Here is a 57,671-nt window from a genome sequence, read left to right on the forward strand (position 1 = left end):
GGAATCGATCTGGGCGCGGATGTCACGGTCGGAGAGCAGCACCAGTCGAGACTAACGTCCTCATCCAGTGTCCCTGCGTGCCTGGCACTCGCCTGGCTGGGTTAGACTGTCACACAGCTTCGGGCCTTCCGGCACCTCAAAGGACACTTTGAGTCACGTTTGCGCAGGTCAAAGCAGTGCGAGTGTAGTTCAATGGTAGAACATCAGCTTCCCAAGCTGAACACGCGGGTTCGATTCCCGTCACTCGCTCCACCAAGAGAGCCACGGTCGACACCGTGGCTCTCTTTTTTGATCTTCAAGGATGGGCGCTCCACCTCTGCCACGATAGGGACAGACGAACCCGCGAGAGCCTCCGCCACAACAGGTACGACGCCGTTCGCTGGTCCCTGTCGGTACGTCGACCAACTGCTGGGACCCGCGAAACACCGGGGACCAAACCCGCCCACGGGCGACATTCCACCCACAAAACCCGCCCACGGGCGCATCCCCGCCGTAAAACCGCAGGACAACACCCACAAAATCCGCCCGCGGGCGCATCCCATCCAAAAAAACCCGCCCACGGGCGACATTCCATCCACAAAACCCCACGTCACTACACCCAAAACCCGCCCACGGGCGACACCTTCTTAGACCGACGAGGAGCGAGGTGACGATGCATCCCGTAGAACGACTTCATTCCGTGATATGGCGGGCGTGGCCTGGACTTTTTCAGGAGCGGCTTGGCGATTGGGTCATTCGCATCGGCCAAGGCTTCACTCAGCGGGCTAACAGCGCGCTACCGATAGGAGACCCAGGACTTCCCCTGGATCAGGCAGTTGCGAGGGTTGAGGAGATATACCATCACCAAGGGCTAACCCCGTCATTCCAGATCCCTTTTAACATCACCATGTCACAGTCCGCCGATTCGATGACATCAGAAGGAACCAAAATCTTAGGGTTATGGGAAAAATTCTCACCGCCAGCATCACAAAAGCCACTCGATCTGGTTCTCACTGAACGCCACTATGAAAAATCAACCCCAGTCATCATACAAACATTGAAGCCAGAGATTGATATTGACCCCCCTGCATGGCCTTCCGGATTCACTGCCGAATGGACAAGGACCCCAACCGCAGGATGGATCAGTCGATCAAAACCTCAGTTTCATACACATCCCTACGCATTGGCGGTCACCACGGCGCATCCTGCGATCTACCTCACACTCTGGCGTGGGCATCACGCCGTAGGGCATGGAAGAATAAGTATCATTGACGATTGGTACAACATCTCAGATCTTGAAGTAGCACCACATCTTCGAGGACGCGGCTTAGGGCAATCTATGCTGCGATTTCTCGCGCATCTAGGTGGACATAACGGCACCAATTTCGGCATCCTGCAAGTCGAAGCCTCTAATGTCCGTGCAGCAAGGTTATACCGGTCACTTGGCTGGCAAGACCAAGGTGGATATTATTTTCGCTCCCTAGATGCATAGTTGCCTCCAGGGTGACATCAGCTGCGCTAGTCATCGCTAAGAAAGCTCAAAGCAAGGAATATCCGCCACCCCCTCCACCGATTATTCTACGTCGGCTCCGACTCATTTAATGACACTATGGGCGACCGGGCAGGAAAGTACAGGACAGCTGTAATCACGGTCCAAGTGGCCGATAGCAATGCCCTTACTGTGGTGGTTGAAGACTCGATGACCACGACATCAGGAGTACCTACCACGATTGTCGCCCTCACGAACGACTGCGACTTCAATGGTCACACTATGTGTCGACCCCCAGCCTCGGCGCTTCCACTGCTGGAGGCAGGGTGGTGGCAAACCCGGACGTGATACTCGCTGAGTGAATTGTCATGATCTAGGGGCGCTATTCACGAGGGGTTTACCCCCTTGAGGAGAGTCAGGAAACCTACAGGTCACAGGCCCTTTCAGCGGGTGGGCCCTCTGACGTCTAATCGCTCGTGAATAACGCCCTAGGTTCACATTGACATATCCCCGTGGGGGATCTGCTGTGGTCAACGGTCAGCTCCTTCTTCCCACCGACATTCAGATCCCCGGGTTCACCGAACCAGCCTCCAGCAGTCGATCCCACTCCAGAAAGAGAGGTTGTCACGTTAATCATTCCTATGCTACGGCCAATGCTGGAGGTGCGTAACACTGCAGATTCTCCGACCTTCCATATTGGTCACCCATTGCCCTACATTCACCAAGTCATCACTAAGAGCAATGTCAGTGTCCGACAGACCGATGTGATAGATACGATGCCTGACCTGTCAGCGCTGGGAGGCACCAAGCACGACTCTGACGTTGCCCTAAAGAATCTCACCTCAATTCCGGGTAACTTGAGCTTCACTGCCAGATATGTCCCGACCGGGACTGACTGTGAAAGTGGCTTAATCACCACTACGGCGAGCGCTCACCAGCCGGCGCCAGGGGTGTTGGCCACGACGGAGGTTTGGGCTGGTGCTGGTCCGGTGCCTCTGACGCAGATCTCAGTTGTCCCGATGGCATGCCGTGGCACTGACCGTGACGGGGATGCGTGTGACTTAATGTGGAGCGTGGATTGTCGGGATTAGTCGACGACGTCCCCCATGGAGGATGAGATGAACGACCGTTGACGGGCCAAGAGCAAAGGCACGGCGGTCGCATGTATGGTCAGGTCAATAACAGGTTGTGCGGATTCTGCGCTGTCGTTGGCGACCTAAGTTGAGATAGTCAAGGACGTCCGGCTGGATTCCTGTGAGGCGAGCAAGGGTCCGGCATCCGCGCGGTGTTTCGTGGATACGCGAAACACCGGGGACCAAACCCGCCCGCGGGCGACATTGCATCCACAAAACCGCAGGACAACACCCAAAAAACCCGCCCACGGGGGCATCCCCGCCGTAAAACCCCAGGACAACTCCCACAAAACCCGCCCACGGGCGCATCCCCGCCGTAAAACCGCAGGACAACACCCACAAAACCCGCCCACGGGCGCATCCCCGCCGTAAAACCGCAGGACAACACCCACAAAACCCGCCCACGGGCGACATTCCATCCACAAAACCCGCCCGCGGGCGGGTTTTGGATGTGGGTTGGGACGAGAAGCGGATCATCCCACTGGTCAGTCAGACATCGCTCGGCCTTGTGGCAAGGTCAATTCGACGGTCGCGCCGCCCCATGCGTTGCGGTACGCCGTGATCTGCCCGTGGTGCCGGGTCACGATGGTCCGGCACAGTGCGAGCCCTAGGCCGGTGCCTTCTCGCATCGCGGTGCCATGGGAGGTTCGACCGAATGGCGCAAATACTGTTTCAGCGTCCTTGGCGTCGAGACCGATCCCTTTGTCTTCGACGTAAATCCGCACCCAGCCTGCTGGGTCGTCGTGGACGGCGCGGATCCGCACGTAGGGGTCTTCACCGTCGCGGGCGTATTTCACGGCGTTGCCGATGAGGTTGGCGAAGAGTTGTCTCAGCAGGGTCCGATCTGCTTGGACCCAGGCGTCAGCGAGGACATCGACTCGGGGACCGCGTGGGCCCCGCAGGTTCACTGCCGCGACTTCTCGGATCACCGCGCCTAGGTCGAGTTCTTCGACGCGGAGCACTCCTTCCCGACCCACCGTGTATGCCAGGTAATCGTCGATGACTTGTCTCATCCGTCGTCCGGCTTGCCGGGCCCGTGCTAACGGTTCGCGGGCTGCGGCGGGGTCGCCGTCGTCGACGTCCATCGCTGCTGATTCCAGCCACAGCGATACGGCGCCCAACGGGTTACGCAGGTCGTGGGCGACGACCCCGGCGAAGGTTTCTAATTCTTGTCGGCGCTGCCTGCTGGCGGTGACATCTTTGAGGAGGACCACCTGGTGGGCGTCCAGGGATTGCGGGGTGCGTGTCAAGGCCCGAGTGTGCACGGCCAAGGTGCGCCAGCCGCCAGCTCCGTCTGCGGTGGCCACTTCAGCGTCGAGGGCAGAGCCGTCAGGGGCCAAGGTGAGATCACCGTGATCTGTTGACGGCGCTCGCTGGAGGGGTGGCTGTTCCAGAGCGGTGATCTGTGCGTCGTTGAGGTCGGTGCCGTGGCTGCCGCGGACGTCGTACCGGCGTACCCATCCGGCGCTGGCATCCACACCGTGGCGGGGGGCTCCGAGGAGGGCACGCGCGGCAGGGTTGGACGAGACCACTCGGCCATGCCGGTCGGTGAGCAGGACCCCGTCGGTCATCGAGGAGACCACCACGTCGAGGATTGCACTCTGTGCTGCTGCTTGTCTGGTGGCGGCGAGCCCTTGGGTTTGGGTGTGGGCGTGACGTTCCCGGAACATGACGAGGGATACGCCGAGCATGGCGATGGCCATCGCTGTCACGGACAGCACGAGGAACCGGACGGCTTCTTCCAGGGACGACCCTTGCGGTTGGGATAGGCCGCCTAAGAGGGCGCCAATCATGACGAGCGCGATACATGCGATCCGGGGGGTCATCGTCACCCCAACCCACAGGGCTGGCAGCAGCATCAGCCAGGACAGTGGCAGCTCAGGGAAGCTCATCGCGAGGTGGATGCAGATCACTGACCCGACGAGGGCGACGGGCTGCCAGGTGGGAAAACGGACCGTCGTGTAGGTCTCCACGGGGGAGAGCAGGACGAAGCCGAGGAGTCCGCCGTATTCCAACGGGAGCATCCACACTGTCCCCCACCAGGCAAGGTCGGCGGTGGAGGCAGGCAACCATGCTGCGACGCCGGGCATGGCTCCGCCCAGCACTGCCGGGATCGATGAGACAAACACCAACCCGGTGAAGACGCAGACGTCGGCGGGTGTGTGCGGGAACCATCCGGGTTCGGCCCGCCACACCCGATATGCGAGGAGCAGCGCGAGGACACCGAACACATTCCAGCTCGCGACCCGGGCGACTTCGACTGGGTCGTGTCCGCAGATGAGCCCGGCGATGAGAACGATGAGCCAGGCCAGCGCGGAGATCCCGAGGAGCGTGCTGGTCGGGTTGGTGGTGCGGGTCTGCGGTGAATCATCACGGCCATACCACGACGCTTGACCGGGCCACAGCACGGTGAAGAGAGCGGCCGTGGCGACATGTGTGGGCCATGCCGCGGCCTGTCCCCCGTGGTGCTCGACGGTGAGGAAGCCGGCGACGACCACGAACCCGTAAGCGGTGTATGCGACAAGCGCCTGCGGGGTAGGTGCAGCAGGCCGGTACGTGCGCTGGCCCGTCATGGCACCTCCTGCGGAGCAGCGGGCAGGGTAAACCGGATGGAGGTGCTGCCCGCAGTGGTGTGTGTGTCGAAGCTGCCGCCGTATCTGCTGACGATCGCTTCGCACAGCGACAGTCCTAGCCCACTGGTCACCGACGCAGCGTGCAGGACCCGGTCAGGAGGTGCACTGTCAGAGGCGACGGTGACGACGGACCAGCCGGGTTCGCCGTCGTCACTGCGCACCCGTACGGCGACGTCCTGCGGAGTGTCATGTCCAGCGACCACTTCGCCGATGGCATAGGCGATGAGCTGATGCGCGAGGTGGTCAGCGACTCGCAGGATGTGGTCGGCCTGTAGGTCTACGGCTGGAACGATCCCGCCGGTGGCGGCCATACCGTCGACAACATCTCGCACGACGTCGGCAACGGCCACGTTGTGGGCGGGCACGGGGTCAGTGGATCCGACTGCGCGGACCAGATATTGCTGGATGGCGTCTTTCATTTCTTGGACGAATTCCACCCCGTGCGGCAGATCAGCGCTGAGGTCGGCCGTGGCGCTGGCCGTGGCGGTGGTGGCCTCAACAAGACGGCCATCCATCTGGTCAATCCAGGCATCCAACCGGTCCAGGGGGCTTTTCAGATCGACAGCCACTGACGCAGCGAACCATTCAAGTTCTCGTTGACGTCCGTGATCGTCGGTGACATCACGCAGCAGTAGCAACGTGGGTGCCCCCTCGGTGGAGTCAACTCGCCGGGCAGTGACGACCAGTCGTTTTCCGGTGAGTCCGGCGATCACGTCCACGGTGGGGCGTTGCCCGGGGGCAGGGTCGATGAGATCCATGAGCCGCGCCTCATCCCATCGTCCCTGGTCAGCGACCGGTCGCAGCTGCACAGCCCGGCACCATCCCACGTCAAGATGGTCGGATAGGGGCACACCGATCAGTCGGTGCACCGCAGCGTTACTGACCTGCACGACGCCCTCCCGATCGATGAGGACCACCGCATCGGTCATCGATTCCAAGACAGCGGTCAGCATCGCTTCACGGGCTGCTTCCCCGGCGGCACGCGCATCGGTGTGCGCCGTGGTCGCCGCTGATTGTTCCCGCAGGATCAGCAGCATCAACGTCACTGACGTCGTAAAAGCGATCAGTAAATCCACCACAGCCTGTGGCATCACCCATAGGTCAGCGCCGACGTCGGGATATTCGGCGTACGGCGTGACCGCCCAGATCACTGCCACGGCAAGGCCCCCGACAGCTGCCCACCGCACGGTGAGCACAGCTCCGGCGAGCACCGCCGGCACCACAAAAAGCCAGTCCAAAGGGTACGTCGGCGCGACATCGGGAGCTTCGACGCAGAACACGGCAACCAGCACAAACACCGGGATCCACAACGGATGCGGTCGCGGCAGGTCAGGAACATCCCGATGATGAATCAACGGCAAGACGCAGTGGCAGCCGACCGCGGACAGAGAAAACATCCAAAAGCCGTTCCACAGGTCAACTCTCAGGTCACCTGATCCGCCGAGCGGTGTGCCCGGATAGGCACCAGCGGCGGTAGCGACGCCCACCCCGACCGCGGTGCAGACCATCAGCCAGCTCACGTCGGCGAGAGTGCACGGCACCCATGGGCGGGCAGTGGTCCCAGGTGTGGTGCGTGCCGAGGTGTCATAGACATCGGTGTGGTCCGCCCGGTCGTGTCGAGGCGGGACACGTTGATATAGGTAGGCGCTGATCAAGGCGCCTACGACATTGGCCGCCGCTATCGGGACGACATCCCTCGCCTCCTGACCGACGGCGAGCGCGGCTGCGCCGAAGCCGGTGGCTGCGGCGATGGCTACGGCGGCGATGACCTGGTGAGGGGGCTGGCGGTCTTGCCACACCACTGTCACTGTCGCAAAGATCATTGCGGTGAAGAGCCAGTACGTCGATTGGCCGTGATCGTCGAGGCCATAGAAGCCTAGGGGTGCGCTGGCGGCGCCGAGGATCATGCTGACCGGGATCATCCACCAGACGTGGGTGGTGGGCAGCGGGGATCGGCTCGTGCCGGTCCAGGTCGGTGCCGACACGGCGGGACCGGTGGGGTTTCGCACGCGGGTCACCTCCCTCCCCGGCGCACCGGTTAACGGTAGACATCTGTGGTCCCTCGCGAGGTTGGCTGCGCGGGGGTCTGCGCTGCACGGCATGATGATGTTGCCAATGACGCACCGTGCCAACAGGATCGCTCGGATGGAGTCGTTCTGCCGGTGTTTCGCTCGGTGATCCGGCAACTGTCTCTTGTGGCACTGTCCTGATCGACGGGGCGCGGCGCAGTCTGAGCGTGATGGGCGATGATGTGGGTCAGCCGTCCAGGACAACTGACCTGCCCCCTAGAGGCAGTGATCCACGATGCTCACCGTACTGTGGTGTGAGTCACGTCCTGTCGGCGCATGTCGACCTGGGACGACCTCGATCGCCACTGAGAGGAGTGCCGCCGATGCAGGTCGAACGCCTCACCGACGTCGTCGCTTACCACATGGAGGGTCCCTGCTGGTGGCCCGGTTGGGGTGGGTTGCGTTTTGTGGACATGCTGGCCGGGGAGGTTCTACGGCTGGAGAAAGGCGGGCATGTGACCCGTCACAAAATGGGTCGGGTCGCTGCGTGTGTCCGTCCTCGGGTGAGCGGTGGCGCCGTCGTCGCGACCGAGCGGGGATTTGTCCTTGAGGACCCCAATGGCACCATCACGCCTCTCGCAGACGTGTGGCGCGACGAGTCGTTGCGGATGAACGAGGGTGGGTGCGCCCCTGACGGGAGTTTCTATGTCGGGCAGATGGCGTACGACAAAACACCTGGTGCCGCGTCGATGTACCGGTTGGCTCCGGACCACACGGTTCGTCCGGTGTGGCATGGGTTGACCATCAGCAACGGGTTTGATTTCTCTGCGGATGGGACTCTGGCCTATTACGTGGACACCGATACGCAACGGATCGATGTGTTCGACTGGTCCGCTGAAGACGGGCTGACCGGACGTCGCCCGTGGGTGGAGATCCCTGACGGTGGTCGGCCGGATGGTCTGGTCGTCGACGCTGAGGGTGGGGTGTGGGTGGCTATCGCCAACGGTGGGCGGGTCGAGCATTACGACGCCTCCGGGACGTTAGCTGACGTGGTGGAGGTCCCGGCGACCAAGGTCACCGCGTGCACTTTTGGCGGCGACGACCTGGACATGCTGTTTATCACCACCTCCCGGGAGAAGATCCCCGCCGGTGAAGACCCGCAGGCGGGGTCGCTGTTTGGGGTGCGTCCTGGTGTGCGCGGCCGTCCGGTTTTGCCCTTCGCTGGCTAACCTCTGCGAGTGCATAGGTGCGGGACCCCGGTGCAGCCAACACCGGGGTCCCGCAGCACGTCGGGCTGCCACATGCCCGCCGTGCGTGGTCCACTACTACCGACGCCAGATCGGGAGCGGACCTGTGGGGACGCCGAATTCCCCCTACCTTGGATGTCGACGTCAACGAATGGGAGCCCCGGCCGAACGGTCGCTGTCGGCCGGGGTGGCCTGTCCCGGAGCGGTCGACAGGCTCAGATCGACAAGATCTCCGCTTCCAACCGTGCCAGTCCGCGGAGTAGGACCGTCAACCGCACAGCTTCAGCTGAGAGGTCTTCGTCGATCCAGATACCGACGTCGTCATCGTCGCGCGGGCCCTCTCGGACGAGGACCAGATGACGACGTGACGCAACGCTCTCCGTGGGGGTGGGGAGGCTGGACGGGGCCCTGTCGCCGGTGGGCTCTTCGGCCCGTTCCGGGCAGGTGACAGCGGCCATCGTGTCCTCCCCGAGAGTGCTGCTGACTGGTACACCGTCAGTTTCGGCTGGTCGGAGGGCGTCCTGAGGAAAACAGGTCAGGTGCCCTACTCGATGGTGGAGGTGCTGTCCAAGACGGTTGTGCACCAAGGAGTCAGCGCGTCACGAGGGTGATCACCGCTGGTGTCGCAGGTCCGTCCATCGGGTGTCGATGTGGCGCTGTGCGTCTCGACGGGCCTGTTCTTGACCGGCGGTGAGCATCCCATACGTGAAGGTGTCCTCCCCGGCGGCTCGCGCTGCGAGGACCGTACGCCGGAGGAACGCTAAGGCAGTCACCGCATCTTGATGCTCTCCCAGGATGTCCTGCCACATGGTCCAGGTCTGCTCTGCTGGCTGATTCCCGGCCAGCTGGGCCAGTTCCGCGACGTACCGAGCGGTTTTGATGCGTCGACGTAATCGATGCAATGCCGCGTCGCGTTCGCCGTCGTGGCTGGTGACGACCCGATCTGCGGCCTGTGTCACCGCTGCCACGCTGTCTGCCACGGCCGTGTTGATCGTCACTGCGTCCGGGGGGACCGCCTCGCACTGCACTAAGGCCGTCCACCGCCGTAATAGCCGGTCGCACCGGGCTCCGTCCAGCGCCCGGACCACCGCGCAGCGACCTGCTTCGTGCTCAGCCCGGGACATCTGCCGCACCCGACGTCCCACCGGACCGACCCGCCACGCCGCTGGTAACTCTGCCAACGCCTGTTCGACACGGCTCTGTGTGACATCGGCGTCACGCACGGGCGCCACTCGGTCGGCGAGCCATGCCACATCAGCTGCCACCGCGCTGACCTCGGCGGTGTCATACCAGTCCCCGAAGATCCGCAGCACAGCCCGTGTCCGCCGTAACGCCACCCGCATCCGGTGGATGGCGTCCTCCTCCCCCGCCCGGACTCCCGCCTCGACCTCCTGCATGGTCGCCAGCTGCCATCCCAGATAGGTGCCGACAGCGTCAAACTGGGTCTGCTTCTCAGCTGCCGTACGACGAGCTAACGCCCCGGCCAACGCGCGACCCAACTTTGACGGCATGGCTGCCGCGACCAGCCCACTTCCCCGCAGCTGTGCCGTGAGTGCTTCCAAGTCAGCGACGTCGCCTGCCGATCCCAGCTCCAATTCAACCTCCCGCCAACGCCGCACTTCTCCGCCGTCGAGGAGCACCGTGGCCTCGACCGTGTCGTCGACGACTTCCGCGACGAGGTCGCCGTGGGCGTTCAGGAGTTCCCGGCGGGTACGGCGGGTCTTCAGCAGCGTCACCGGCAGCAACGGATCCTTCCCGACGACATCAGCGACCCGAGCCCGCAGCTCGGCGGGGACCCGCGCCGCGGAGGAACCGAGCGGGGCGTGGACTTCGGTGCGGGAATCCCCCACCGGTGGCATTTTCAGATGCCATCCCGCGTCCAAGCCGCCCACCCGTCGCCGTAGCGTTCGCCGGGCCTGCAAGAGCGCCAGATCTGGGGTGTCGAGATAGGTGGCTGTCTGAGTGAACCGGCGTGCTGCACCGACAGCCGCGACCGCCCCCACTCCCGTGAAGGCCGGACAGGTCCATCCGTCAGGAACGTCGAAAGTCCGTTCGATTTCCTGCACTTCGGTCATCGGGGCTCCTCGGATCACGACGTGGGTGGCTGCCTCTGACTGATTCTCGCCGATCAGGGCCGGGGACGCCGGGCCGCACCGAGTGGGGCGGTGAGGTCCGTCACACCTCACTTAAGGGAGTCGCGCTTCGAGCGCGAAGGACAATGGTCCCGAACTACCCGCCAGTAACGTCTGGCGGGAGTAGCACCGCATCTCTCCTATCGGCCACCACACCCGCCCGGCCGGCACCACGACCCGCGACAACGACGACGAGGGGACAGCACACTCATGGGGCACTACAAGAGCAACCTGCGCGACCTGGAATTCACCCTCTTCGAGGTCTTCGCACGCCAGGAGCTCCTGGGCAGCGGACCCTACGAGGATGTGGACATCGACACCGCCCGAGAAATCCTCCACGAAGTCGCACGCCTCGCCGAAAACGAACTCGCTGACAGCTTCATCGACGCGGATCGCAATCCCCCCGTGTTCGACCCCGACACCCACAGCGTGACCATTCCAGAAAGCTTCAAAAAGTCCTACAAGGCCTACACCGAAGCTGGCTGGGGCATGCTGTCCGTTCCCGGCGAACTCGGCGGCACCGTCGTACCACCCTCCCTGACCTGGGCCGTCTCTGAACTGATCCTCGGCGCCAACCCCGCCGTCTATATGTACTCCGCTGGATACGGATTCGCCCGAGTCCTCTACGAACTCGGCAACGAGGCGCAACGCCGGATGGCCGCACACATGGTCGAACGGCAATGGGGATCAACGATGGTCCTCACCGAACCCGACTCCGGCTCAGACTTCGGTGCTGGCCGCGCCAAAGCCATCCCACAACCCGACGGCACCTGGCATATCGAAGGCGTGAAACGGTTTATCACCTCCGCCGAACACGACATGAGTGAAAACATCGTGCATCTCGTCCTCGCCCGCCCCGAAGGCGCCGGACCCGGCACCAAAGGCCTCTCGCTTTTCGTCGTACCTAAATATCACGTCGATCTCGAAACCGGAAACCTCGGCGACCGCAACGGTGTTTATGTCACCAATGTCGAGCACAAAATGGGCCTTAAAGTCTCCACCACCTGCGAACTTCGCTTCGGCGAAAAAGAACCCGCGGTTGGCACCCTCGTCGGCGACATCCACGATGGCACTGCACAAATGTTCCGCATCATCGAATACGCCCGCATGATGGTCGGCACCAAAGCGATCGCAACCCTGTCCACCGGCTATCTCAACGCCCTCGACTACGCCAAACAGCGGGTCCAAGGCGCCGACCTGACCCGCTCCGCCGACAAAACCGCCCCGCGCGTCACGATCATTCACCACCCTGATGTACGCCGATCTCTGATGTTGCAAAAGGCGTACGCCGAAGGGCTACGCGCCTTGGTGCTCTACACCGCGACCCACCAGGACACCATCGACACATACCGGCTCACCCACGACGGCGCCGACCCAGACAAAGGCACCCCAGAACACCTCGTCGCCCGCATCAACGACCTCCTGCTGCCCTTGGTCAAAGGCTGCGGATCAGAACGCGCCTGGGTGCTCCTCGGCACCGAATCACTCCAAACGTACGGCGGGTCAGGATTCCTCCAGGACTACGCCATCGAACAATACGTCCGCGACGCCAAAATCGACACCCTCTACGAAGGCACCACCGCCATCCAAGGGCAGGATTTCTTCTTCCGCAAAATCGTGCGCGACCAAGGCCAGGCATTGCAGGCAGTCGCCGCACAGATGATGACCACCGTCAACGGCGGAAATGCCGCCGACGACCGACTCGCCGACGAACGCGCTCTCCTAGGGAAAGCCGTCGAAGACCTCCAAGGCATCATCGCCGCCATGATCGGCGCCGCCATGGCCGCCGATCCACGCACCGGCGGAGAAAACGCCGACATCACCAACCTCTACAAAGTCGGACAAAACACCACCCGGCTACTCCTCGCCGCCGGTGACGTCCTCATCGGATGGCTGCTGCTGCGCCAAGCTGAAGTCGCCGACACCGCCCTCCACTCCGGCGCCAGCAGCGAAGACATCGACTTCTACACCGGCAAAGTCGCTGCCGCTAGATTCTTCGCTCACACCGTGCTGCCTCGGATCAGCGCCGAACGGGTCATCGCCGAAGGCATCGACAACACCCTGATGGAGGTCCCCGAGTCGGCATTCTGACAGGTGGCGACGCCGGGCGGACCCTGAATCGACTCCGCCCGGCGCCCGCCCTACCGTCCTGCCGCTCCGCCACTCTGCCGCCCACGGGCGGGTTTCCCACACACCTAGCCGCCCACGGGCGAATCTCCCGAAACACGACCTGGCGTTTTACCCCCACAACCCCGCCCACGGGCGAGTTTCACGAAGCGGGACCCCGCCCACGGGCGAGGTCAGGCTGGCTGAGTGTTCAGCTTCGGCCGTCGTCGCGGCCCCCTGCGACAGCGGCGGTGGTGGGGTTAGCAGCAGCGGCGGGGTCAACAGCAGCGGCGGCGTCAGGTCCGGGGCCGGTGACAGCTGTCGGGACGAGGTGGATGCGACGTCCCATGACGTGTCGGACGGTCACCGCCACCATGCAGGCCACTCCGACGCTCATCAGCACGGTGCCAGGCACGTCGTAGGCACCGATCATCCCGGCGTACCGTCCCAGCACGAATCGGAGGAACGCTCCGGCGGTGAGCAGCAGCAGACCCAAACCCATGGCGCCACCCTAGGACACTCGGTGGAATGCCAACCCCCGCGACAGGTGTTACACCTTCTGTGACTGTGACTCATGTGCCTTTGTCGATCCTGGATCTGTCCCCCACCTCTACCGGCCGTAGCCGCCGGGATGCGCTGGAGGACACCACTCTCCTCGCGCAGGCCGCTGATCGCCTCGGCTACACCCGGTACTGGGTGGCGGAGCATCATGGCAGTGACACATTCATGGCGTCTGCGACGGCTCTGATCTTGGGGCATCTGGCTTCTCGGACCGATCGCATCCGGCTCGGCTCTGGTGGGGTGATGCTGCCCAATCATGCGCCGTTGATGGTCGCCGAATATTACGGAACCCTTGCCACCTTGTACGGCGACCGCTTCGATCTGGGGCTGGGACGCGCTCCCGGCACAGACCCGATGACCGCCGCTGCGCTGCGCCGTCACACTGGGGAGTTGGACGGCTTCGCCCAGGATGTCACCGAGCTCCATCACTATCTTGCTGCCCCGGATCCGGCTCGCCCGTCTCGGGTGCGCGCGGTCCCTGGTGAGGGGACCGCCGTACCGTTGTGGATGCTCGGGTCATCCCTAGGAGGTGCTGCGGTCGCCGCGCACTTGGGCTTGCCATTTGTATTTGCTTCCCATTTCGCTCCGGATGCGCTCACGGCAGCACTGCAGCACTACCGCGAGCATTTCAATCCGGCAGCTCCGACCGCGCAGATCACCGCGCCGTACGTCGTCGCTGGCGTCAACGCATTGGTCGCTCCGACCAGTGAGGAAGCGGCATTTTTGGCCACCACGGGTCAGCGTCTCGTGGCGCAGATCGCCACGGGGCGGCCTGGCCCTCTCGAACCTCCGCAGGCTGATCTGCTCGACACCCTTTCCCCGCAGGAGCGGGCCGTGGTGGGTGGTCACCGGTCGGTGCGGGCAATCGGGTCACCGCAGGAAGCGGTGGCGGCGTTGGAGGAGTTTGTCGCAGCACACCAGATCGACGAGATCATCACCACGACCTACACTCACGACCCGCGACTGCGGTTGCGCAGTTATGACCTGCTCGCTGAGGCGTGGGGGCTCACGGCCTGAGTTCTTCGCGGCGGCGCGTCGCCTCGGCGCGGCGCGCCAATTGCGCGTTGTACGCCGCCAATTCGGCATCATGGTCTCGTTCTGCTTGTCGTTCGTAACGGCGTGCTTCGTTTTCGTCGGCGCGCATCCACATCGCCGCTGTCAACAAAGCCAACATCAACATGGGAAATTCACCGATGCCCCAGGTGATTCCACCGCCAGCTTGCTGATCGGCTAGCAGGTCCCCGACCCAGGGCAGCGACAAGGCGTGGAAGAAATCCGGGGCGAGCAGACTCGTCGCTGACATGATCGCCACCCCGAAGAACGCATGCACACTCATCGTCACAAACAGCGCGACTAGCCGCAGCGAGGGCGCCCACCGTTTCGGGCCAGGGTCGATACCGATCAGCGACCAGCAGAAAACATATCCGGCGAGCATGAAGTGCACCACCATCGCCACATGTCCGGTGTGGGTGCGCAGCGCCAACTCAAACAGGCCAGTGAAATAGAAAACGTACAACGACCCGGCGAAGTTAATCGACGCCATCACCGGGTTGGCCCAGAAGTTTAACCATCGTGAATGCGCGGTCGCCAGCAGGATTTCTCGTGGCCCCATTGTCTTGTCTCGACGGGCTGGCAAGGCCCGTGAGATCAGACTCAATGGCGCCCCCAGCGACAAAAACACTGGGATCCCCATTGTCAACATCATGTGCATGAACATGTGCAACGAGAACTGCACCCGTCCGTATACCCCGGGCGCACCTGATGTCGTCCACACAAAGAGCACCCACCCGAATACCCACGGGATGGTCCGGTACCACGGCCAGCTATCCCCGCGATGCCGTAATCGCAGCACGGCCCAGCCATACAACCCCACTCCCAGTAGCGCCACCGCCAGCCACAGCCAGTCGATGCGCCAGACGGTGAACCATTCACTGGCGGACAATCCGTGCCGCGGCGCCGGGTATCCCGTCAAGGCGATCGCCACGTCAGGATCAACCTGGGTGGACCGTGGCACCGGCGTGTGGCTGCGCGACAACCCCACTCCGACGCCGATCGCACCAGCCATCACCAGCACTTCGACGGCCGCCAATCGGCGAAATAGCGCCGCCACCGGCCCGTGCGCCGTCACCCGAGCCACGATTCCCGAACGCATCCGCCAGCCTGCCGCGCCCACCACGGCGAGTAGGGCGGTTTTGACTAACACCACCACGCCGTAGTCACTGGCGATCTGCGAAAACTCCCCGATACGCACTGCCGCATTCAGCACCCCGGAGACCGCCACCCCAGCCAAGCACCATCCCGCCAACACCGAATATCGCTGCACCACCACGGCGGTGGCATCCCCTAGGACGGGCCACAGCACCAGGATCGCCACCAGGCCGCCGCACCACACATACGCCGCAGCCATATGCACTGCCAACGAGTTCACCGCCGTGTCATGCGCCAGGCTCCCCCCAGAATGTCCAGCCAGCGCCAACGGCAACAATGCTGCTAAGGACAGCACGGCCATCCACACCATCGCTGTTTTCGAACGCACCACCGCCGATCCGACCACCGCACTCACCGCGATCAACACGCTGATGAAATACACCCGAAACAGATCCATGGACCACAGGAACGACGTCAGCACCGACACATAATTGGCGTCCCCCAGATGCACCCCGGTGACATTGCTCACCACCAACAACAACGTCACAAAACCAGCAGCGACCCATACCACTCCAGTTGCGGTAGCTGTCCGACAGGCCGTTTCCCGGCGGGTGGTACGCGCCGTATCCGGCAGCATCGTGCCAGCCATCAGCAGCAAACCCACCGTGGCGGCACCAAATATGTCGTGAATCGTTCGGGCCACGGGCAACCCGAAGCGGGCCAGGTCGCCACCATCAGAAAAACCCACCAGCGGGATGAATGCGCCGCCGTACTGCCCGGACCCCAACGTCAACAACACCGCCAACGCCGCCAGCGCGGCGACTACCGCCACCACCACTGGCCGGGACACCTCCCCCGAGGCACCGGACAACCGGTTGTTTCCGGAGGAACTCGCGTTAGGGGTAGCGGTCAAGGTCGCCATATCCCCCAGCCTAGATAGGGTGGACCTATGCCTATGCATCCAGCAGCCCCCGAAGATCTACACGGCTTGGTAGAAGCTTTCGCGGGGACCGCACAGGCCATCGTCGACCTCGCTTTTCCTTTGTCTGACGACGACGGTGCGAAAACCACAGCATGTCCCGGTTGGACGGTGAAGGACCAGGTTTCTCATGTGACCGCCATTGAGGCACACCTGTTGGGCCGGGCCGACCCGCCGGTGGAGCTACCCGACTATCCGCATCTGCGCAATGACATCGGACGGCTGATGGAACCCGGCGTGGAAGTCCGCCGCGCGCACCCGCTCAAGGACGTGGTCGCTGAACTTCAGCGTGTCCTCGCTGCCCGCCTCGGGCGCCTGCGCGACCCTGCATTGACCGATGACACCCCACTCCCCCACCCCTTCACCGGCGTTGATACGACGCTCGGGGCGCTTCTGCGCCAACGCATCCTTGATGTGTGGAGCCACGAACAGGACATTCGGGAATCTCTCGGCCGTCCAGGGAATCTCGACACGCCCGCAGCCGCGGTGTCCGTGCAGCAGGTCCTCGACATGCTGCCGCACATTGTGGTGCGCCGGGTCGGTTTAGAACCGGGCAAAGTCCTCATGGTCGAGCTGACCGGCCCGGTGGTGGCCCGCTCGGGGGTTCGCGTTGACCAGGGCGAACCAGGCGAGGATGGCAGTCCCGCTGAGCCGGTGGGTCGGCTCATGTTTGCTGGTGCCAGCGACGAGACCGGTCCGATCCCTGCCATTGGTCGTACGACGAGCCTGCACATGTCCACTGACGTTTTGATGCGCCGGGCAGCAGGTCGCCGGGCCACTGAGGACTGTGTCTACACGGTGCTCGGCGATGACGACGTGGCGCGACGTTTTATGGATGCGCTGGCCATCACCCCGTGACCGATGCGGTTTCACCACTGTCCACGCAGGTGACCCTCGCCGGCACCGAGCTGACCGACGTGATGGGGACTGGTCGGTTTTCGACCAGTCCCCATCACCTCATCGCTGGGGTTACCCCCAGACCAGGCCTTTCGTGGGGTCGGTGAGGATCGCAGCGACATCGGCGAGGAACCGGCTACCCAGGTCACCATCGATCAGACGATGGTCAAAGCTCAACGCGAGCTGAGTGACCCACCGTGGCACGACCATTTCCTGACCGCCGTGGTCAATGACCCACGGCATCCGCCGTACCGCACCAAACGCAAGGATCGCGGACTCGCCCGGGTTGATGATGGGTGTGCCGTTGTCGACACCGAACACACCAACGTTGGTGATGGTGATGGTGCCTGCGCTCATCTCAGCTGGTGAGGTGCGTCCCGCACGGGCAGTGTCGACGAGGGCGCCCATTGCCACGGCAAGTTCCCGCAGGGTCATGGCGTCCGCGTCTTTGATGTTGGGGACGACCAGGCCTCGTGGAGTAGCTGCGGCGATGCCGAGGTTCACGTAGTGCTTGACCACGATTTCCTGGGCATCCTCGTCCCAGACAGCGTTGACACCGGGGTTGCGACGGCACGCCAGCAACAAGGCCTTAGCGACGATGAGCAGCGGCGTGACCTTGACATCCCGGAATTCACGGTCGTTCTTCAATCGATCGACCAGGTCCATGGTGGCGGTGACGTCGATGGTGACAAATTCGGTCACATGCGGTGCAGTGAACTTACTACGCACCATCGCGTCAGCCGTCATCTTGCGGACACCTTTGACGGGAATGCGGGTTTCGCGTTCCCCAGGGGCTCGTCGTCCGGCGGATGCGCCAGCAGTGGCGACCTCCGGGGTGGCGCCACCAGATTGAGGTCCGCACTGTCCAGCGAGGTACGCGTCAATGTCTCCCCGCGAGATGATGCCGCCCTCACCGGTGCCTGCCACCTGGGTCAGGTCGACACCTCGGTCCTTGGCGTAGCGACGCACTGGTGGTTTAGCCAGTGGGCGCGTCGTACCAGGTGCTCCGGTGGGCGTTGCCACTCTGCTAGGCGCCGCAGCCGGAGCAGCCGGAGCTGCCGGAGCTGCCGGAGCTGCCGGAGCTGCCGGAGCTGCCGGAGCTGCCGGTACGACGGTCGGTGTGGGCTTGACGATAGGTGTCGATGCCACGGTGGGTGCTGGGGCGACACCACCTTTTCGGGGTCGGCGCTTGGTGGATCCGGCAATGGCGCCGTATCCGACCAGGTTGGGCTCTCGGGTGGGAGCAGCTGGTGGGGCATCGCTGCTCACTGGTGCGCTCCCAGCAACAGCGACACTAATGATCGGCGTACCGACCTCGACCGTCGTCCCCTCAGCCACCAACAGCTCCGCCACCGTGCCCTCCCACGGAATGGGAAGCTCCACCAACGACTTCGCCGTCTCAATCTCCACCACCACCTGGTTGACCGTCACCGCGTCCCCAGGCGCCACCTTCCAACTAACAATCTCCGCCTCAGTCAACCCTTCACCCGGGTCGGGCAGGGTGAAGATCTTGCTCGTGGACCCAGCGGCCGCGGCGGGGGTCGCTGCTGCGCTGACATCTGCGCTGGGGCCCGGGGCAGGGGCGGCGTCGCTGCTCACTGGTGCGCTCCCAGCAACAGCGACACTAATGATCGGCGTACCGACCTCGACCGTCGTCCCCTCAGCTACCAACAGCTCCGCCACCGTGCCCTCCCACGGAATGGGAAGCTCCACCAACGACTTCGCTGTCTCAATCTCCACCACCACCTGGTTGACCGTCACCGCGTCCCCAGGCGCCACCTTCCAACTAACAATCTCCGCCTCAGTCAACCCTTCACCCGGGTCGGGCAGGTGGAACACCTTTGTTGTCATGTCTGCCTCTCCTTCTGCATCCGGGTGTGGTCAGTAGGCCAGGGCGCGGTCGACGCCGTCGAGTACCCGGTCCAGGTCGGGCAGATGGAATTCTTCGAGTTTGCTCGCCGGGTAGGGGATGGAATAGCCGGTGACCCTGATGACGGGCGATTCGAGGTGGTAGAAGAGCCGTTCGGTGATGTGTGCTGAAATCTCAGCGCCCACCCCCATGAAACGGCTGGCTTCGTGGACGACAACGAGTCGGCCCGTCTTGGCCACGGACGCTTCCAGCGTGCTGTAGTCCAGCGGGTTCAGGCCGCGCAGGTCAATGACTTCGAGGTCCTGACCTTCGTCAGCTGCGGCGTCGGCAGCAGCCAGGCAGGTCTTGACCATCGGTCCGAAGCAGGCCAAGGTGGCGTGACTGCCCTGGCGGAGGACTCGGGCGTCGTACAAGCCGTAGGGTGCTGCGGTGGCGGTCTCGTCGACCTCCATCTTGTCGTGGTAGCGACGTTTTGGTTCGAAGAAGACCACCGGGTCATTGCTGGCAATGGCCTGCTGGATCATCCAGTAAGAATCTTCAGCGTGAGAGCAGGCGACCACTCGCAATCCGGCACTGTGCAGGAAGTAAGCCTCGTTGGATTCACTGTGGTGTTCGACGGCTCCGATCCCGCCGCCACAGGGCATCCGGATCACCATGGGGAGTTCAATATGCCCTTGAGAGCGGTTGCGCATCTTCGCGACTTGGCTGGTGATGTGGTCGAACGCCGGATAGACAAAGCCGTCGAATTGGATTTCGACGACAGGTCGATATCCGCGCATAGCGAGACCGATCGCGGTGCCCACAATTCCGGATTCGGCAAGGGGGGTATCGATGACTCGGCTTTCGCCGAATTCTCGTTGCAGGCCTTCAGTGACGCGGAAGACACCGCCGAGACGGCCGACGTCCTCGCCCATGACGAGGACTTTCGGGTCAGCGGCCATGGCGCGGCGCAATCCAGCAGTGATGCCCTTGGCCAGAGTCAGCTTGGTCATCAGGCGTCCTGCCCTTCGAATCCGGCCTGGTAAGCGAGGAATTCAGCACGTTCGGCCGCGAGACCTGGGTGCTCTTCGCCGTAGACATGATCAAACATGTCAGTAGATGGCGGATCAGGCAGAGCTTGTACGGCGCTGCGGATTGTCGCGGCGAACGCGTCAGCTTCGTGATCGACCTCGTCAAAGAACGCGGGTTCTGTGTTGCCGCGAGCCACCAGATGGGTCCGAACCCGCTCGATAGGGTCGCGTTCGCGCCAGAGTTCTACCTCCGCGGGGTCGCGATATTTAGTGGGGTCATCACTCGTGGTGTGGGCCCCCATCCGGTAAGTGAAGGCCTCAATGAGGAAGGGTCCTTTGCCGGACCGGGCATGTTCAAGGGCCGCGGTGGCCACGGCGTACACCGCAACGACATCGTTCCCGTCGACTCGGACACCGGGGAATCCAAATCCGCGGGCACGCTGATACAGCGGGATGCGGGTGTGGGTTTCGTTAGGCTCAGAGATGGCCCACTGATTGTTCTGGCAAAAAAACACCACTGGGCATTGGTTGACGGCGGCGAAAACGAACGCCTCGTTGATATCGCCTTGAGCAGTGGCGCCATCACCGAAGAACGCGACAACGGCAGTGTCCCGTTCCGGATCGCCCGTGGCGACGTCACCGTCGCGTTGCACACCCATCGCATAACCCACCGCGTGGAGGGCTTGGTTGCCGATGACGATGGTGTACAGGTGGAAATTGTGATCATGGGGGTCCCAGCCACCAAGGCTAGTCCCGCGATACATCCCAAAAACAGCGAGCGGGTCGACACCGCGACAATAGGCCACGCCGTGCTCACGGTATCCAGGGAAGGCGTAATCCTGCGCCGCCATCGCCCGGCCGATACCAATCTGGGCCGCTTCCTGCCCGAGCAACCCTGGCCACAAACCCAACTCACCCTGCCGCTGCAGAGCGGTCCCTTCTTGATCCATCCGCCGAATGAGCACCATGTCGCGGTACAGCGACTGGGCGTCCTCATCGGTCATGGCGTCCACGATCGGGTCATATGACAGATTGACGTCGTTACGGATCCGCAGACCGTCTTGATCAATAAACCGAATCGTCTCCGGTCCACCGTCATGCATGAGATGGGGAGCACCGACAGTGGACTCGTGGTGGTCGACCCCGGAAAAGTCACCACCAAACGCCTGATGCACTTCAGATTCACTCATGGGCACTCCTTTGTACCTCGGGTGTCGGGCACCGGGGGTGACCAGGCCCGTCTGGGTCCTCAGACCACCAGGTGTGCAGTCTGGGACGGTCGCCCCCCCTGGGTGTGGGTGAGGGGCGTTTCCCGGTCACCGTACCGGACGCTTCATCGTGGCACGAACCGCATCTCCACCTCCGGCCGCCCCCGCCGTATCGCCCGAATAGTCCTGTGCCCCCTCGCAGGTGACGACAGCCTCCTGGTCTGACGTTCAGGTCAGGAGCATCTCGGCCGATGGGAGGGGCATGACAGCTGATCGGTTCGCGGGGGTGCACCGTCCGCGTCCGGTCGGCGCTCGTGGGACGTGGCGCCTGACGGCGTCGGCAGTGTGCACCGGCATGGCCCTGGTGCTCTGGTTAGCGGTGCTCTCCGCAGTGGGAGGCGCCGCCTCAATAGCAGATCGTCCCGGGTTCGATGCGCATGTGGTGTCATGTCCGCAGCCGGGGGGTACAGGCGGCAGATGTCTGGTCCGCGTCACCCGGGACGATCATCCAGTGATCGTCCCGGTGGAATCCGTCGGTCTGTGGTCATTGCGGGTCGGCGATGACCTGACCGTGGTGATGCCCGACGACGACAGCGCCCGCATCGCTGGAGTCGCCCCCTGGATATACGTCGGAGTGCTCTTAGCGTTAGCGGTGGCCATGACCGTGACATCGTTGCGATGGTGGCGCCGCCTCGTCGACTCGGATGCCGACGCTGCTCGAGATGACATGGCCCGGCGACATGCCGAAGCGGTACAGCGGCGGATCATCAGGGCCGGACAGATGGCGCATCCATCTCAGCTGTCACCAGGCGCCACAGGACACCGGCCACACCGAGGTGAGCAGCGCCGTACCGGGTAAGCCCACGACCGGCGAGGACGCTCGCCTCGTCGGATCAGTGACGATACCCACGACGAGAGACATGCGGCTCAAGCGCCGCGATCAACGCGTCATTCGCCTCTGCCGAGTCAATAGAGCAGCGGATTCCTTCCCCGCTGAACGCCCGCACTGAAATGCCTTCTTGCCCCAGAGCGGCAGCAATAGCGTCGGTGCGCTCGCCGGTGGCGAGCCACACAAAGTTCCCTTGCGCGTCAGGCAGGTTCCATCCTTGGTCGGTGAGTGCAGTGACCACTCGAGACCGTTCAGCCGTGAGATGACCCACCCGAATGTTCAGCGCATCAGCGGCGTCGAGGCTAGCCAGCGCTGCTTCGTGGGCGATGTGGTTGACCCCAAAGGGCACAGCGGTCTTGCGGATCGCGGTGGAGATCGGGGCGTGCGCGACGCCGTACCCGACCCGTAGGCCAGCCAATCCGTAGGCTTTGCTGAAGGTGCGCATCACCATGACGTTGGGGTGGTCGCGGTAGAGGTCGATGCCGTGCACCGCGTCAGGGTCGCGGACAAACTCGTGGTAGGCCTCGTCAACCACGACAAGGACGTCCTCGGGGACGGTGTCGAGGAAATCGACCATCGCGTCCCGGCTGACGGCGGGGCCGGTGGGGTTATTGGGTGTGCAGACGAGGATGACCCTGGTCCGGGGGCCGATGGCGGCAGCCATGGCGGCCAAGTCGTGGCGGGCGTGGTCATCGAGGGGGACCTGGACTGAGCGTGCCCCAGTCAGACCGACCATGATCGGGTAGGCCTCGAAGCTGCGCCAGGCATAGACCACTTCGTCGTCGGCCTCACAGAGGGCGAGCAGGGTTTGTTGAAGGACCCCTGATGATCCGGTGCCGATGATCACGTCGTCAGCGGGCACGCCACATTCCACGGCGAGTCGTTCGATCAAAGCGGTACTGAACATGTCGGGGTATCGGTTGGCTTGGGCGGCAGCAGCTTGCGCCCGATCAAGGACCCCGGGGAGCGGTGGGTAGGGGTTTTCGTTGCTGCTCATCTTGTACGCCGGGGCGCCTGGTCGGGCTTGCGGTGCTGATCCTGGTTTATAGGCAGGGATCGACTTCAGTGCCGCTCGGGTGGGGACGTTCACGGACATCGGGATGTCGACCTCGCTCATAGTGGCCACTGTAGGCGTAGCTGGGGGCGCTATGTGGACCGGCTGGGATCCGATGGGTGGCAGGACTCTTCCGCTCGGCGCGAGCTGGGGGTGTGGGCTCAGGCAGGGCGCGGCTGGGTCGATAGGCCACCGAATGCCCTGCCCCTTCTGCGGTTCACGAGGAGAAGCATGCCCCTCTCACGTCTACGCCGCCCTGGTGAGTCTCGGATTGGTGTCCGGGGAAAGATCCTGTGTGTGGGTGCCATTGGTCTGTTGGGGGCCGGGGCGATGGGGGGCGCCGCCGTACTGAATGTCGCGGAGATGCGCGATGCCAACGACGAACTGGGTCGGTTGCAGGCTCTGTCGTACGCCGTGGAAGAAGTACGTTTCGGGAACTCCGATACGAACGGTTGGCAAGGTTTCTACGCATGGCATACCCGGTTAGGTGACCAGGTGGAGGCGGTGACGGCCTCCCCCAAGTCGAACCGTGAGGGTTTTGAGCAGGCCGCGAAGGACACCCAAGCCAAATTTGATGCCATGGACACCTCAGCGATGACGGCGGGAGAACTGGCGTCGTTCCAGACGATGAAGAAGAACTGGTCGGAATTTTTAGCTGGTGACACCGCTGCGGTGAAAGCCTTCCGGACCGGCACCCCGGCTGGTTTGGAGGAGGGCACCAAGATCATCGACGACGGAGTGTGTGTCACTGCTTACGAGGCAGCTGACAAGGCGGGTCAAGAGTTGAACACCTCGGTGTTGCGCCGGGTCGAGGACCAGAAACGGGCGGCAACGGCGGTCGCCGACCGGGCGGTCCAGTTGACGGCCGCGGCACTGGCGGTGCTGGCACTGCTGATCGTGGCGGTGGCGATCCTGGTGTCACGGCGCATGCTGCACGGCATCCGGGCCGTGCAAGCCAGCGTCGATGCGTTGGGACGCGGCGACCTGACTGTGCCCAGCGTGGCGACGTCGTCCGACGAGATTGGCTTGATGGCGGAGGCGACGGAGCGGGCCCGGCTATCGGTGCGGGAGGTCATCAGCGCGGTACAGGCTGCATCAAAGCATGTGGATCATGCCTCGACGGACTTGTCGCAGGTCTCGACCGGGCTGCATGAGTCGGCAGACACCACCAGGGTGCGCCTGGAGGAGGTCGCTGAGGTGGCAGGAATGGTCAACATGACGGTGGATACCGTAGCTGCGGGGACGGAAGAGATGACTGCATCGATCCGGGCGATCGCGGATAACGCCAACAGTGCAGCTCAGGTCGCGGGAAGCGCAGTCCAGGCGGCAGTGCACACTCATGAGACAGTCGGGAAGTTGGGGGTATCTAGCGCAGAGATCGGCGACGTCATCAAGGTGATTGGGCAAATCGCTGGGCAGACCAACCTGCTGGCGCTGAATGCGACGATCGAGGCGGCTCGCGCCGGTGAATCTGGGAAGGGTTTCGCGGTGGTCGCGAACGAGGTCAAGGAGTTGGCGCAGGAGACCAGCACCGCCACCGAGGAGATCACCTCCAAGATTGCTGCGATTCAAGCCGACAGCTATAACGCGGTGGCGGCGATCTCGCAGATTCAGGCGATTATCACCACCATCAATGACACCCAGACCATGATCGCTGCTGCGGTGGATGAGCAGACGTCCACGACAAACGAAATGGGCAGCAATGCCGCTGCGGCAGCGCACCGCACTGGCGCGATCGCTGATCGGGTGCGTGACGCGGTGGAATCGGCGGCAGCGTCAGCCTCCGCCGCGGAACGCACGGCTGCGGCCTCTGCGGAGTTGTCCGAGAGCGCTGGTGAGTTGCGCACGTTGGTGGGGCGCTTCCAGCTCTGATGCGGTGCGTGTGCCGGGGAGGAGGAGGGCGTCAATGTCCTCCCCGGCGCACTGTCAGACCGCCGCCCGCAGGTGTCCGGGCGAACCCAAGGATAGTATCGCGAATCTCTCGCAATAAGAAAGAGATTCGCGATAGGTCACGGGCGATGCACGCGTCAGAACAGGGTGCCTAACGTGGTGTCCAACACCCGCCAGTCGATACCCGCCGGAGCCGTCGCCGCCACCGCAGCCAAAACACCCAGCCGGGATGCCTTCACCGCCGGATCCTTCGCCATCACCAAGATGTCCTCGAAGAACACATTCACCGGCTTCACCACGGATTGAGCCGCCTGCGCATACAAAGCCACATCAGCGCCCGCGTCGGCTGGCATCGCCTCAAGGGCTTCCCGCAACGCCACCTCCGCTGGCTCGACCAGCAACGCCGCATCGTACGTCGCCGACGTACCAGCAGGAACGATCCGGTCGATGCGCTGCAAAGCCGCCACCAACGCCCGGAACTCGGCATCCCCGGACAAGCCATCCAGCGCCGCCAGCGTCCTCATCACGCCCCGAGGCGCCCCAGCCCCCGGCAGGATCGTCTGCACCATGCCAGCGCTGACACCCTCATCACGCAACAACTGCGCGAACCGGGCCGTGGTGAACTCCTCAGCTGCGTCGATCGCCGTATCGGCCACCTCCACACCGTGCTCACGCAACCGCGTCGCGGCCGCAGACAGCCCGTCGCGCACCGTCAACGCCGACAGGTCGTCGCGGTCCCGCATGATCCGCAACACCCCCAACGCCGCCCGCCGCAGGCCATACGGGTCAGAAGATCCCGTCGGTTTAGCACCCAAGGCAAACATCGCCATCACCAGGTCAAACCGGTCAGCCAACGCGAGCAAGGCGCCCGGGAGGGAGCGCGGGAGTTCATCAGCCTGGGTGTGCGGCTGCTCCATCTCATAGAGAGCCGCAGCCACCTGTGGGGTCTCCCCCATCCGCACGGCATATTCCTGGGCGACAAAGCCAGCCAGCGAGCTCATCTCCACGACCATCTGCGTGGCCAGGTCAAACTTGGCGATCTGGCCCGCCCGGGACAACGTGGCCGCCTCAGCCTCATCCAGACCTGCGCCCCGCGAGGACACCACGTCAGCCAAGGCGTGCGCGACGTCCTTGATCCGCCGAGACCGCTCCCCAATCGAACCCAATCGATTCTCGAAGGTGAGTTTTTCCAGTCCAGGCACAAATGTCTCGACCGAGTCAGTCCGCAGATCCGCATTCCAGAAGAAGAGCGCATCCTCGTATCGAGCCCGCAGCACCGACTCGTTGCCCCGCCGTACGACGGCGTCATCACAGTCGCCATTGGCCATGGTCACGAAATACGGCATCAGCCGACCATCAGCAGCTCGCACCGGCAGATACCGCTGATGCTTCCGCATCACGGTGACCAAGATGCGCTCCGGCAATTCCAGATAGCGCTCGTCAAACGAACCGATGATGCCGTGGGGCTGCTCCACAAGATGGGTGATCTCGTCAATGACCGCGCTTTCTGCGGCAACGTCGATCCGCCCATTGACACCAGCTGCTAATGCCACAGCCTGGTCCACTACAGCGGCCCGACGGTCCTCACCAGACAGCACGATTCCAGCATCGCGCAGCACCCCGGTCAGCTCGTCAGCCGACGCGACCTGCGGGTGCGGCTCCGCAGCGCCACGCAGCACGTACGTCGTACGGCCAGCGGTGAGCGCAGACACACGCACCGGCACGACCACCGGACCCCACAGCGCGACCAGCCACCGGACGGCGCGCGAAAAACTCAACTCAGGGTCGGACCAGCGCATGTTTTTTTCGGCACGCAACCCGGCGACCACATCAGCGATCACCTCAGAGAGCACGTCCAACGCCGGACGACCGGCCTGGGCCACCTCGACGACAGCGTGCTCGTTGCCACCGATTTCTGCCTTGACGACCTGGTCCAAGGTGGCTTTCTGCCCACGCACAAACCCTTCAAGGGCCCGGGTGGGTGTGCCGTCAGCAGCAAAAGCTGCCTGCCATTTGGGTCCCTTGATCTGGCGAGTCGCGTCGGGCTCCTCCGCGGCCACCTCAGCGACGACCGCGACGATACGACGAGGCGTGCCATCGACGTGGATCGCCCCATGCGCCAGCCGGGTGGCAGCCAACTTGTCTGTCAACGCCACCCGGACCTGATCAATGGTGTCGAGGACGACATGCGGGGGCAACTCTTCCAAGCCGATCTCCACCGCGAGGGTCTGCGCGCTGGTCGGCAGCGACCCCTCATGATGCGGGGCAGCAGCGATCGTCGGAGCTTCCTCAGCCCGCATCAACGGCAGACCCAGCTCCTCACGTCGCTCGATCCACAACGTGGCGGTATCCCGCATCAGTCGGCGCATCGTCGCAAACGCTTTAGCCCGCTCCGTGGTAGAGATCGCTCCGCGGGAGTCGAGCACGTTGAAGGCATGGCTGCACTTGAGGATAAAACTGTGCGCAGGCAACGGCAGCCGGGCTTCGACCATCCGCGTCGCTTCGGCAACATACGCGGCAAACAAGTTACGGCTGGTCTCCACGTCGGCATCGTCGAGGTAATACCGACTCATCTCATATTCGTTCTGACCGAACGCCTCGCCATAACTGATGACCGAACCATCCGCCTTCGTCGCATACGCGATGTCCGCGAAGTGGTTCACCCCCTGAACCGCCATCAGGATGCGTTCCATGCCGTAGGTCAATTCCACCGGGATCGGGTCCAAGTTGTGGCCGCCGACCTGCTGGAAGTAGGTGAACTGAGTGATCTCCATCCCGTCCAGCCAGACCTCCCAGCCCAAGCCCCATGCCCCGATGGCTGGCTGAGCCCAGTTGTCCTCGACGAATCGGACATCATGTGCGGCCAAGTCAATGCCGAGTGCTTCAAGACTTCCCAGATAGAGCTCTTGCGGATTTCCGGGCTCGGGCTTCAAGATGACCTGGAACTGGGTGTGCATCTGCAACCGGTTGGGGTTTTCCCCGTAGCGGCTGTCGTCCGGACGCACTGACGGCTCAACATAGGCGACGTCCCAGGGCTCGGGACCCAGCACCCGCAGCACAGTGGCAGGGTTCATGGTCCCCGCACCGACCTCGGTGTTGAATGGCTGCACCGTCAGGCAGCCCTTGTCGTTCCAGTAGTCGGCCAGTTTTCGCAGCGCGTCTTGCATCGTCAGCACGAGTTCAAGGCTACTGGGCGGACGTTGAGACAACGACATCTGTGTGCCCTCGGCCACCGAAGCAGCTACGAAGGCAGCGACACAGCAGCAGGGAGCGGTCTGCGGAGCACAGAGCAGGGGTGCCGAAGGGCGGACCGTCACGGACGAATCGCGGACACTATACGACTGACGACTGACCTCTCACCTACCCTGGTTGACGATTCACTCGAATGGACATTCTGCGACGAAAGCATCATTCATCACAGAGCGGACGTTCACTCAGATCGAGCAGGGGGCGATGTACGGCGTGGCAGGCGTTCGACGGTCAGCGGCTCAGGCCGCTTCACTCATGGTGATTCTCAGTGCTGTGGCGGGATGCGGGCAGTCCTCAGTGACAGCCACACTTCCTTCGTCAGGTCCAGCATCAACCTCTGCGAGGAACCCGGCATCATCGGCACCCAACGACGCGGAATCCACGGCAATCCTACTGACCGCTGCGATAGTCAACGCAGAGAAAGCTAGCTCAGTTCGATTCAAAGGGCATCTCAACATTGAGGGCCGGCGACTGGACGTCGATATGGCAAGCACCATGGATGGCTCCTCGCGGCACTACATCCTCCACGGCGCGCCTGAAGGACCATTCGATCTCATTACTGCCTCTGGTAAGACCTGGATCAAGGGCCTGGACAGGGGGTTCCTCTCGAAGACCGGGTTGCCCGCAGACAGTTTCGGCAAATACGTCCTACTTGACGTCAAACCGGGCGGCGGCCCAGTACGTATCACTCCGGCAAAATTCTTCGAAGATTTCTCCTCATTGAAGCGACTCTCCTCCCGAGAGAAGGAGGCTTTGAGGAGCAAGTTGATAGTCAACGGCGATTCTATGTTCTGGGAAATTGATACCGCCTTCAGAAAGGGAATCAGCATTAGAATATCCGGTGATGGTAAAAATCTCATCACCAAAATGGAAGGTGATGACTTCGGCAGCCTCACCTTCACTGACTGGAATGCAGTTCCACTGACATCCCCACCTCCTGCCTCTGAAATTTACCGAGAATCATAATTCTCATTCATCTCAGCGCCACCTTTTCATTCATCTCAGCACCACCTGGGGAGCCATGAAACACCGTCCACCTATCTTTGCCACCGCCGTCACAGCACTCTGCTTGGCCCTCACCGGCTGCAGCTCCACTGCCGAAGGAACACTCCCTGGCGCCGACTCCGCTGACACCGGGAAGTCATCGTCCACGAAGCCCTCAGCCGACAATACTGGGGCAGCGCAAAAGACCGGGAATCCCGCAAATCCTCGCGAACTTCTCGAAGCAGCAATATCTAATGCCAAAAAGGCTTCTTCCGTCAAAGTGTCGCAGTACGACAAAGACGGCTCCTATGCCACCGCCACAGGGAAGTTAGATTCAAGTAATTTTGAGACAACTGTTCGCATCTCCGGATCTTATTCCTTTAAAATCATGAAGGTCGATGACACCACCTGGCTACAGCCGCGAGATGACAAAACGATCGATGAATTGGGACTCCCCAAGGCAGCTCTCTTCAAATACGTCGAACTCAAGAAATCAGCCGCCAATAAGTTCAACGAGAACAGCCCTCAAAATTTCTTAAATAAGAGCCTCGACATGCTCGAAAAGGCCAAGGATATCCCGATCGAGGATGCGACCAAAGTGGAAACCATGGGTGATCCATCAAAGTCCTACTGGCGCGTGATGATCAAATCAAATAGTAAGTATGCCCTCGTTCGCATCTCGGCTGACGGAAAAAACAACTTGCTGGCAGTGTCTGGCTTTAGCGATAGCCAGTTTGACTTTGAGAAGTGGGACTCAATCACATCTATCTCCGGTCCTGAAGGCCAAGACAAGCTATCAGCCTGACCGATCATCCTCGCCGGGTGATGAGGCGCAGAGGGGCACCCCCGGCACAGGACACCGATGCCAGTGACACCCCCGTCAGTCCACCTCGGCGATGATGGGGGCATGGCTTCCACGCACGGTTCTTTCGGCTCCCTCGGTTCCTTCGGGCGCAGCATGCCCTCCACCACTGTGGCACCGCCTGATCGGCGGCCCCGGATCGACGGGATTCCCGTTGACCGGTTGCCCGATGTCATCGCAGAAATGCGCCGAGGACAACGGCGCCGTATCACCGTGGTGGGTGAGGATGTCCTGGCGAACCCGTGCCTGGATGTCACCGAATTCGGCACCCCGGAGCTGCGGGCCTTGATCGACGACATGTACGCAACCATGGCATGCGCCCATGGAGTCGGTTTGGCTGCCAACCAGATCGGCGTGAATCGTCGGATTTTTGTCTTTGACTGCGAAGACGCCTATGGCGTCCGGCACGTCGGGCATGTCGTCAACCCTGTGGTCGTCAGCAGCGACACACGCACCGGGAAGGACAGCGACGACGAAGGGTGCTTGTCCGTGCCAGGCCCCGTGGCAGCAGTCACCCGGACCAAAACCGCCGTCGTGCACGGCGTGGACATGTACGGCAAGCCGGTGGTCGTGGAAGGGACCGGCACCTTGGCGAGATGCCTGCAACACGAATGCGACCACTTAGACGGCAAGCTCTATATCGATCGGATCTCCGGCCGGGAACGCAAACGCGTATTGCGAGACATGGAGGAGCAGAAGGAGACCGCCTGGGCGCATTGGGATGAGCGGGCCACCCATCTGGGCAAGACTGATGTCACGCCAATCCCACCGCCGTACGGCCCCGACTGCTGACCGGCCCTCCGCCGCCGCTACAGCTCAGGTCTGAACTCGAGGATCAGACCTGAGCTGCGAAGACCCCGAGGACTGGATTCCATTGAGTGATGGTGTGCGAAGCGACCAGCCCATCTTTCTGGAAGGGGTCACCAGCCAGGAACGCCGCAACGGCCTCCGCAGAGTCGGCGCTGAAGATCAGCAGCGCTTGATCAGGTGCAGTGTCGACGTACGGGCCGGAAGCTAGCAGCGACCCTGCTTCAACGAGGCTGCCCAGGTAGGCACGATGGGCGGGGCGACCAGCGGCGATGGCGTCGGCGTTGTCGCAGTAGGTGTAGTGCACGGCGTAAATCGACATGCCCCCACCTTAATGAGCTGTCGGCTCGCGGGTGTCGCACTCCGGAAGCATCCAGCCCACCACTGCATTCGAGAACGATTCTCAGATTCGGCTAACCTCAGGCCATGTCTCTCCCCCACCTGCTCGCCGACCGCCTCGATCAGTCCTTCCGCTTCACCAGCCCTGGAGCCGCCCACGGATGGGTCGATATGGCCCGCCGCCTCGCCGCTGGAACCCCGGTCCCCGCCAGTGACCTCACCGCCGAAACCCTCGACCTATGCCGCCGCACCTCCAGCACCCAATGGGACGGTGAGACCGTCACCGGCAGCATCATCACCACCCAACCCACCGACCACCAGATCACCCACCCCGGTGGTCAAGCCTGGACATGGTGCATCTTCGACGCGATGCTCGCCGGGCTCATCCTGCCCGGACCAGTCCACATCACCACGACCTGCGCCACCACCGGACAGCCGTTATGGCTGACCATCAACTCGGGACTCATCACCGGACAGCCCGACACCACCTGGGTCAGCCTGCCCAGCGAGTTCACCGCCGACGGTGACCTTCGCGCCGAATTCTGCTGTCGGGCCCGCATGTGGACCAGCCCCACCGACCGTGACGACGTCGCCTGGCTACGACCCGACGACGCCATGCATACCGTCGCCGTCACCGCCGTCCTCCTCGGGATGATCGACGCCACCGAACTCCCCACCGCCGCCTAGTCCCAGCTAGGCATCACCAAGACGGCGCAGTACTCACCCCACGGGGTAGGTGCCCCACACCTCATATCGGGGACGACGGCCCGGCCCTTGGCCCAGATACGACACGATCAATGACACCTGTTTCGGTTGCCAGGACGGACCGTGATACCCGTCAAGCAATCGCACCCAGCGCGCCACACTCAACGGCCGAGATAGTCGCGCCAACGTCAGATGCGCCCGGAAGCGTTGCCCGTCAACGCGCACCCCGGACGTCGCGAACGCCGTACGACATCGACGGGACAGTGCCGCCAATTCCTCAGCTGCACCCCCCAGCCCGCCCTCCGCACCCACCACGCCAGCCCACCACACGCGTGCCCGATCAGGATCTGGAAAAGCGCCACCACCGGTGACCCGCAACGAAGGCAAAATCGATCGACCAGCCGCATCAGCCAACCGCTCCCCGATATCGTCCAGCAAGAAATCCGGCACCTCAGCAGCAAAAGCACACGTCACATGCCACTGATCCGGCACAGTCCAGCGCCACTCAGCAGGCGCCGCATCCCGACGTACCGCCAGAAAGTCCTCAAGATCCTCCACGACTTCCAGCGGCGGAACCACCGCGGCAAACACTCGAAGTGACGACATCACCACACGCCGTCATCCCGCCAGCAATGGCACCGCCACCGCGGCAGCCGTCACCACGAAAAGACCTCCGAGCAGCAGCATTCCCGCCGGATGACCCACGTTGATCGTGTATCCGATCCCGATGCGTTTCGCCACGAACAGCGCCGGATCATCCCGGTCGCAATAGATCACCCCCCAAATCCAGCTCGCATCATCGTCAACTGATTCCGACCCCGCCAGGGCAGGTACGTCGCCGTTCCGACTGTCCATCACCTCCGGGAGCAGCGGAGTCCTCTCACGCCGAATCTGAGAGACGACCAAGGCCACCACCAACACCACTGACCCCACCACCGGCACAGGCAACAGCGCATCCCACTGCTCCCACATCACCACAGCAGTGCACCCCAGAATCCCGGCCACCGCGACGGACAGCACCCCAAGCACCCGCTGACTAGCGCGCCGATCCCGCAGGTTCTTCGCCTGAGCCACAAGCGCATTGCCGTCGGGGAGCGTCCGAGACGCCCGCGCTGCCACGAAGACGCTCATCGTCAACGTAGTGATCACCACGATCGCAGCCAACGCCGGAAGCATCCACATCGTGGCTGCGCTCTTCGGCTCCCACCTATCGAACTGCGTCAAACTGCTGTGCGTCGCCATCGGGTCCGGCAAATCGGGATAACGCCACACCCCATATCCGCCAGTCGCCGCCACCAGCAGCAGCCCCGCCGCATGCCACCGCCACGCCACCTGCACCGGTGCGGCCTCCCTCGCGACCTGCGACACCGCCGTCGCCGCCCCGTCGTACCACCGCCCCTCCTGCTTGGCCGCCCGCAACGGACACGAGGCCCACCACATCGCCACCACCCCCAGCGCTGGAGTGAGCAGAGTCACCACCGGTACGACGATCAACTCAAGTCGCGCCGCAAGCGCAGGGCTGCCTGCAGTGTCAGCATGAGCGGAACCGGGACGGCTCAGTGACCAGCACGCTAGAAGCGCCAAGAGTTCCACCACAGCGATAACGACGATGATCAGTCGGTAGCGGGTGACTGCATCACGCACCACCGGGTCATCGACCCGGTCGCTGGGGACCCGCACCCCCAAAGGCACGGTGCGGGCGGACAGGTCTGGAACTGCCAGCATGAGTGCGCTCATCATCATGAGCATGGCGGCGGCATACCACCACATCGTTCTCAAGGCCTTTCGTCGAATGAATCGAGGATGTCCCGGCACATATCTTGAACCTGGTCAGCAGTCATTCCTTGGGCGCGGGCCTCAGCGAGGAGGACTCGAAGCCGAGGCCGCCAATCCGCCGCATACGTTTCCCCTGGTGGGCCTGAGTTTCGGTCCCGGATCACATAGGTGCCCGACTTAGCATTGGTGGCGACCAATCCTTCGCTACGCAGCAGGTCATAGCCTTTACTGATGGTGGCAGGATTGACCCCAAAAGCCACGCCAAGTCGTCGTACCGAAGCCAGTCCTTCTCCTTGGGAGAATTGACCGGTAGCGATTCCCTCGACGATGCGGTCGCGCAACTGCTGATATAGCGGCACTGACGCGCAGGGATCGAGAAAGACATCCACGCCAGTCATCTTAATTGTCTTAGAATTAGTAGTACAGATGGCGTGTGATGCCGCCGCACCACACCCACCCAGGAGACCACCATGGCCCGCAGGATCCGACCGCTGCTCGTCCCCCTCGCCGCCGCATGTCTTCTCGTCAGCAGCCCGTACGCCGTACCCGCCCAGGCCGCCGCCACCCAGTCCATCGCGGCAGCCAAACCCTGCCTCGACACTCCCGTCCTCGCCCATACCTATCCCACCTGGCTGGACCGGCCACACCGGGAGCGGCTCTGCGCGCTCACCCTCCGCATCTCCGCTGACCTCGGACGAGGCGACACCCACTTGGCGTACGCCCAACTCACCCCCGAAGCCGCCGCACACACCAGCGAAAAAGACCTCACCGCAAGCTTCCACAGCGTCATCGCCCAGGCAGGCCCCTTGCACGACGTCAGTGGCCTCCGAGTCAGCATGTCCGGAGCGAATCCGATGGTCCACGCCACCATGCGCTACGCGCGCGCCACCTGGATCCTGACCGTTACGCCCAACCAGCAGGACCGCTACAACGGCATCTGGACCCGACCCGCCAACGCCGCCGAACCCATCCCCCTCCCCCCGGCACGCACCGGCCCACACGCTGTCGACCACCCTCGCCGCATCGGCCCCTACCGCCTACGCGCCACCCTGGCCACTCCCCTCCGCCAGCCCGCCCGGGCCGTCGCTCTCATCGTTCCCGGCAGCGGGCCTCACGACCTTGACTGCACCGTCGGCGCCGCCCACAACAAACCATTACGCGACATCGCCGACGGCCTCGCCGCCCAGGGCATCGCCACCCTCCGCGTCGACAAACGGTTCTCGACCTACCCCGACAGCGCCCTACCCACCCACACCATCCGCGACGAAATCCTCGACGACGTCAACGACGCCCTCACCCAGCTGCAGAACGACCCCCAGACTCGGCGCCTGCCGACCTATGTCATCGGACACAGCCTCGGCGGGATGCTGCTACCCACCATCATGGCCACCCATCCCCAGCTCACCGGCGGCATCTCTCTCGCCGGGAGCCTGCGCAGCCTCTGGGACATCATCGCCGACCAAATCACCGCCGTCGTCGAAGCCGACCCCACCCTCACTCCATCCCAACGAGCTGCAAAGATAGCGGCCACCCGAGCCGACGCCGCCACAGCCAACTCCCTCGACGACCCCACCGCCACCACCAAACTGTTCGGCACACAGGCGTCGTACATTGTCAGCCTCAACCGCTTACACCCCGCTGCCACCGCCGCCACGATCAACCGTCCCCTGCTGATCACACAAGGCGGCAAAGACGTCCAGGTCAGCCGCAAAGACTTCGCGTCATGGAAAGACGCCCTCGCCAGGAAACCCCACGTCACCTACCGTGAATTTCCTCAGCTGAACCACTTGTTCATGACCTCACGAGGGCTCGGTGTCGGCGACTACGACCACCCCGGCACCGTCCACCCCGACGTCATTCGCGCCCTGTCGGACTTCATCCACCCCAGCGACAGCTGACACCTCCACATAGCCGCACACTGCGCGGAGATATTCGGGCGATGCGGGCGGGAGGTCACCGTGGACAGTCCACCGTAGCTATCGTCACCAACCACCCTGTCCCGTCGGAGGTATACCGGTCGACGGCGCTCCGTCGGACCTACACAGGTGCCCTGGCGTGTCGCCGACAAACCAAGCGCACCTCTCTGACCTGCGATAACGCCGACGCCCCGATCGAAGAGATAACACGCCAGGGCACCTGTGTACGTCCAACGGGACAACACTCGCCCGCCCACAACGCCACACCACCGACGTCACCGATACCTGCGCCGCCACACCACGACTATCCGCGCAATGACTGTCACCCCCACCAGACGCACGCCAGGCACGACGCCGACGCCATCCGCACCACGTCGCCGACGAATGGCGGGTCCGGTCCCCACAGAGGCCCCACGAGGACCGGACCCTCTCCACCACTCCGTCCCTGGCAGGTTCGTGCCCCTCACCTGCAGTGGTCGAAGTGGAGTTTGCGGGTATCGCTGCAGCGTCAGTGGGTCGCGGCGAGTTCTGGCTCCGCGCTGTCTGCAGTTTCAGCGCCGACCGGGATCGGTTCGAAACGGCTGGTGAAGAAGCGCAGCGTAGGCGATTCGTAGGTGAAGCGCAGGCCGCGGATCTTGTCACGGTTGGCATAGCACTCGATGACGGCGTCAGCGACGACATCCATGTGTCGGTCGGTGTAGACGCGCCGGGGAATGGTCAGACGGACCAGTTCGAGTTTGGGGAAGCGGTCTTTGCCGTCGGTGCCGCGACCGGAGGAGACGTTGCCGCGTTCCATGGAGCGCACCCCCGACTCGACGTACAGTTCGGCGGCGAGTGCCTGCGCTGGATATTCGTCTTGGGGGATGTGTGGCAAGAAGCGGCGGGCGTCGAGGAACACTGCGTGACCGCCGATGGGTTCGACGATCGGGACGCCAGCTTCTTTGAGTCGTTCGCCAAGGTAGCGGACTTGGCCGATGCGGTGGGCGAGGTAGTGGTCGTCGACTGCTTCGCGTAGGCCCACGGCCATCGCTTCGAGGTCACGTCCGGCGAGTCCGCCATACGATGGCATGCCTTCGAAGACGACGACGATTTCGCGAGCGGCGACGAGGATTTTCTCGTCGCGCATGGCGAGGAATCCGCCGATGTTGACCAGGCAGTCTTTCTTGCCGGACATGGTGAGACCGTCAAAGTAGGAGAGCATTTCCTTGACGATTTCGGCGCAGGATTTGTCAGCGTAGCCTTCTTCGCGTTCTTGGATGAAGTAGGCGTTTTCGGCGAGGCGGGTCGCGTCGGACCACATGATGATGTTGTTGTCATCGCACATCGCGCGGATAGCTCGAATGTTTTCCATCGAGACGGGTTGGCCGCCAGCGAGGTTCACGGTGAGCGCCACGTTGATGTAGGCGATCTGGTCGGCGCCGACTTCGTCGATGAGTTTTTGGAATTTCGCGAGGTCGACGTTGCCTTTGAAGGGGTGGTCGGCGCTGGGGTCGTGGGCTTCGTCGATGATGACGTCGTGGAAGGTCGCCCCGGCCATTTCCTGGTGGAGGCGGGTGGTGGTGAAGTACATGTTGCCGGGCACGTGCATGCCAGGGCGGATGAGGATGCGGCTGATGAGGTGTTCAGCGCCGCGCCCTTGGTGGGTGGGGACGACGTAGGGGAAGCCGTAGACCTCTTCGACAGCTTGCTTGAGCAGGTCGAAGGATTTGGCGCCGGCGTAGGCCTCGTCGCCGACCATCATGTGGGCCCATTGGTTGTCGCTCATCGCGGAGGTGCCGGAGTCGGTGAGCAGGTCGATGTAGCAGAGTTTTGAGGGCAGCAGGAAGGTGTTGTAGCCAGCATCCCGGATGGCCTGTTCGCGTTGTTCGCGGGTGGTCATGGTGAGGGGTTCGACGGTCTTGATGCGGTATGGCTCGGCAACTTGCTTGCGGATGAACGACATTGCTACCTCCTGTGACACTTCGTTGGGCACAAGGCGACGCGGCGGTCATGACACGCCCCAGCGTTCGCAATTCGCAAAGGAACTTGCCGCAGTAATGGCACCATTGTCAACAGATTCGACAACTACTAGGCAATTTGTGCACTGATCGCTCGTCCAGATGCCTTCACAGGAGACGTAAAGACAACAAACAGCTGACGGACTCGATCTGAACCCCCGGAGAGAGTCACCGATCGGTGACCGAAACAGCCCCCATTCACCTGGGCGCCCGCCCTGATCGCGTCTATTCTGACGAAAGCCTGTGCGATCAGGTGACGATCATCACTATCCCAAGCCAATGACCGCTCCTCACCACGACCCCCGGAGAGACCCCATGAGTTCGGTCCCCAGAACTGTCCTCGCCGTGGCACTGGCAACGCCCCTCGCCGTGGCTACACCCCTGGCGACCACTCATGCTTCCACCCCTCACCACCCGGACATCCAGGTCAGCGCTCTCACCAAGACGCCACCAACGGACGATCGGACGCTCACCCCGCAAACCCGATTCACCATGAACGCCGACGGGTCCTCCGGCCGTGCCCCTCACGGCGAAGACATCCCCAACATCGACATCGTCCGCAAAACCATCCGCACCTATTACGGCGCGACCGAGCAGGGCGTTGCCGACAAGAGCGCCTCCCCCTACATCAGCGAAATCACCTCGACCCTCGAGAAAGCCACTCGCGCCCTACCTCAACAGGCAGCCCAGAACACCGCCGAAGACAAGAAGCCCGCCATCGTCCTTGACGTTGACGACACCATGCTGTGGACATACGACATGCAGGACGCTGCGCTGCATTTTGTCTACCACAAAAACATTGTCGACTGGTGGGTCAAACAAGCCAGTTACCCTGCCGTCCCTGGAATGGTGTCTTTCGTCGCGAAGGCACGTGCTGCCGGATTCACGGTCTTTGCCCTGACCGGACGTCCTGCCGACCAGCGGTCTGCGACGCTGACCAACCTAGAACGCGCCGGTTACAGCGGGTTCACCGAAAAAACACTCTTCACCAAATGGGGAAAAAACCCCAAACCGGCCTATGTCACCTGCGCCGCCGACCCCTGCACCACCGTGGAGTTCAAGGCAGGGACTCGACGCCACATCGAATCCCAGGGTTACCGCATCGCCATGTCTGTCGGCGACCAGTGGTCTGACCTGCAAGGCGGATCTACTGCGGGAATCCTTAAACTGCCTAACCCGACGTACTATCTCCCCTCCCCCGACCTGCCAGGAAAGCCCGAGCCCAAGCTGCGGCCCCGCACCATTTTCACGATGAAAGCCGACGGCAGCAGCGGCCGCCACAGCAGCGGGGAAGACATTCCCAACATAGATGTCGTCAAAGAGACCATCCGCACCTATTACGGCGCCACCGATGACGGCATCGCGGGCCCGGTGGCCTCGCCGTATCGCACTGAAATGGCTCAGCTGACAAAGAAGTGGCAGGACAAACTCAGCAAGGAATGCCGCGGCGGAGCCACCAAAGGCGGAGACCGTCCAGCGATCGTGGTCGACACTGATGACACCACTCTCATGACGTATGACATGCAGGACGACGCCATGCGCTTCCATTTTGACTCCAAGGTGCAGAACGCCTGGGTCGAACAGGGCTTGTTTCCTGCCACACCTGGGATGGTCGATGTCGTCAACACCGCTAAGAATGCGGGCTGCACCGTCTTAGGCATCACCGGCCGCAAAGTCAACCAGGCTAATTGGTCATTGGCGAACCTCCGCCGCGTCGGCTATCCCGATTTTACCCCTGGCACCTACATCACCAAATATTTAGACACCCCAGATAGCCCGAAGCCGCCGTACATGAAATGCGCGAGTAAGGAATGCACCACGGTGGAGTTCAAATCTTCCACCCGGGCATGGTTTGAATCGCCTCGCGGGGGCCGATATCAGATCATCGCCAACTTCGGTGATCAATACAGCGACCTGATTGGCGGCCACGGCGCTCCGATGAAACTCCCCAACCCGACGTACTACCTGCCCTGATCAGCCCTGCCCTGATCAGCCGGTGGATCGTCATACCTCCTGCTGCCGCGCTGCTCCTGCAAGACAGGTGTGATCGCGAGCGCGGCGGTCAGGAGCACGGGTACGACGAGCAGGGCATGGCGCATTCCGACGAGGTCGCCGAGGTGCCCTAGCGCGGGTGGGCCGATGAGGAATGCGCCGTACGCGATGGTGGAAACGACGCTGACTCGGGCTGCGGCGTGGTGAGGGTCGTCAGCGGCGGCGCTCATCCCGACGGGGAAGCCGAGGGAGACCCCTATCCCCCATAGGCCAGCGCCGAGGGCAGCGAGCCATGGGGTGCCGGTGACGACGAGCAGTGACCCGGTGGCGGCGACGAGAAAAAAGACTCGCAGCAAGGGGACTCGTCCGTATCGGTCGAGCAGGTCGGCGCCGTACCAGCGTCCGGCGGTCATGCAGGTGAGGAAGAAGGCGAAGCCGAGTACTCCTGCTCCGCTGGGGAGTCCGTGTCCGTCGATCAGGGTGATCGACAGCCAGTCGTTGGCGGCGCCTTCGGTGAAGGCGGCGATGAGGGTGACTGCGCCGATCATCAGGGTGCGCGGTTCCTGCCAGGCGGTGGCGTGGCGGCGTGGGGTTGGTCCGTCGACGGTGGGGGTGTGCTGAGCGTCTGGTGGTGAGGTGTGGGAGTGCGGGAGGAATGCGGATACGGCGGCGGTGGCGAGCGCCATGACGATGGGGGCTCCGAGCCCGAAGTGCCAGGTGAGGGGGATGTGGGTGGCGGTCATGACGCTGGCGAGTGCTGCGGCGAGGACTGTGCCGAGGCTGAATCCGGCGTGGTAGCGGGGCATGACGGTGCGATTGAGGCGGTGTTCGACGGCGGCGCCTTCGATGTTCATTGCGACGTCCCAGAGTCCGAGGCCGAGCATCGTGATGAAGAGTGGGGCCGCCGTCACCATCGGGTCGTGTCTGTGTTCGGCGCTGATGGCGACGGCGGCGAGGGCGAGTTGGGTGAGGATGGCGCCGCCCAGGACGGTGCGGGCGGCGCCGTATCGGGTGGCGAGTCGTCCGGCGCTGGGCAGGCCCACCAGGGAGCCTGCTGATCCGACGAGGAGGAGCAGCCCTAACTGGCCGGGGCTGAGGTGGAGGGTGGCTTTGAGGTCGGGGATGCGTCCTGCCCAGGTGGCGAAGGTCCATCCGTTGAGGACGAAGACGATGCTGGTCGCGACGTGTGCCCGGTGGATCTGGCTGGGTGTGGGGTCGTGGCCTGGTGGCATCGTGGTGTCCTCGGGGTGGGTGGGTTAGGTGGTGGCGAGGGCTTTGCGAGCGAGGCTTTCCCATTGGGCGACGTCGTCGGCGGGCACGATGACCCATCCGTCGGCGTGTTGGGCGGTGACGAGTTCGTCGGCGTGGGCGAGCACGTCGTCGGCGGCATCGGCGGCGTCGGCGGGAGCGTCGGGGGCGGGGATGGCGCGGAAGGCCATCTGGTCGTCCAGGTCGAGCCGGGCGAAGGGGATGCCGTCGTGGGTGAGGATTGCGGCGCCGGTGTCGTCGTGGCCTTCTTCGACGCCGAGGTCGGCGAGGTCGGTGAGGAGTTTGTCGAAGAGTGCGCGCACGTTCATGGGGGTCATCCTTCCAGCAGGGGTGGTGGGGAGGGGCGGCGCGGGCTGGAGCGCGGAGGGGGCTACCGTGGGAGGCGGCGGTGACGCGCTGGCCTGCTGCGGCGTACGCCTTATGGTCCACCATCCTGCGTGATTGAGGAGAATCCTGCGTTGATTGAGCGACTGTCCCCCACTCAGATCGAACAGATGCGTCCGGCAGGGGAGTTCGTTGCGCAGGTCCTGGATGACTTGTGTTCGCGGGTCACGGTGGGCACGAATCTGTTGGAGATCGATGCGTGGGCGCATGAGGCGATTCGGGCTCGGGGTGCGACGAGTTGTTATATCGACTATCACCCGTCGTTCGGGGCGTCGCCGTTCGGGCATGTCATTTGTACGTCGGTGAATGATGCCGTGTTGCACGGGTTGCCCCATGACTATGTCTTGGCGGATGGTGACCTGTTGTCCTTGGATTTTGCGGTGAGTGTGGATGGGTGGGTGAGCGATTCGGCGCGCAGCATCATCGTGGGGACGCCTCGGGCGGAGGATCGTCGGTTGATTACGACGACGGAGCATGCGTTGGAGGCGGCGATCTCGGTGGCGCGGGAGGGGCGCCGGTTGGGGGATATTTCAGCGACGATTGGGCAGGTGTGCCGGATGGCGGGATATTCGGTGAACACCCAGTTTGGGGGGCATGGGGTGGGTCGGGTGATGCATGGGGACCCTCATGTGCCCAATGACGGCCGTCCGGGGCGGGGGTTGACCTTGAAGCGTGGTTTGGTCATTGCGATCGAACCGTGGCTGATGGCTTCGACGGATCGGATTCGCACTGACCCTGACGGGTGGACGTTGCGCAGCGTGGACGGGTCGCGGGGAGCCCATTCGGAGCACACCATTGCGATTACTGCTGGGGCGCCGTTGGTGCTGACTGCTCGACCGGGGGGTCGGTGAGCGTTCCGGCGTCCAATGGTCCGCCGTTGAGAGCAGTCAGGGTGGTGTTGGTGTCCAGGATCAGCGCGCGGATCCCGGTGAGTCCGTTGTCGATGAGTTCTCTGCGATGGTCGTCGAGGAATCGTCGGGCGTGGTCACGGTCGATGAAGAGGTAGATCCCGCCAGCGACGTTCTGGGTGGAGTTCTCGGTCCAGATCTTCCAGATCAGGCCGGGGGCTTCAGCGATCTGCGCGGCGGCCCTGCCATATTCCTGGGCGAGTTGGTCGCCCCAGGGTCCGTGGAACGGGAAGTCGATCTGGACGATGACAGGGGACATCGCGGTGAGCTCCTCGTGGTGACGGTGCGACGGCAGGACGCCTCAGCCTAGGCCGCGAGTTCTAGGAAATTCGCTGTGTGGGCTATGAACTGGCTGGATGGTGGGCGACATCGACGACAAGTCGAGTTTTCCCGCCGTCATCGACCACCTGCACCGTGAACGGCAGCTTCTCCCGCACTCCGATCCCGAAGGTCGTCATTCCTTCAAAACTGCCAGCCCAGGCCACCTGTTTGAACGACGTATATCCGTTGACTGTCGCTGCTTCTGTCTTGTCCGCCGGGAGGTACGTCGGCTGCCCGGAGGCGTCGTACGACGGTGATCCCACCGATACTTGCAGGAACGCCGCCCCGCGCAAGGCGACTGGCTTCCCCGATCCGTCCATCAATACCGCTGGCACATAGCGCACCTGATAGCCCGGTTTTTTCCCCGAGTCACCGGCCAGGTCGACCACGAACCGGTCTGCGCATTGCTGCTGCCCGACGCGCACCCCGGTGACTGTCATCTTGGACAGCGAGGTGTCTCCTGGCACTGTCATCGAACCCTCGAAGGTGCAGTCCGCCGTAGCGCTGCCACTCGGTGATCCGGTCCCTGACGTGTTCTCCGAGGTCGCTGACTGGTTGCTGACACTGGCCGCCGACGGGGATGAGGCGCTGCCAGAGGACGCCACCTGGAATGTCGGCGAATTCCCACATCCAGCCAACAGCAGCGGCACCACCATCGCACCGGCCAGGCTCCATCGGGCCCGAGCTGTGCGCGGGTATGCGCCTGCCGCCGTCCACTGAGTGCGACGCACGTGGCTGGTGGTCATAGTCGGAGCTCCTCCGTGATCGTCGGACGTCCGATGTGGAACCGCCCTTACTTACCAGAATCGACGTGAGCTGCAGCGATCCTCAACAGTGCCGACCAGATCGTGACGGCATGGTGACCTAGTTGTCAGCACGCCCGGTGACCCCATACGCCCCACTCCGTCCAGTCGAGATCGCTGTCACCAGCACCGTCGTCGACGGAAACCGCAGGAACCCAGCGTGATTCCACCACGGAGCGCCTGCTCATCCACCATAACCCGACGACAGCTGTTCACCCCGGCAAGGCCGTGATGGCCTCCCCGGTCACCGCAGCAGCATCATCGCGAGGCGACGGTGCGCGAACCACATTCCCACCGCCCCCAGCGCCACCAAGTACACCACCGAACACCACGCTGACCAGCCTGGTTCACCGAGGCTCAGGTCACGACACAGCACCACGCCTCGATAGAGCGGGGTGACCTCCATGAGCCATCGCAACGGCCACGACAACGCCTCGACCGGGAAGAACGTGCCGCTGAACAACGTCATCGGCACGATGACCACGTTGATGAACTCGAAATCTTGCCAACTCCGCAGATGCGTCGCTGCCCACATCCCCACCCCGGCAAAAGCCAGCCCGATCAGCAACGCCGCCAGCCACACCGCGACCAACCACCACGACCGGGACACCCCCGCCACTGCCATGACCACCAAGAACACCGCGGAATAGCAGCCACTGCGCATCGTCGACCACAACGTCTCTCCCACCGCGACATCTCCGGTGGTCATGGGTGTCGCTAAGACCATGTCGTACAACTTCGCGTACTTCATCCGGAAAAACAGGTTGTACGTCGAATCCATCACTGCGCCGTTCATCGCGGAGGTTGCCACCATCGCTGACGCCACGAACTCGGGATATCCCACGGTGCGACCGCCGACCTGAACACCGGGGACCATCGCTCCCACCCCGATTCCGATAGTGAACAGGTACAACACCGGCTCGACGAACCCTGACATCAGCACCAGCCAGTCCCGCCGATAGACCCGGGCATGCCGCTCCACCAGCCGCCAGGCGATCATGCGATCAACCTGCGCTGCATCCGTCGTACCGACCACCACGACCCCACGAGCGCCCACACCGACAGGTAGCCCACATGCCCAGCCGCCATCAACCAGTCGACATCATTCAACGGGGTCAGCACTAACGCCCGTGTCACTTCCACCCCATGGAATAGCGGAGAACACCATGACAGCACCTGCAAGGGCACTGGCAGATTCGACACCGGGAAAAACACACCGGACAGCAGCATCAATGGCGCCACCACCAACCGTAAGACCAGCGTGAACAACGAATCCGAGGAGGCGCTGACCGCCATCGCGAAGAACGGTGCTGCGAATGCCAGGATGAGGAGCACCTGCACCCCGAACGCCACCATCGCGCCCCACGCCCCGACGTACACCCCACACGGGATCAGCACCATCATGAACACCACCGCGGACACCCCCACCCGGCAGACGATGAACACCAGGTGCGCCGCAACGACGTCGACCACCCGTACCGGGGTTGCGATCATCGACTCATATACTCTGCTCCACTTGACTCGGCCGTACACCGGCCACAACGCATCCCCCGTCGCGCACTGCATCAGGTGCGCGCAGAGGATCCCCGGTGCCACAAACGCCAGGTACGACGGCGCGCCCTGCAAGTCCGGTCGGCCAGCATCGACGTACCGGCCCAGCAGCGCACCCATCGCAATGAGGTTGAGCAGCGGAGACAGGAAACTGTTGACTACCGTCCCACGCCACGTACGCCGGTGCACCACCCACCAGTAATCCAGCAGACAGGACATGGCGCGGACGTGCCGGGTCACCCCTGCGGCAGCGGCCCCGAACCTCTCGACTCCACCGCGAACAGCACCTGCCGACCCGGCCATGTCAGTCCACCAGGGTACGGCCGGTGAGATGCAGGAAAACGTCCTCCAATGTCGACCGACGCACCAGGACGGTATCCGGGGTCAGCCGTGCCTGGACCAACCCCACGGTGTGATCAGCATCATCGGTGTACAACAAGATCCGCTCCGGTAGGACTTCGATCCGGTCAACGACGCCGTCCAAGGCCGCCGCGAAGTGAGCCATCTGCTCGGGAGGCGCCACCCCAAAACGCGCCTCCACCACTTCACGGGTCGTATGTCTCGCCATCAACTCCTGAGGTGAGCCCTGCGCGACGATCACTCCCCCGTCGATGACCACCAAGCGATCACACAGTTGCTCCGCCTCATCCATGTAATGCGTGGTGAGAAGCTGAGTCACCCCGGAATGCTTCAACCGATACAGCTGGTTCCACAGCAGATGCCTGGCCTGCGGATCCAACCCAGTCGTCGGCTCGTCGAGGATCAATAACTGTGGATCGTTGATAAGCGCCCGCGCGACCGTCAGGCGACGTTTCATTCCCCCGGATAACGCGTCGATTTTGCTGGTGGCTTTATCTGTCAACGCCACAAATTCGAGAAGCTCCGCAGCCCGACGCCGCACCTGCGCCCGCGGCAACCCGAAATAGCGTCCGTAGACGATCAGGTTTTCCTGCACGGAGAGTTCCTCATCGAGGGAATCCTCTTGGGGACACACCCCCAATCCCGCCCGGATCTGCGCACCGTGCGTGTCCGGATCCATCCCCAACACCTGCAGATCCCCGCCGGAACGAGGGCTGACCGACGCGATCATCCGCATCGTCGTGGACTTCCCAGCGCCATTCGGTCCAAGAAAACCAAACAGTTCGCCACGATGGATCTGCAGGTCCAGCCCCCGCACAGCCTCGACGTCGCCGTACCGTTTGCGCAGCCCCCGCGCCTTCACCAGGGTCGGGAGGCCGCTCTCCCCGGACGCTGCCGGGCAGAGCGACGCCTGCGGGGAGGGCGACGTCAGGTCAGCGGACACCACCCGAGCCGAACCTTGGGGACGCATCTGGCCTCGCCTTCCACCCTGGTCACCGGCGTACGACGGTGACTGATGCGCTCAACGTATCCAGTCAGAGCGATTTCGGACACCGATTTTTTCCGCCGGGCCGGTCACTGTCTGGTGGGGGTGATCGTCGGCGTGACGCCACCGGCACCGGCATCACTCAGCGGCGGCCTCCAGGCATACTGCGGGCAGCTCAAACCAACGCAGATGCTCGAATTCCGCTGACGTCTCAGGCAATCCCCACGTCGCGGGGTCGTGGGTGTCGTCAGCGGACGCAGCAGCGAAGATGGCCTTGGCGTCGTCGAGATATCCGGGCAGCGCCCGCTCCGGCGCGGTGACATGCTGCTGCGGGTAGGTCAGGCGGCCTTCGTCCCAGTCGAGCATGGACAGCCGCAGCGGCGGCTCGACGGGGCCGTTGTGGTGGCGCCAGCGACCTGTGAGCGGATCAAAACGGTAGTCAGGAAGTAGCCGCCATCCGTCGTCAGCGATGAGTTCTACGGCGCGAATGACATAGTCGACGACACGTTCGGAAACGAAGTAATTGAAGTTGACCCGAACCCAGCCCGGCTTGATACCTTCGCACCCGCCTGTGATTTCAACTTCGAATTCTTTGCTGCGTTCCAGGTCAATACCAAGGAGGCGGTGTCCGTAGGGTCCAGCGCAGGAGCAGCCGCCACGGGATTGGATGCCGAAGAGGTCATTGAGGAGCGCCACCACATAGTTGTGGTGCAGATATTTCCCACTGGGCGTTTTCACCACAAACGACGTGATAGAGAGCCGTTCAGCGTCTAGATTTCCGAGAATCTCAATCGACGGATGCTGGGACCAGGAGGTCACCGCTCGGCGCAGATAGTGATCTTCGAAGGCGCGGATGACGTCAACTCCGACGGCGCGTTTAAGGTCGAAGACCAGTCCGGCACGGATGGATTCAACGATGGCGGGGGTGCCACCCTCTTCCCGGTGCACCACATCGGGCAGGTAAGCGTGGTCAACGTTGTTGACATAGGCGACAGTGCCGCCGCCGGGGACATCAGGGACCCGATTGGTGCACAGTGCTCGACGTACCACCAACACTCCGGGGGTGCTGGGGCCACCCACGAATTTGTGCGGCGACAGGAAGACGGCGTCTTTGGCATAGTCGTCGTCCGCTTCTGGTCCGTCCGGGTGCATCTCGATGTCGACGTACGGTCCGGCAGCAGCGAAGTCCCAGAAGGACAGCGCACCGTGCCGGTGCAGCAGGGCGGTGACAGCGCGGGTATCCGTCACAATGCCGGTGACATTGGACGCGGCCGAAAAAGAACCGATTTTCAGCGGTCGGTCGGCGTACGCGGTGAGCTGTTCATCCAGCTCAGCTAGGTCAATGTGGCCGTCGCGGTCCTCACGAATCTCAATGACATCAGCGAGGGACTCTCGCCAGGGCAGCTCATTGGAATGGTGCTCATAGGGACCGATGAAAACCACGGGGCGCTGCTCCGGGGGCACCGACGCCGACAGGTGATGGGTGTCTTCTAGCTGGGAGGGGACGCGGATACCGAGGATGCCGACCAGTTTGTCGATGGCAGCGGTCGATCCGGATCCACAGAAGATCACTGCGTCGCCGTCGTCAGCGCCGACACATTCGGCGATGACCCGTCGAGCATCTTCACGAAGTCGAGTGGTCTGCAGGCCGGTCCCGGAGGATTCGGTGTGGGTGTTCGCGTAGGACGGGAGGACCGCGTCAGTGATGAAGTCCTCAATGAACCGCAACGCCCGGCCGGAGGCGGTGTAGTCAGCGTAGGTGACCCGGCGCGGGCCATAGGGGCCGACCATGACGAGATCGTCGCCGATCACTGATTCCCGCACCGTGCGCAGCAGCGGTGTTTCGACGGGAGCGGCGTCGTCTGCGGTGGTCGGTGATGCGGGAGTGGTCATAGTCCTACGGTGCCGCTGTCGCCTGGCCCGGCACAAGAACAACTCACTTGCTCAACGCATAACTAACCGTTAAGAGTTGAGATTGTGAGGAAACAAGGAATTACCAAAGACGGTCTCACACCGACACCTCACCCACCTGACCACGGGAGCAACCCGTGTCACCTCCTTCCCGCAGATAAGGTGAGCACATGAGTGCGAACGGACGTCACCTGGCACACCACAAGATGACCGATGCCGGCATCAGCCAGACGTCCATCGACGTCTTCCTCCACTACTACGACGAACTCGCCGCGGGCGCGACCGGACTGATCGCCGAAGCCGACATCACACCACTTCCAGCGCCCCTGCGTTGGGATGACATTGAGATCGACGACGCCACTGCCCGTGACGCACTCAGCCAGACCGTGGTCATCCGCCTCAACGGCGGACTGGGCACCTCTATGGGGATGGAGCGGGCCAAATCATTGGTCGAAGTCCGCGACGGCCAGACCTTCCTCGACCTCATCTGCACCCAGGTCCGGGATGTCCGCACCAAATACGACGTCACGCTGCCACTGCTCTTCATGGACAGTTTCCGCACCAGCGCCGACACCCTGGCTGCGATGACACAGCACCCTGACATCGCCGTACCAGGCCTTCCCCTGGACTTCACCCAAAGCAGGGAACCCAAAATCCACGCCGACGATCTCACCCCGGTCTCCTGGCCGGACGATCCCGACCTGGAATGGTGCCCCCCTGGCCACGGCGACCTCTACGCCTCGCTCCTGTCCAGCGGAGTCTTGGACCTCCTGATCGAGGCAGGGTATCGCTACGCCACCGTCGCCAACTCCGACAACCTCGGCGCCACTCCCGACCCGCGTCTCGCCGGGTGGTTCGCCACCTCCGGGGCGCCCTACGCGGTGGAGGTGGCCCGCAGGACCGCCGCTGACCGCAAAGGCGGCCATCTTGCCGTACGACGTCACGATGGGCGACTCGTTCTGCGCGAATCCGCACAGACCGCCGAGGAAGACAAAGCAACGTTCGCCGACGAGAAGCGGCACGCTTTCTTCAACACCAACAACCTCTGGCTGGATCTGCACCAGGTGCGAGACACCCTGCAAGAACGCCACGGCATCCTCGGACTTCCCTTGATCCGCAATGTCAAGACCGTGGACCCCACCGATCCGAACTCTCCGCAGGTCTATCAGATCGAGACAGCGATGGGCGCTGCCGTGGAGGTCTTCGACGGGGCTGTCGCGGTGGAGGTGCCTCGCACCCGATTCCTGCCGGTCAAGACCACTGACGATCTCCTGCTGATGCGTTCAGATGCTTACACCCTCACGGACGGCGGCCACCTGGAATGTGTCACCGAGGTCGCACCCTTGGTCGATCTGGACGAGCAGCATTACCGCAGGATCGCCGACTTCGAGGAGCGCTTCCCCTGCGGAGCGCCATCACTGCGCCAAGCGACCTCGTTGACCATCCACGGCGACTGGACCTTCGGGGCCGACGTGGTTTGTGTCGGTGAGGTCTCTCTCGACGACGACGGCGAACCCCACGCCCTCGCCGACGGCACCGTGCTGCAGTAGGACCACGTGCGACTTCTCCCCCAGTCCCGTTGGGGACGACGACTGATCTGGGCTGGCCTGAGCGCGGTGGTGGCCTTCACCTCCACCGTCGGCGGATGCTACTCCTGGGTGCACATCCGCTCCGCTGGCCGCCTCTATGACCAAGCGGGCGTAATCACCGGCGCCGACGGCACCCGCCGGGACGTGGCTTTGGTCTTAGGTGCTGGGCTACGCGGGGACGGCACCCCCACCCCCTATCTCGCGGCTCGACTCGACATCGCCTACGAGCTCTACAAAGCCGGGGTCGTCAGAGTCATCCTCGTCTCCGGCGACAATCGCACCCAGGACTACAACGAACCCGCCGCGATGCGGCATTACCTCATCGACAAAGGCGTGCCCGAGATCTTCGTCGTCCAAGACTTCGCCGGATTGGACACCTACGACTCCTGCTATCGGGCTCGACACATTTTTGAGGTGACCTCTGCCGTCGTGATCAGCCAGAGCTACCACACCCCCCGAGCCGTGTCGTTATGCCGCAGCGTCGGCATCGACGCGATCGGCGCCGGAGATGACAGCGTCAAGGTCAACGAACCCACGTGGGCAGCTGGGGAGCAGCGCGAAATCGCTGCGTCAGTCAAAGCAGTCTGGGATGTGGTCAGCCGACGTACGCCGATCTTGGGCGAGAAGGAGCGCAGCGTCCAAGACCTGCTCCGGTCAGTGCAGCCGACCCGGCGGTGACCGCCCACGGGTCAGAACAGCTCCCCGGATTACCGGAATTTAACGGACCGGGGATATGTGTGCCTCAGGTCAAGAATGTGCCATGCGCAAGGTCATCCCGGGCAAGGGAAGACCACAGCATGACGCTTTGATTCAAGTGCAGGTCAAGGGCATTCCTGTTTCATGGAACCTTCATGACCATCCTCCTCAGGATTTCACGGACCGACGGTTCTCTAGATGACGACACAGCAACCACCGTCCAGGAGGACACCATGAACGCCGTTCGTCGTACCGCCACCGTCGCCGCGCTCGCTCTCAGCCTCACCGGCGCACTGATCGGCACCGCCCACGCCAGCGAAGTCCCCGCGACCTACACCCAGTCTGGAAGCACCTACACCCAGTCCAAAGGAGGCACCTACACCCAGTCCGGTGGGACCTACACCCAGTCTCGAGACACCTACACCCAGTCTGGCGTCACCAGCGGCGGGACCTACACCCAGAGTCTCTTCGCCCCGGCCACCTACACCCAGTCGTTCACCTACACCCAAAGCAACCTGTCCGCGCTCGCACTCGCCGGTCTGCTCGGCTGACCTGCGCATTTCCGGAAGCCCCGCTGGGAACTCACCCCCGCGGGGCTCCGGCGCGCACGGAGCCGGGCTGATGCGCCGCCCGAGCCGTCGCCCCGACCACCCGAGCCACCGACGCCGCTTGACGGGCATGAATGTCACCTCGTTGCGCTGACCCCATTTCTGGGCGGAGGAGGAATTTATACCCCACCCCGCGCACAGTGCCGATGATTCTCGGTCGAGAAGCCTGGTCCCTTAACGACCGCCGGATGTTGCGGACGTGGACGTCGACGACTCTCTCATCGCCAAAAAAGTCATAGCCCCATACCCGTTCCAAGAGTTGCACCCGGGTGAATACCCGCCCGGCGTCTCCCGCGAAGGTCCACAGGAGATTGAACTCCAACGTGGACAGCACCACTTCCTGCTCGTCGAGGTACACCTCGCGGCGGCGTCCGTCGACGACCAACCCGGGAAATACCCACCGGTCCACTGACTCCCCAGCCCCAAGGACATCCCAGGAGCTTCCGCGATGTCGGCGTAATACCGTGTTGACCCGAGCCACCACCTCGCGCGGACTAAACGGCTTGGTGATGTAGTCGTCTGCGCCGACGGTCAAGCCCACTAGCTTGTCTAGTTCTTCATTGCGAGCGGTCACCAAGATCACGAACACCTGGCTGTGCTCACGCAACTGACGCAGCACCTCCAAGCCGTCCACGTCCGGCAAGCCCACGTCCAGTAGCACCACCGCTGGCGCCGTCTGGGAGACCGACTGCCACGCCTCCTCCCCGGTGCAGGCTTCGTCCACGACAAAACCATCGGCCTCCAAGTAGGTGCGCAACAGTCGACGGATGTGCGGGTCGTCGTCCACTACGAGGATCCTGCGCTGCCCCTGCTGTGCCCGATCACTCATCGTCGTCCATGAGGAGAAGTGGCGCCCCGCTCCCCACGCCTCCCGTCCGTGCCTAGGTTGTCCCGTTCCGACGCCGCGCCAGGCGCGTGATCACCTTCATCGGGTACGGCGATACGACCGTCCCGCCACAGACGTGCTCTGCGTGCCTGCCCCGCCTTGACGGGGGCGGTCACGACAGGGGCCGTCCGGTCAAGCCCGCGACCCCATAGCGGTGAGATGGGCGATCACCGCCAGCGCACACTGGCGGGTGTTCGCCGTACCGGCCAGGTCAGCGGTGCGTGACGACGGATCGGCCACGACTGCGGTCATGGCCGAGATGATCTCCGCGGCGGCGTCGTGCTCCCCGAGATGGTCAAGCATCATCGACGCAGCCCAGACCGTCCCCAACGGGTTAGCCACCCCGCGTCCCGCGATATCGGGCGCTGACCCGTGTACCGGTTCAAACATGCTCGGGAAGCGACGAGACGGGTTGATATTGCCTGCGGGAGCGATCCCAATCGACCCGGCGAGCGCGGCAGCAAGGTCGGACAGGATGTCGCCGAAGAGGTTTGACGCGACGATGACGTCGTAATCGCGCGGATTCAACACCAGTTTTGCGGCGAGCGCGTCGATGTGTTCGCTGTGCAGCTGGATCTGGGGTGGGGCGCTGGCTGAGGGGTGGGTGGCGTGCTGTTCGTTCCAGGTGGTGACGGTGTGGGTGACCACGTCGTCCCAGAAGGGCATGGTGTGGATGATGCCGTTGCTTTTGGTGGCGCTGGTGAGGTGGTGGCGACGGGTGGCGGCGGTGTCGAGGGCGTAGCGGGTGATGCGTTCGATGCCTTGGCGGGTGAACAGAGATTGTTGGGTGGCTTGTTCGTGGGGTGTGCCGGTGTGGGTGCGTTCTCCGACGGTGGAGTATTCGCCTTCGACGTTTTCGCGGACGATGACGATGTCGGTGCCGGTGGCGTCGCGGAGGGGTCCGGGTACGCCGTCGAAGACGGTGATGGGGCGGAGGTTGACGTATTGGTCGAAGGTGCGCCGGATGGGGATGAGGAGTCCCCACAGGCTGATGTGGTCGGGGACGCCGGGGTATCCGACGGCGCCGAGGAGGATCGCGTCGGCGGTGCTGAGTTGGTGGAGGCCGTCGTCGGGCATCATCGTGCCGGTCGCGGCGTAACGGGCGCATCCCCAGTCGTATTCGGTGTAGTCCAGCCGGAATCCGTGTCGTTGCCCGACGGTGTCGAGCACTGCACAGGCTGGGGGCACCACCTCCGTCCCGATGCCGTCCCCGGGGATCAACGCGATGCGATGGGACCTCATGCGGCAAGTATGGCCGGGCCCGCTGAATGTGCTCAGCGGCTCGGGTAGATCTGGGGGTGCTTGGTGCTGTCACAGTGGGGGGCATGGCTTCTCGTCTGGATGTGTCTGCTCTGCCGGTTCCGGTGATTGCTGCGCCAATGGCGGGTGGGCCGTCGACGGTGGAGTTGGTCACGGCGGTGGGTGCGGCGGGTGGGTTGGGGTTTGTGGCTGGCGGGTATCGGTCTGCGGCGGAGATGGTGGCGCAGATTGAGGCAGTGCGACAGCACCGGGATCTGCGGTTTGGGGTGAATGTGTTTGTCCCTGGAAGCGGTGAGCCGTCGCCGGAGCTACGACGGCATGTCTGTGCCTATCGGGGGGCGTTAGCGCTGGACGGGCAGCGCTATGCGGTAGAAGTGCCGCAGCCAAGGTGGCGCGATGACGATGACTGGCTGGAGAAGATAGCAGCGTTGACGTCGTCGGCACCGGTGCCGGTGGTGTCGTTCACGTTTGGGACGCCGGGGGTGGCGGTGGTATCTGCTCTGCATGAAGTGGGGTCGGCGGTGTGGGTGACGGTGACCTGCCGCGAGGAGGCGGTGGCTGCCGTGGCGGAGGGTGTTGATGCGTTGGTGGTGCAGGGTTTTGACGCTGGAGGTCATCGGGGGACGCATCAGGTGGGGGACGAACCCAACGCGTTGGATCATCTGGCGCTGGTGCCGATGATGTCGGACCTGGGGGTGCCGTTGATCGCGGCAGGTGGGGTGACCACGGCGGGCGACGTACGGCGCGCGTTGCAGGCTGGGGCGGTGGCGGTGCAGGTGGGAACGGCGTTGTTGTTGACCCCGGAGGCTGGGACTTCTGCGGGGCACCGGTTGGCGTTGACGGATCCGGTGTTGTCGTCGACGGTGACGAGGGCGTTCACCGGGCGGGTGGCGCGGGGATTGCGGAATCGATTTGTGGTGGAGCATGACGAGCAGGCTCCGGCGGCATTCCCAGCGGTGGACGGGTTGACCCGGCCGTTGCGTGCAGCTGCGGCAGCATGTGCTGACCTGGGTGGGTTGGCGTTGTGGGCAGGGTCGGGGTGGCGGGCGGCCGCGGAAGAACCGGCTGCTGAGGTGATCTGTCGGTTAGGGGAAGGGGCGATCCCGACCGATCCTCGGTAGCGCCCCGGTCAGGCCCTTGACAGGGCGCGTTGCAGGAAGAGCACCGTCTCGTCGGCGGTGTGTTCCAGGTCAGCGCCGTGTTCGACGAGGATGACAGCGCCGTTGATCACGCCTTGGGCGAGGGCAGTCGTGGTGTCCACATCGCTGGCTTCGGAGGCGATCACGATGTCGCGGAGCGGGCGGGACACTTCGTCGTGGAGTTCTTTGAGTCGGGCGCGGCAGGCGGCGGGGAGTTCGACGCCGACGAGTCGGGTCGGGTGGTGTCCGCGGCGCGCCGTTTCTAAGGTGGCGCGCACATAAGCAGCGATCCGGTCGTCGATGTCCCCGCCGGCGCCGTCGAGGGCAGCGGTCAGCCCTGCTTGGCTGGCGACAAACAGGTGTTCGATGGCGGCGCCGAGCAGGTCGCCGCCAGTGGGGAAGTACTGGTAAACGCTGGTGCGGGCTAGTCCGGTCATTTTGGCGACGGCGGCGGGTGTCAACGCGGCAGGGCCTTCAGCGACGAGGAGGGCCACAGCATTGTCGACGACAGCCCGGCGCCGCATCGCACGATGTTCGGCCACGGTGGGCGCCTCGATCTTGGGCACGGTGACGCTCCTGCTCTACGCTGACTGTTGGCAACATCGTACGGCAGATGCGCTGGTCACCCCTAAGGTTTTGTGAAAATTGCCCCGAGGTGTCGGTAACCTGTGAGCCACCTGGGCAGAGCCTTCGAATGACCCAGTGGAACTCAGTCCTGGGGCCATCACTCACTAGCGAGCTGGAGGGGGCGGTCCACCTCCTCCGGGATCTCTTCGACCACCGGAGCCGCCACCCGGGATATCGCCGTCGAGACCATCAAGGTGATCCGGTTCAACTGATTGACTTTGCTAGCTCCTGGGTCATAATCCACCGCAACGATATTGACCTGGGGATAGCGGCGCCGTAACGGTGCAAACATGCCTTTTCCAGTGACATGGTTGGGCAGACAAGCAAATGGTTGCACACACATGATGTTGGGCACCCCGCTCTCCACGAGATGAATCATCTCCCCGACGAGATACCAGCCCTCACCGGCCTGATGTCCCAGCGAGACCACCTGCGAAGCTTTCTCCGCCAGCTCATCGATTGGTGCGGGGACGTCGAATTTCCCCGCAGTACGGCGTAACGCCCGCACCGCTGGCAACTGATAGCGCTCCAACAGAAGCTTGACTCCTCGTTTGACATACCGAGCCCGAGGGTCCACGCCGTAATGGCGGTAATTCCATTGAGCGGTCGCCACTGAATTCAACACAAACCCGAGCAGCCCGGGCAGGACCGCCTCACAGCCCTGCGATTCCACCACCCCAATCACATTGTCATTCGCATCGGGATGGAATTTCACTAGGATCTCCCCCACCACCCCAACCCGGGGGCGGCGAGGCTCCTCCCGCAACACCAGAGCGTCAAAATCCTTCACGATCCGATCGATCATCCACCGGTAACCGACCCGACGCCCTAACGTATCTGACCAGCCATGATCCATGAAATGCTCGCGGGCAACCTGGTCCCACAGTTGGTACAGTCGAGTCGCTGCCCCCGGCTGCAATTCATACGGGCGAGTCCGCAACAGGCAGGTTTGCAACAGGTCACCCACGACCACCGCTTGGATGATCCGGTGCACCATCGGCACGGTAAAGGTGAACCCGGGCACTTCCTCCAAGCCGTACGCCGATAAAGGCACCACCGGCACCTGCGGATAACCTGCATCCACCAAAGCCTGACGGAGCAGACCGGCATAATTTGTCGCCCGGCACATCCCCCCGGTCTGACTCATCAACACCGAACAATTATCAACGTCGAACTCCCCCGAGCCCAACGCATCCAGAAGCTGACCGATCACCACGATCGCTGGGAAACACGCGTCATTGTGGACATACTTCAAACCCAGTTCAGTGGACTGGGGGCTGGCCTGTTCCAACAGCCGTACGTCGTACCCACTCCGACGGAACACCGCCTCAAACAGTCGCCAATGGATCGGTGACATCTGCGGCAACAACAAGGTATGCCGAGACCCCATCTCTTCGGTCAACACCGGCTGGGGCGACTCCACGGCCGAAGAGACCTGGCGGGGATGGCGAGCACGTTCCCGCAATGTCGCTTGCAGCGAACGCAACCGGATCCGCGCCGCCCCCAGGTTGGAGACCTCGTCGATCTTCAACACGGTGTGGACCTTGCCCTGTCGAGCCAGGATCTGGGCGACCTGATCGGCGGAGATGGCATCGATCCCACACCCGAAACTGGTCAGTTGCACCAACTCCAGATCATCACGTTGCGCGACCACCGCAGCAGCCTCATACAGCCGAGAGTGGTATACCCACTGGTCACGGACTCGCAGCGGTCGGTCCAACACCGGATGCTCCGAGTCGATAATGCTGTCCTCCGTGAGCACCACCATCCCCAACGAGGTGATGAGGTCCGGGATTCCATGATGAATTTCCGGATCACAGTGGTAGGGCCGACCAGCCAAGACAATCCCTGGGACACCACGTCGCGCCGCCTCCGCCAACGCTGACCGTCCCATCTCCTGGATGTCAGCGCGCACGGCGTCGTCTTCGGCGTACCCCGCGGCCACCGCCGCCGCCATCTCCTGCCGAGTGATATCCCGTCCCGCATCCAACGCACCAAAAATCTGCCACAACCGGTCCACAAGCAGCTCACGATCTGCGAGCGAAAGGAATGGTGCGATCAGTTTGACCTGATGTTCCTGTAGGGAGGTGAGATTCGCGCCGATCACCTCGGGATAGCTCATCACCACCGGGCAGTTATAATGATTGTCCGCTTCCTGGAACTGCGCCTGCTCGTAAGCGATGCAGGGATAGAAAATCGTCCGAACTCCCCGGCGCACCAGCTCCTCAACATGACCATGCACCAATTTAGCGGGATAGCACACATTCTCCGAAGGGATCGAATCCATCCCCGCCTCGAACAGGGCATGATCACTGCGCCCCGACAACACCACCCGAAAACCCAAACTGGTCAACACTGTGAACCAGAACGGATAGTTATCATACATATTCAGCGCCCGTGGAATCCCGATATCCCCCCGGGTCGCCTGCTCCTTAGTCAAACGCCGATAAGAAAACAGTCTCCGATACTTCTGCTCCATCACATTCGGCAATGCCGACCGCGGCCGACGCCGA

General features: G+C 63.2%; 49 protein-coding genes and 1 tRNA gene (2 of these 50 only partly in view). 20 read left to right on the forward strand and 30 right to left on the reverse strand.

The features are described 5' to 3' along the window. Positions 1-42, reverse strand: the beginning of a protein-coding gene (gene dcd / locus KEM60_RS06400; protein WP_219106696.1) for a dCTP deaminase. 576 nt of this gene lie to the left of the window's left edge; only the first 42 of its 618 coding nucleotides appear in the window; the start codon lies at positions 40-42; the stop codon falls past the left edge of the window. Positions 43-178: 136 nt separating this feature from the next. On the opposite strand from dcd, the gene KEM60_RS06405 reads away from it, so the two are divergent. From KEM60_RS06405 to KEM60_RS06415, 3 genes are all read left to right on the forward strand, one after another. Beyond that, positions 179-252, forward strand: a tRNA-Gly gene (locus KEM60_RS06405). Between the two features lie 400 nt (positions 253-652). Further along, the gene (locus KEM60_RS06410; protein WP_255574367.1) at positions 653-1,471 is read left to right on the forward strand and encodes an N-acetyltransferase; all 819 of its coding nucleotides are present in this window, start codon (positions 653-655) and stop codon (positions 1,469-1,471) included. A gap of 650 nt (positions 1,472-2,121) precedes the next feature. Continuing rightward, positions 2,122-2,559 (forward strand): hypothetical protein, encoded by a 438-nt coding sequence (locus KEM60_RS06415; protein WP_219106698.1) that lies wholly within the window; start codon positions 2,122-2,124, stop codon positions 2,557-2,559. A 527-nt stretch (positions 2,560-3,086) separates the two neighbouring features. On the opposite strand, the gene KEM60_RS06420 is transcribed toward KEM60_RS06415, so the two are convergent. Both KEM60_RS06420 and KEM60_RS06425 read right to left on the reverse strand, forming a co-directional pair. Beyond that, entirely contained in the window at positions 3,087-5,174 is a 2,088-nt protein-coding gene (locus tag KEM60_RS06420; protein ID WP_219106699.1) for an ATP-binding protein, read from the reverse strand. Beyond that, positions 5,171-7,243 carry a hypothetical protein gene (locus KEM60_RS06425; RefSeq protein WP_219106700.1) on the reverse strand — a complete coding sequence of 691 codons (2,073 nt, stop codon included), beginning with the start codon at positions 7,241-7,243 and terminating at the stop codon, positions 5,171-5,173. Before KEM60_RS06425 ends, KEM60_RS06420 begins: the two co-directional genes overlap by 4 nt. 383 nt (positions 7,244-7,626) lie before the next feature. Between KEM60_RS06425 and KEM60_RS06430 the strand changes: the two genes are divergently transcribed. Then, complete coding sequence (locus tag KEM60_RS06430; protein WP_219106701.1) at positions 7,627-8,472, forward strand: SMP-30/gluconolactonase/LRE family protein; 846 nt, start codon at positions 7,627-7,629, stop codon at positions 8,470-8,472. Between the two features lie 233 nt (positions 8,473-8,705). Here KEM60_RS06430 and KEM60_RS06435 read toward each other — a convergent pair whose 3' ends face one another. Then, entirely contained in the window at positions 8,706-8,948 is a 243-nt protein-coding gene (locus tag KEM60_RS06435; RefSeq protein WP_219106702.1) for a hypothetical protein, read from the reverse strand. 153 nt (positions 8,949-9,101) lie between these two features. Beyond that, positions 9,102-10,565 (reverse strand): CYTH and CHAD domain-containing protein, encoded by a 1,464-nt coding sequence (locus KEM60_RS06440; protein ID WP_219106703.1) that lies wholly within the window; start codon positions 10,563-10,565, stop codon positions 9,102-9,104. A 267-nt stretch (positions 10,566-10,832) separates the two neighbouring features. On the opposite strand from KEM60_RS06440, the gene KEM60_RS06445 reads away from it, so the two are divergent. Beyond that, a complete protein-coding gene (locus tag KEM60_RS06445) occupies positions 10,833-12,713 on the forward strand; it encodes an acyl-CoA dehydrogenase (RefSeq protein WP_219106704.1) in 1,881 nt (626 codons plus the stop codon). Positions 12,714-12,939: 226 nt separating this feature from the next. Here KEM60_RS06445 and KEM60_RS06450 read toward each other — a convergent pair whose 3' ends face one another. Beyond that, the gene (locus tag KEM60_RS06450) at positions 12,940-13,230 is read right to left on the reverse strand and encodes a hypothetical protein (protein WP_219106705.1); all 291 of its coding nucleotides are present in this window, start codon (positions 13,228-13,230) and stop codon (positions 12,940-12,942) included. A gap of 59 nt (positions 13,231-13,289) precedes the next feature. Here KEM60_RS06450 and KEM60_RS06455 point away from each other — a divergent pair, with 59 nt between their 5' ends. After that, on the forward strand, positions 13,290-14,306 hold the full coding sequence (locus KEM60_RS06455; protein ID WP_370626314.1) for an LLM class flavin-dependent oxidoreductase: 1,017 nt from the start codon (positions 13,290-13,292) through the stop codon (positions 14,304-14,306). Here KEM60_RS06455 and KEM60_RS06460 read toward each other — a convergent pair. Further along, positions 14,296-16,359 (reverse strand): cytochrome c oxidase assembly protein, encoded by a 2,064-nt coding sequence (locus tag KEM60_RS06460; protein WP_219106707.1) that lies wholly within the window; start codon positions 16,357-16,359, stop codon positions 14,296-14,298. The two genes, KEM60_RS06455 and KEM60_RS06460, sit on opposite strands and share 11 nt — an antisense overlap. Positions 16,360-16,386: 27 nt before the next feature. Here KEM60_RS06460 and KEM60_RS06465 point away from each other — a divergent pair, with 27 nt between their 5' ends. Then, a complete protein-coding gene (locus tag KEM60_RS06465) occupies positions 16,387-17,274 on the forward strand; it encodes a maleylpyruvate isomerase family mycothiol-dependent enzyme (RefSeq protein ID WP_219106708.1) in 888 nt (295 codons plus the stop codon). A 111-nt stretch (positions 17,275-17,385) separates the two neighbouring features. Here the strand turns inward: KEM60_RS06465 and KEM60_RS06470 are convergent, their stop codons facing one another. Genes KEM60_RS06470 through pdhA form a run of 3 tightly spaced genes read right to left on the reverse strand, consistent with a single transcriptional unit; the run spans position 17,386 to position 21,383 of the window. Then, complete coding sequence (locus tag KEM60_RS06470; protein ID WP_219106709.1) at positions 17,386-19,164, reverse strand: 2-oxo acid dehydrogenase subunit E2; 1,779 nt, start codon at positions 19,162-19,164, stop codon at positions 17,386-17,388. A gap of 30 nt (positions 19,165-19,194) precedes the next feature. Next, entirely contained in the window at positions 19,195-20,175 is a 981-nt protein-coding gene (locus tag KEM60_RS06475; protein ID WP_219106710.1) for an alpha-ketoacid dehydrogenase subunit beta, read from the reverse strand. Further along, the gene (gene pdhA, locus KEM60_RS06480; protein ID WP_219106711.1) at positions 20,175-21,383 is read right to left on the reverse strand and encodes a pyruvate dehydrogenase (acetyl-transferring) E1 component subunit alpha; all 1,209 of its coding nucleotides are present in this window, start codon (positions 21,381-21,383) and stop codon (positions 20,175-20,177) included. The genes KEM60_RS06475 and pdhA overlap by 1 nt, the downstream gene beginning before the upstream one ends. Positions 21,384-21,663: 280 nt before the next feature. Here pdhA and KEM60_RS06485 point away from each other — a divergent pair, with 280 nt between their 5' ends. Further along, complete coding sequence (locus tag KEM60_RS06485) at positions 21,664-22,260, forward strand: hypothetical protein (protein WP_219106712.1); 597 nt, start codon at positions 21,664-21,666, stop codon at positions 22,258-22,260. 34 nt (positions 22,261-22,294) lie between these two features. Here the strand turns inward: KEM60_RS06485 and KEM60_RS06490 are convergent, their stop codons facing one another. Then, the gene (locus KEM60_RS06490) at positions 22,295-23,407 is read right to left on the reverse strand and encodes a histidinol-phosphate transaminase (RefSeq protein WP_219106713.1); all 1,113 of its coding nucleotides are present in this window, start codon (positions 23,405-23,407) and stop codon (positions 22,295-22,297) included. A gap of 168 nt (positions 23,408-23,575) precedes the next feature. On the opposite strand from KEM60_RS06490, the gene KEM60_RS06495 reads away from it, so the two are divergent. After that, entirely contained in the window at positions 23,576-25,216 is a 1,641-nt protein-coding gene (locus tag KEM60_RS06495) for a methyl-accepting chemotaxis protein (protein ID WP_219106714.1), read from the forward strand. A 155-nt stretch (positions 25,217-25,371) separates the two neighbouring features. Here the strand turns inward: KEM60_RS06495 and KEM60_RS06500 are convergent, their stop codons facing one another. After that, entirely contained in the window at positions 25,372-28,401 is a 3,030-nt protein-coding gene (locus tag KEM60_RS06500; RefSeq protein WP_219106917.1) for a glycine--tRNA ligase, read from the reverse strand. A gap of 321 nt (positions 28,402-28,722) precedes the next feature. Further along, entirely contained in the window at positions 28,723-28,926 is a 204-nt protein-coding gene (locus tag KEM60_RS06505; RefSeq protein WP_219106715.1) for a hypothetical protein, read from the reverse strand. Between the two features lie 40 nt (positions 28,927-28,966). Between KEM60_RS06505 and KEM60_RS06510 the strand changes: the two genes are divergently transcribed. From KEM60_RS06510 to def, 3 genes are all read left to right on the forward strand, one after another. Continuing rightward, complete coding sequence (locus tag KEM60_RS06510) at positions 28,967-29,449, forward strand: hypothetical protein (RefSeq protein ID WP_219106716.1); 483 nt, start codon at positions 28,967-28,969, stop codon at positions 29,447-29,449. 55 nt (positions 29,450-29,504) lie between these two features. Further along, a complete protein-coding gene (locus KEM60_RS06515; protein WP_219106717.1) occupies positions 29,505-30,272 on the forward strand; it encodes a hypothetical protein in 768 nt (255 codons plus the stop codon). Positions 30,273-30,374: 102 nt separating this feature from the next. After that, the gene (def, locus tag KEM60_RS06520; RefSeq protein WP_219106718.1) at positions 30,375-31,121 is read left to right on the forward strand and encodes a peptide deformylase; all 747 of its coding nucleotides are present in this window, start codon (positions 30,375-30,377) and stop codon (positions 31,119-31,121) included. Positions 31,122-31,164: 43 nt separating this feature from the next. Here the strand turns inward: def and KEM60_RS06525 are convergent, their stop codons facing one another. Beyond that, positions 31,165-31,458: a YciI family protein gene (locus tag KEM60_RS06525; protein WP_219106719.1), complete on the reverse strand. Its 294-nt coding sequence runs from the start codon at positions 31,456-31,458 to the stop codon at positions 31,165-31,167. Between the two features lie 104 nt (positions 31,459-31,562). On the opposite strand from KEM60_RS06525, the gene merB reads away from it, so the two are divergent. Beyond that, on the forward strand, positions 31,563-32,162 hold the full coding sequence (merB, locus tag KEM60_RS06530; RefSeq protein ID WP_219106720.1) for an organomercurial lyase: 600 nt from the start codon (positions 31,563-31,565) through the stop codon (positions 32,160-32,162). A 33-nt stretch (positions 32,163-32,195) separates the two neighbouring features. Here the strand turns inward: merB and thpR are convergent, their stop codons facing one another. From thpR to KEM60_RS06545, 3 genes are read right to left on the reverse strand one after another with little or no spacing between them, the layout of a single operon-like run. Then, entirely contained in the window at positions 32,196-32,786 is a 591-nt protein-coding gene (thpR, locus tag KEM60_RS06535; RefSeq protein ID WP_219106721.1) for an RNA 2',3'-cyclic phosphodiesterase, read from the reverse strand. A 12-nt stretch (positions 32,787-32,798) separates the two neighbouring features. Then, positions 32,799-33,917, reverse strand: coding sequence for a DUF5808 domain-containing protein (locus KEM60_RS06540; RefSeq protein WP_219106722.1), 1,119 nt, complete (start codon positions 33,915-33,917; stop codon positions 32,799-32,801). A 38-nt stretch (positions 33,918-33,955) separates the two neighbouring features. Next, positions 33,956-34,345 carry a GntR family transcriptional regulator gene (locus tag KEM60_RS06545; RefSeq protein ID WP_255574332.1) on the reverse strand — a complete coding sequence of 130 codons (390 nt, stop codon included), beginning with the start codon at positions 34,343-34,345 and terminating at the stop codon, positions 33,956-33,958. An 81-nt stretch (positions 34,346-34,426) separates the two neighbouring features. On the opposite strand from KEM60_RS06545, the gene KEM60_RS06550 reads away from it, so the two are divergent. Continuing rightward, positions 34,427-35,854 (forward strand): alpha/beta hydrolase, encoded by a 1,428-nt coding sequence (locus KEM60_RS06550; RefSeq protein ID WP_219106724.1) that lies wholly within the window; start codon positions 34,427-34,429, stop codon positions 35,852-35,854. A 526-nt stretch (positions 35,855-36,380) separates the two neighbouring features. Here KEM60_RS06550 and KEM60_RS06555 read toward each other — a convergent pair. Then, positions 36,381-37,814 (reverse strand): tyrosine phenol-lyase, encoded by a 1,434-nt coding sequence (locus KEM60_RS06555; protein WP_219106725.1) that lies wholly within the window; start codon positions 37,812-37,814, stop codon positions 36,381-36,383. A 370-nt stretch (positions 37,815-38,184) separates the two neighbouring features. On the opposite strand from KEM60_RS06555, the gene KEM60_RS06560 reads away from it, so the two are divergent. Then, a complete protein-coding gene (locus KEM60_RS06560) occupies positions 38,185-39,843 on the forward strand; it encodes an HAD family acid phosphatase (RefSeq protein WP_255574334.1) in 1,659 nt (552 codons plus the stop codon). Here KEM60_RS06560 and KEM60_RS06565 read toward each other — a convergent pair. Both KEM60_RS06565 and KEM60_RS06570 read right to left on the reverse strand, forming a co-directional pair. Beyond that, a complete protein-coding gene (locus KEM60_RS06565) occupies positions 39,831-41,093 on the reverse strand; it encodes an MFS transporter (RefSeq protein WP_219106727.1) in 1,263 nt (420 codons plus the stop codon). The genes KEM60_RS06560 and KEM60_RS06565 overlap by 13 nt on opposite strands. 24 nt (positions 41,094-41,117) lie before the next feature. Then, on the reverse strand, positions 41,118-41,438 hold the full coding sequence (locus KEM60_RS06570; protein ID WP_219106728.1) for a hypothetical protein: 321 nt from the start codon (positions 41,436-41,438) through the stop codon (positions 41,118-41,120). 186 nt (positions 41,439-41,624) lie between these two features. On the opposite strand from KEM60_RS06570, the gene map reads away from it, so the two are divergent. Beyond that, positions 41,625-42,365: a type I methionyl aminopeptidase gene (gene map / locus KEM60_RS06575; RefSeq protein ID WP_370626323.1), complete on the forward strand. Its 741-nt coding sequence runs from the start codon at positions 41,625-41,627 to the stop codon at positions 42,363-42,365. Here the strand turns inward: map and KEM60_RS06580 are convergent. From KEM60_RS06580 to KEM60_RS06605, 6 genes are all read right to left on the reverse strand, one after another. Continuing rightward, entirely contained in the window at positions 42,316-42,681 is a 366-nt protein-coding gene (locus KEM60_RS06580) for a YdhR family protein (protein ID WP_219106729.1), read from the reverse strand. The genes map and KEM60_RS06580 overlap by 50 nt on opposite strands. Positions 42,682-42,763: 82 nt before the next feature. Beyond that, a complete protein-coding gene (locus tag KEM60_RS06585; protein ID WP_219106730.1) occupies positions 42,764-43,489 on the reverse strand; it encodes a hypothetical protein in 726 nt (241 codons plus the stop codon). A gap of 301 nt (positions 43,490-43,790) precedes the next feature. Continuing rightward, positions 43,791-44,546 carry an ABC transporter permease gene (locus KEM60_RS06590; protein ID WP_219106731.1) on the reverse strand — a complete coding sequence of 252 codons (756 nt, stop codon included), beginning with the start codon at positions 44,544-44,546 and terminating at the stop codon, positions 43,791-43,793. Beyond that, positions 44,543-45,400 carry an ABC transporter permease gene (locus KEM60_RS06595; protein ID WP_255574335.1) on the reverse strand — a complete coding sequence of 286 codons (858 nt, stop codon included), beginning with the start codon at positions 45,398-45,400 and terminating at the stop codon, positions 44,543-44,545. Before KEM60_RS06595 ends, KEM60_RS06590 begins: the two co-directional genes overlap by 4 nt. Position 45,401: 1 nt before the next feature. Further along, on the reverse strand, positions 45,402-46,427 hold the full coding sequence (locus tag KEM60_RS06600) for an ABC transporter ATP-binding protein (protein ID WP_219106732.1): 1,026 nt from the start codon (positions 46,425-46,427) through the stop codon (positions 45,402-45,404). Positions 46,428-46,580: 153 nt separating this feature from the next. Beyond that, positions 46,581-48,335 (reverse strand): aminotransferase class V-fold PLP-dependent enzyme, encoded by a 1,755-nt coding sequence (locus tag KEM60_RS06605; protein ID WP_219106733.1) that lies wholly within the window; start codon positions 48,333-48,335, stop codon positions 46,581-46,583. Between the two features lie 188 nt (positions 48,336-48,523). On the opposite strand from KEM60_RS06605, the gene KEM60_RS06610 reads away from it, so the two are divergent. The 3 genes from KEM60_RS06610 to KEM60_RS06620 all read left to right on the forward strand — a co-directional run bounded on the left by KEM60_RS06610 (position 48,524) and on the right by KEM60_RS06620 (position 51,189). Then, positions 48,524-49,903, forward strand: a complete 1,380-nt coding sequence (locus tag KEM60_RS06610) for a UTP--glucose-1-phosphate uridylyltransferase (RefSeq protein WP_219106734.1) — start codon at positions 48,524-48,526, stop codon at positions 49,901-49,903. 6 nt (positions 49,904-49,909) lie between these two features. Next, positions 49,910-50,620: a vancomycin high temperature exclusion protein gene (locus tag KEM60_RS06615; RefSeq protein ID WP_255574336.1), complete on the forward strand. Its 711-nt coding sequence runs from the start codon at positions 49,910-49,912 to the stop codon at positions 50,618-50,620. A gap of 173 nt (positions 50,621-50,793) precedes the next feature. Next, positions 50,794-51,189 carry a hypothetical protein gene (locus tag KEM60_RS06620; RefSeq protein ID WP_219106735.1) on the forward strand — a complete coding sequence of 132 codons (396 nt, stop codon included), beginning with the start codon at positions 50,794-50,796 and terminating at the stop codon, positions 51,187-51,189. A 31-nt stretch (positions 51,190-51,220) separates the two neighbouring features. Here the strand turns inward: KEM60_RS06620 and KEM60_RS06625 are convergent, their stop codons facing one another. Together KEM60_RS06625 and KEM60_RS06630 are read right to left on the reverse strand one after the other, a co-directional pair. Continuing rightward, on the reverse strand, positions 51,221-52,075 hold the full coding sequence (locus KEM60_RS06625; RefSeq protein WP_219106736.1) for a response regulator transcription factor: 855 nt from the start codon (positions 52,073-52,075) through the stop codon (positions 51,221-51,223). A gap of 189 nt (positions 52,076-52,264) precedes the next feature. Next, a complete protein-coding gene (locus tag KEM60_RS06630) occupies positions 52,265-53,374 on the reverse strand; it encodes a tartrate dehydrogenase (protein ID WP_219106737.1) in 1,110 nt (369 codons plus the stop codon). Positions 53,375-53,457: 83 nt separating this feature from the next. Between KEM60_RS06630 and KEM60_RS06635 the strand changes: the two genes are divergently transcribed. Continuing rightward, complete coding sequence (locus KEM60_RS06635) at positions 53,458-54,513, forward strand: nitronate monooxygenase (protein ID WP_219106738.1); 1,056 nt, start codon at positions 53,458-53,460, stop codon at positions 54,511-54,513. An 8-nt stretch (positions 54,514-54,521) separates the two neighbouring features. Here KEM60_RS06635 and KEM60_RS06640 read toward each other — a convergent pair whose 3' ends face one another. Further along, a complete protein-coding gene (locus KEM60_RS06640; RefSeq protein ID WP_219106739.1) occupies positions 54,522-55,097 on the reverse strand; it encodes a TetR/AcrR family transcriptional regulator in 576 nt (191 codons plus the stop codon). A 158-nt stretch (positions 55,098-55,255) separates the two neighbouring features. After that, on the reverse strand, positions 55,256-57,671 hold the 3' portion of the coding sequence (locus KEM60_RS06645) for an acyl-CoA dehydratase activase-related protein (RefSeq protein WP_219106740.1). It continues 1,994 nt past the right edge of the window; 2,416 of the gene's 4,410 nt are visible here — the last part of the coding sequence; its start codon lies beyond the right edge, outside the window; it ends in the stop codon at positions 55,256-55,258.

Origin of the sequence: Austwickia sp. TVS 96-490-7B (assembly GCF_019331795.1) — a bacterium.
Lineage (GTDB): Bacteria > Actinomycetota > Actinomycetes > Actinomycetales > Dermatophilaceae > Austwickia.

Coding starts and splice junctions, on each gene's coding strand:
- KEM60_RS06410 (WP_255574367.1), top strand. CDS start 653: ATGCATCCCGTAGAACGACTTCATTCCGTGATATGGCGGGCGTGGCCT.
- KEM60_RS06415 (WP_219106698.1), top strand. CDS start 2,122: ATGCTGGAGGTGCGTAACACTGCAGATTCTCCGACCTTCCATATTGGT.
- KEM60_RS06420 (WP_219106699.1), bottom strand. CDS start 5,174: ATGACGGGCCAGCGCACGTACCGGCCTGCTGCACCTACCCCGCAGGCG.
- KEM60_RS06430 (WP_219106701.1), top strand. CDS start 7,627: ATGCAGGTCGAACGCCTCACCGACGTCGTCGCTTACCACATGGAGGGT.
- KEM60_RS06435 (WP_219106702.1), bottom strand. CDS start 8,948: ATGGCCGCTGTCACCTGCCCGGAACGGGCCGAAGAGCCCACCGGCGAC.
- KEM60_RS06440 (WP_219106703.1), bottom strand. CDS start 10,565: ATGACCGAAGTGCAGGAAATCGAACGGACTTTCGACGTTCCTGACGGA.
- KEM60_RS06445 (WP_219106704.1), top strand. CDS start 10,833: ATGGGGCACTACAAGAGCAACCTGCGCGACCTGGAATTCACCCTCTTC.
- KEM60_RS06450 (WP_219106705.1), bottom strand. CDS start 13,230: ATGGGTTTGGGTCTGCTGCTGCTCACCGCCGGAGCGTTCCTCCGATTC.
- KEM60_RS06460 (WP_219106707.1), bottom strand. CDS start 16,359: ATGGCGACCTTGACCGCTACCCCTAACGCGAGTTCCTCCGGAAACAAC.
- KEM60_RS06465 (WP_219106708.1), top strand. CDS start 16,387: ATGCCTATGCATCCAGCAGCCCCCGAAGATCTACACGGCTTGGTAGAA.
- KEM60_RS06470 (WP_219106709.1), bottom strand. CDS start 19,164: ATGACAACAAAGGTGTTCCACCTGCCCGACCCGGGTGAAGGGTTGACT.
- KEM60_RS06475 (WP_219106710.1), bottom strand. CDS start 20,175: ATGACCAAGCTGACTCTGGCCAAGGGCATCACTGCTGGATTGCGCCGC.
- pdhA (WP_219106711.1), bottom strand. CDS start 21,383: ATGAGTGAATCTGAAGTGCATCAGGCGTTTGGTGGTGACTTTTCCGGG.
- KEM60_RS06485 (WP_219106712.1), top strand. CDS start 21,664: ATGACAGCTGATCGGTTCGCGGGGGTGCACCGTCCGCGTCCGGTCGGC.
- KEM60_RS06490 (WP_219106713.1), bottom strand. CDS start 23,407: ATGAGCGAGGTCGACATCCCGATGTCCGTGAACGTCCCCACCCGAGCG.
- KEM60_RS06495 (WP_219106714.1), top strand. CDS start 23,576: ATGCCCCTCTCACGTCTACGCCGCCCTGGTGAGTCTCGGATTGGTGTC.
- KEM60_RS06500 (WP_219106917.1), bottom strand. CDS start 28,401: ATGCAAGACGCGCTGCGAAAACTGGCCGACTACTGGAACGACAAGGGC.
- KEM60_RS06510 (WP_219106716.1), top strand. CDS start 28,967: ATGGCAAGCACCATGGATGGCTCCTCGCGGCACTACATCCTCCACGGC.
- KEM60_RS06515 (WP_219106717.1), top strand. CDS start 29,505: ATGAAACACCGTCCACCTATCTTTGCCACCGCCGTCACAGCACTCTGC.
- def (WP_219106718.1), top strand. CDS start 30,375: ATGGCTTCCACGCACGGTTCTTTCGGCTCCCTCGGTTCCTTCGGGCGC.
- KEM60_RS06525 (WP_219106719.1), bottom strand. CDS start 31,458: ATGTCGATTTACGCCGTGCACTACACCTACTGCGACAACGCCGACGCC.
- merB (WP_219106720.1), top strand. CDS start 31,563: ATGTCTCTCCCCCACCTGCTCGCCGACCGCCTCGATCAGTCCTTCCGC.
- thpR (WP_219106721.1), bottom strand. CDS start 32,786: ATGTCGTCACTTCGAGTGTTTGCCGCGGTGGTTCCGCCGCTGGAAGTC.
- KEM60_RS06540 (WP_219106722.1), bottom strand. CDS start 33,917: ATGAGCGCACTCATGCTGGCAGTTCCAGACCTGTCCGCCCGCACCGTG.
- KEM60_RS06550 (WP_219106724.1), top strand. CDS start 34,427: ATGGCCCGCAGGATCCGACCGCTGCTCGTCCCCCTCGCCGCCGCATGT.
- KEM60_RS06555 (WP_219106725.1), bottom strand. CDS start 37,814: ATGTCGTTCATCCGCAAGCAAGTTGCCGAGCCATACCGCATCAAGACC.
- KEM60_RS06560 (WP_255574334.1), top strand. CDS start 38,185: ATGAGTTCGGTCCCCAGAACTGTCCTCGCCGTGGCACTGGCAACGCCC.
- KEM60_RS06565 (WP_219106727.1), bottom strand. CDS start 41,093: ATGCCACCAGGCCACGACCCCACACCCAGCCAGATCCACCGGGCACAC.
- KEM60_RS06570 (WP_219106728.1), bottom strand. CDS start 41,438: ATGAACGTGCGCGCACTCTTCGACAAACTCCTCACCGACCTCGCCGAC.
- map (WP_370626323.1), top strand. CDS start 41,625: ATGCGTCCGGCAGGGGAGTTCGTTGCGCAGGTCCTGGATGACTTGTGT.
- KEM60_RS06580 (WP_219106729.1), bottom strand. CDS start 42,681: ATGTCCCCTGTCATCGTCCAGATCGACTTCCCGTTCCACGGACCCTGG.
- KEM60_RS06585 (WP_219106730.1), bottom strand. CDS start 43,489: ATGACCACCAGCCACGTGCGTCGCACTCAGTGGACGGCGGCAGGCGCA.
- KEM60_RS06590 (WP_219106731.1), bottom strand. CDS start 44,546: ATGATCGCCTGGCGGCTGGTGGAGCGGCATGCCCGGGTCTATCGGCGG.
- KEM60_RS06595 (WP_255574335.1), bottom strand. CDS start 45,400: ATGGCCGGGTCGGCAGGTGCTGTTCGCGGTGGAGTCGAGAGGTTCGGG.
- KEM60_RS06600 (WP_219106732.1), bottom strand. CDS start 46,427: ATGCGTCCCCAAGGTTCGGCTCGGGTGGTGTCCGCTGACCTGACGTCG.
- KEM60_RS06605 (WP_219106733.1), bottom strand. CDS start 48,335: ATGACCACTCCCGCATCACCGACCACCGCAGACGACGCCGCTCCCGTC.
- KEM60_RS06610 (WP_219106734.1), top strand. CDS start 48,524: ATGAGTGCGAACGGACGTCACCTGGCACACCACAAGATGACCGATGCC.
- KEM60_RS06620 (WP_219106735.1), top strand. CDS start 50,794: ATGACCATCCTCCTCAGGATTTCACGGACCGACGGTTCTCTAGATGAC.
- KEM60_RS06625 (WP_219106736.1), bottom strand. CDS start 52,075: ATGAGTGATCGGGCACAGCAGGGGCAGCGCAGGATCCTCGTAGTGGAC.
- KEM60_RS06630 (WP_219106737.1), bottom strand. CDS start 53,374: ATGAGGTCCCATCGCATCGCGTTGATCCCCGGGGACGGCATCGGGACG.
- KEM60_RS06635 (WP_219106738.1), top strand. CDS start 53,458: ATGGCTTCTCGTCTGGATGTGTCTGCTCTGCCGGTTCCGGTGATTGCT.